The following is a 57,671-nucleotide window of genomic DNA, read 5'->3' as shown; positions in this document are numbered from 1 at the left end:
CCTTCGCTTCCGCGCCTTTTCTCGAACTGGGACCAAAACTCGCGGAGGATAGCCACTGGCGACGTGGCCTGTTCCACAGGCAGGTCCAGGAGATACGGCGCCAGGACACCGAAAGGAACAGCGGACAGGGCGGGGCTGCCATGGATCCGCATCACCACCATTTCGCCGGCCAAGCGGGCGGCGATCTCTTCGGCCATGGCCGTTTTACCGATGCCGGGGTCGGCAAGGAGCAGGACGGCGCCCGCCCCCTCCTGCCTCAATATTTCAGTCGCCAGGTCCAACTCCGCGTCCCGGCCAACAAGGAACTCAGCCTGCATGGGCACGCACCCGGTTGACGGAAACTACACTCCTCAACTCACAGGAGACCATTGAGCTCGCCTCGCGATGAGACGCCGAGCTTGGTAAATACTTGGTACAGGTGTCCTTCAACGGTCCGCACAGACACCCCAATATCCATAGCGATTTCACGATTGCTGACACCCTTTCCGGCCAGTTTGGCAATTTGCCGTTCACGCTCGGTCAACACCGGTGCGTCGCTTCGTGGTTGGATCGGCAACGCCGAGACCGATTGTTCCAGACGCTCAAGCCTAAGCTGCGCGGTCCGGGCAGCCGTGGTTTCACCGGCATTGCGGGCAAAGTCCAAGGCCATGGCCACGCACCTGGCTTCCACCACCAACAAATCCAGTGCAGCTGCGGCGTCGGCGGCAGCCAGGAGAGAACGCGAACTCCGTTTCAGGGATCCCCGGGCAAGGTCGCGGGCGATCTGCGCCAAAGGGCCTTGACGGTTCTCGGCAATTTCCTCCAGCAATTTGTACTCGGCGTCCGTGCCCTCCACTGTGGCGCCAAAAAGGCAAATCCCGGCCGTTGTAAAGCGACGCTTGTCGATGTCCTGCTGGACCCTGGCCAGCAGCCGCGGCTTGACGTCCGGGTCCCCCATCCATCGCCCTGCCATTTCAGCGCAGAACTCGGCAACGGACTCGGAGAAATATGTCCCAACACCCCGGCAAGTGCGGTACAGGTCAAGGTACCGTCCGGCTTCGAGTGAATTGCCCAGCTGTGCATAGGCAAAGGCGGTAGCAGCGTAGGCAACCTTGACCATGTTCATGGCCGGGCGAAGCTCAAGCTGGGCGGCGGCGGAGCGCAACGGTTCGATCGCGCTGGAGGGCTTTCCGGCGTAGGCGTAGGCAAGGCCCACGCCCAGTTCGGTGATTGCACCGCGATACTGCAGGCGCGAAGGTGTGGAGGGCGTCCGCCGCATGAGCTCGATGCATTTCCGCCATTGTCCGGAGAGCAACAGCACTCCGAAAGCCTCCCGGGCGAAGGACTCCTCCAACTGCGCCGGCCTGTCATTGTTCCCCAGCTGCCGGGACACGGTACGTGCCAGTTGCTGCGCTTCCAGTTCCCGGCCCATCACGCATCGGGTTTCCATGAGGCAGAACGCGGACTTCAGCCAGTGTTCCCGGTCATCGGCCGGGTCCTTGACCAGTTCCTTTTCCAGGTCCTCGGCCACAGCTGCGTACTCGCCCATATACGCCTGGTATTCGTAGTTGCAAAGAAGGAGCCTGTTCCGGGCCCGCGTGATCAGCTCCGGCGCGTAGGCCTCCGGATTCGAAACCATGGCCTCCAAGGTTTCACTTGCCGCCGTGATCACGCCGGGCACCATTGCCGAACGGCCGTCAATCCATGTCATGGCCTGGCATTTCGCAGCTGTTACTTCGGCAAACTCCATGGGGTCCAAAGCTGCAATGTGCGCCTCTGACACCTCATCCAAGGCCTGGGCAGCGTGCAGGGGCAGATCCAGCATGAGGTAGGCAGCTGACTTCAGTCGCTGCCCCGCCACCCACTCGGGGTCCTTCGGATCCAGTGACAGCGTGCATTGGATGGCAAAGTTGGGATCGTAATCATCCAAGGCAGCCCGTCCTGCTGCCAGAGCATGCCCTGGCGACGGAGACGGTTCGTCCTCACAGGCGTGCATCCAGGCGGCGTAGCTCAGCAGATCCTGTGGAGCCAACCCACCCAGCTCCGGCTCCTTGGGTCCAAGAAGCATCAACCTCAGCTCGCGACGCCGCCGCGTACTCAGCCAGCCCCGGACAACCTCACCGACGTAAGCATCGCGAAGGGAAACCCAGTGCTCGCCGTTCCGATCAACGGTGAGCAGCCCGGATTCCTCCATCTCCACAAGCACTTCTGTGCCAAAGATTGCAGCCAGATCCACCAGTGTCGCGCGCTGCGCGCAGGCCAGGACCTCGACGACGGTCCGGTTGGCCTGCGGTTCGCGCGCCAACCTGGAACGGACAAAGTCCTCCACAACGGTGGCGCCTTCAAGCTTGATACGGTCCCTGAGCGTCCACACGGAATCGTTCAGGACGAGGTTGCCGGAATGGCGTTGCTCATCCAACAGCGCGTGCAGGAGCATCGGATTCCCACCGACGGCGGAGTGGAGTGAGCCCACCAGCGTGGAGGAGACGTAGTGGCCCAGTACCGAACCGAGAACCTGCTTCGTCTGTTCTTCACTAAGCGTATTCAGGTGGACCTCGCCCAGTTGCTCCTCAAGCACCAGCCGATGAAAATCAGCGGGGAGATCGCTGGAGCGTTGAACAGTGGCGATCACCTTTGCCGTTCCAGTGGCCATCAGATTCAGCAGCACGCCTGTACTCATGGGATCCATACCGCCAGCATTGTCCACGATGAAGACAGTCTGGCGGCCCGCAGCTTCTGCACGGATCAGGGACGTAATCGCATGGAGAATGCCCGTGGGTGAACTGACGGCCTCGGACGGCAGTCTCGCCAGGAGGAATCCGAGGCACCCGTAGGGGGTCTGGCCATTGGCAACCGTGTTGCGCAATTGCAGGCTATGGATTTTGGGGCCAAGGGAAGAAATTACTGCCCGGGCCAAGCCCGACTTGCCAATTCCCCGTTCGCCCGTGAGCACCACGCCGTACGATTTCGGGGACTCAAGGTGCTTGGTGGCCCGGGAGAGATCCTGGCTCCTGGCCAGCAGTGACCATGTTTGCCGATCGGATGGACCGCCCACAAGGTCCGGAGCCGCAGCCCTCGCTGCGCCTCCACCGCCTCTGTTTAGCAACTCCGCCGACATTCGCATCCTTCGCTACAACATCCGCGACAGTCCCCCACCGCTTACCTGCGTACCATGCACACTACCTCCGGGCGCCGACAGTTTGGTAGGGCTAAGGGCGCCTCGAATCATCAGGCTTTCCTCAGGCTTTCCTCAAGATTTGCTCAAGTTCTTGCGGCATGATGCTTCTGCTGCGCCGCCAACAGCCCCTCATTGACCAGCAGTTCCACCGCGTCAGCCGCCTCGTCCAGCAGAAACGGCAATTCCTTCTTCTCGGCCGTTGCGAAATCCCGCAGCACAAAATCAGCGGTATCCATACGTCCCGGAGGCCTGCCCACCCCTACCCGCACGCGCAAATAGTCCTTTGTTGCCAGCGCCTTGGAGATGTCGCGGAGGCCGTTATGACCACCCTCACCGCCACCTATCTTGAGCTTGACCGTGTTGAAGGGAATGTCGATCTCATCATGGACGGCAATAACGTGGTCCGGCGCGATGTCGAAGAAATTGCTCAAGCCCGCCACAGGACCACCGGAAACGTTCATGTAGGTCATCGGCTTGGCCAGTACTACGCGGGGTCCGCCTATCCCCAGCCGACCCTCTACTACCTGGGCCCTGGCCTTGTGGGTCTTGAACTTGCCGCCCATCCGCGATGCCAGCTCGTCAAGCACCATCTGGCCCACGTTGTGCCGGTTGTTGCTGTACTCACTGCCGGGGTTGCCGAGGCCAACTATCAGCCAAGTGTCACTCATGGTCTCATCCTAGGGAGTCTTGTCAGGGAATCGGGTCAGCGATGGGGGTCCCGGAGTTGCGTGGGACGGAAGAAGAAAGTGGCCGGGACCCAAGGGGTACCCGGCCACTCAAAAGGCGTTTGCCTTACATAGTCAAAGACTACTCAGCTGCTGCCGTGGTTTCTTCTTCAGCTTCAGAAGCGGTCTCGGAGATACGGACCACCAGGGTGTCGCCTTCAGTGAGCAGGGTGGAACCCTTCGGCAGGACGAGGTCCGATGCGTGGATGTTCTCCCCAGCCTTGCGGCCTTCGATGTCAACCTCGACGGCGGTAGGCACGTGGGTTGCCTCGGCCTCAAGGGAAACCGTGGTGGCTTCGAGGCTGGCAACAGCACCCGGAGCAACTTCACCGGAAACGTGGATGGCGATGTCAACGGTAACCTTCTCGCCAGCCTGGACGGTCTGGAGGTCAACGTGCTCGATGATCTGCTTAACCGGGTCGCGCTGGATGTCCTTGACGAGCGTCAGGTGCTGCTCGCCGTCGACGTCGATCGCCAGCAGGGCGTTGGAAACGCGGACAGCCAGCGTGGTGGCGCGGCCGGGCAGGTTGATGTGGATCGGCTCTGCGCCGTGGCCGTAGATGACAGCCGGGATCTGGCCGGCCATGCGTGCACGGCGGGCAAAACCCTTGCCGAATTCGGTGCGCAGTTCTGCGGTGAGCTTCTGCTCAGACATGTGTACTCCTTGATTACTGTGGCGTCCGGGAAATTCCGGACAAGTCGATCAGCAAGGGCGGAGGTCTGTGGACCTTCTACGCCCGGCGATCGTTGCTGTCCAGCAGCAAAGCCCGCCTGTGTCGAAGGAGATGCAGACCCAGTCGATAACGGAGACCCGCAATTCCGGTTCAAAACGCGCACCGGATGTGCTCTCCCTCGCCAAGGTATCCCCAAGAGTTTACCAGCGGATGCCTGCATTACTGAAAACGGGCCATCCGCACGCCCTGGAGGCAGCGGATGACCCGTGATGTCAGCAGTCCGGCGTCAGGCTTTGCCGTCGAACAGGCTGGTGACGGAACCGTCGTCGAACACTTCACGAATGGCGCGCGCGATCAACGGTGCGATGGACAGCACCGTGAGCTGCGGGAAGCGCTTCTCTGCCGGGATGGGCAGGGTGTTGGTGACAACAACTTCGCGTGCGCCGGAATCAGCGAGGCGCTGCGCTGCGGGGTCCGAGAAAACGGCGTGCGTGCACGCGATGATGACATCCTTGGCGCCAGCGTTCTTCAGGACCTGGACGGCGCCGGAGATGGTTCCACCGGTGTCGATCATGTCGTCAATAAGCACGCAGGTGCGGCCTTCAACCTGGCCAACAACGGTCTTGGAGACGGCCTGGTTGGGCACCGTGAGGTCGCGGCTCTTGTGAACGAATGCCAGCGGGGCACCGCCCAGTCGTTCCGCCCACTGTTCGGCCACGCGGACGCGGCCGGTGTCCGGCGAAACAACGGTGATGTTGTCCGCCTCCACCTTGGTGCGAATGTAGTCGGCAAGCAGCGGGATCGCCATCAGGTGGTCAACGGGGCCATCGAAGAAGCCCTGGATCTGGGAGGTGTGCAGGTCCACGGACATGATGCGGTCCGCACCGGCGGTCTTGTACAGGTCCGCTACCAGGCGGGCGGAAATGGGCTCGCGGCCGCGGCCCTTCTTGTCCTGGCGGGAGTACGGGTAGAACGGTGAAACAACCGTAATCCTCTTGGCAGAGGCGCGCTTGAGGGAGTCGATCATGATCAACTGCTCCATGAGCCAGTTGTTCAACGGGGCCGGGTGGGCCTGGATGACGAAGGCATCCGTGCCACGCACGCTCTCGGCTGAACGGACATAGATTTCCCCATTGGCGAAGTCATAGGCGTCGATGGGCAGGAGCTCGGTCTCCAGCTCCTTCGCGATTTCCTGCGCCAGCTCCGGATGTGCCCTTCCGGCGGCGAGAATCAATTTCTTCTCGCCGTGTGCGGTAATTTCGCTCATGCCTGTTTGCCCTCTTCTGTGGTTGCTGGAGATTGTGAGGATGTGGGGGCGGGGGTCAGCAGGGAGTCCTGCGCGGCCTGCGCCAGCTTCGCGGAGACAGTGCCCGGGCGGTTGTCTTGCACCCAACCTTCGACGTTTCGTTGTGCGGCCAGGCTAAGGGCGAGGGCTCCCGGCGGGACGTCTTTGCGGACGACGGCACCGGCGCCGCTGTAGGCGCCATCACCCACAGTCACCGGAGCCACGAAGACAGTGTTTGAACCAGTCCGCACACCCGAGCCGATCACCGTGCGGTGCTTCTTCTCGCCGTCGTAATTCGCGGTGATGTTGCCACAGCCGATGTTGGTGTCCTCGCCGATTTCAGCGTCACCTGCGTACCCGAGGTGGGAGAGCTTGGAACCACGGCCGATGGTCACGTTCTTGGTTTCGTAGAAGGCGCCGATCTTGCCTGTCTCCCCCAGTACCGTGCCGGGGCGGAGGTACGTGAACGGTCCAACGCTTGCTTTGGCGCCGATAGTGGAACCTGAGCCATGCGTGCGGGTCACTTTGGCCCCTTCGCCAACGTTGACGTCCGTCAGCGTCGTATCGGGACCCACGACGGCGTCCCTCGCCACCGTGGTGGAACCGTGCAGTTGCGTATTGGGCAGCAAGCGGACGTCTTCATCGAGCGTCACCGTGGAATCGATCCAGATGGTGGAAGGATCCACCACGGTCACGCCCGCCCGCATCCAGGACTCGATGATGCGGCGATTCAGCTCGGCGCCTAGCGCGGAAAGCTGGATGCGGTCGTTGGCGCCCTCAACCTGCCAGCGGTCCTGGGTGACGACGGCGGCAACCCGACCACCGGCGTCGCGCGCCAGGCCGAGGACATCGGTGAGGTACATCTCGCCCTGCGCGTTGTCAGTGGTGACCTGCTTCAGCGCGTTGCGGAGCACAGCGGCGTCGAAGGCGTAAATACCAGAGTTGACCTCAAGGATGGTGTGCTCGGCTTCGCTGGCATCCTTGTGCTCGCGGATGCCGGTGACTGTGCCGTCTTCGGCGCGAAGGATGCGGCCGTAGCCCGAGGCGTCGTCCAATACTGCGGTGAGCACCGTAACGGCGTTGCTCTGGGCTTCATGCGTGGCCACGAGTTCGCCCAGCAATTCGCCGGTCAGGAGGGGCACATCCCCGTAGGTGACAACCACAGTGCCGGTGAGCTCCGCTTCGGCGTCGAGGGCCTTGAGGGCAACCTCCACCGCGCGTCCCGTACCGGGGATCTCGTCCTGGTCAACGATCACGGCTTCCGGATCCAGCGCGGAGACGTGTTCTGCGACGCGATCGCGCTCGTGTCGGACAACTAGGGCCAGCTTCAGGGGCTTGATGGAACGGGCGGCGAGGAGCGCGTGACCCACCATGGAGAGGCCGCCGATTTCGTGGAGAATTTTGGGAGTCCGCGACTTCATTCGCGTTCCGGCACCTGCAGCCAAGACGATGACTGCTGCGGGACCGGTGGTTTCGGGGCTCACGTACTGGCTCTCCTTGCTCGGTTTTGTCCCGGGTAACCCGGCTTCGGAATGCTGCCATTCCAACTATGGACCCAGGCACCGTTCGAGCTGTTCCAGGTACAGAGTGGAGCGCATTTTCCGACCGTTCCGCCCATAGGATTCGAACCTATACTCCACGGCTCCAAAGGCCGGGGTGCTGCCATTACACCAGAGCGGACCGCGCATGCTTGCACCCCCAGGCGGCAGGGCCTGACGGTTTCCCGGATCACCGGGATGCACACACAAGAATCTAGTTTGCCATGACCTTTGCATGGTTCGCGACTTGACCCGCTGCGACGGGTCTCCAGATGCCCTGTTACGGCGCTTCCCGACCAGCCGTGCGGCGGGTTAGGGCATGATGGACACGTGAGCAAGCGCACTGAACTTTCCCGGCCCCCAGCCGGCCTCAAGCCCCTGGGAGACCGCCCTGTACGGTTGCGGATGACGGGACAACAGCGCCGCTCCCAGCTCATCGGCATTGGCCGGGCGCTCTTCGCAGCGAAGGGCCTGGACGGCACCACAATTGAAGAAATTGCCGCCAGTGCGGGCGTCTCCAAGCCCGTGATCTACGAGCACTTTGGGTCCAAGGAAGGCCTCTACCGGCAGGTTGTCGAAACCGAATTCCGGATCCTACTGGACTCCATCACCGAGGCACTGAGCACGGAGGCCAAACCCCGCGTCCTGGTGGAGCGGGCAGCATTGGCACTCCTTGGCTACATCGAAGACCGCACCGACGGCTTCCGGATCCTCATGCGCGACGCACCGCCTTCCCAGCCCGAAGGCGCCTTCTCCACGTTGCTCTCCCACGTCACCGCCCGGGTGGAACACCTGCTCTCCGACGAATTCGCCCGCCGCGGATTCAGCGCTGCCGACGGCGCAATGTACGCTCAGATGCTCGTGGGAATGGTCGCGATGACAGGCCAATGGTGGCTGGACAGCCGTGTGCCGGACAAACGCGCGGTGGCAGCTCACCTGGTGAACCTGGCGTGGAACGGACTGACGGGGCTGCAGAAGGAGCCCGAGCTCCGCTCCGACGGCTGACCCCCATCCCTCTCTCACATCCTGCGGCGTTTTTCCCCACGCTCTCTCACATCCCCACGTCTTTCGCCCCACGCTCTCTCACAACCCCACCCGTCTCCCCCCACGCTCTCTCACATCCCCACCCGTCTCCCCCCACGCTCTCCCACATCCCCACCCGTCTCCCCCCACGCTCTCTCACATCCCCACCCGGGGCCGCTGCGGTCGGACTCTCGTCGCTGGCTTGGGGAGTGTCGGATAAACGGTGGATCCAGGGGTTGGCAGAGGCAGGCCCTATGCGGGAAATGAAAGAGCATCCGCCAAAAATGGGCAGGACGTGAGAGAGCATCCGCCAAAAATGGGCAGGACGTGAGAGAACGTTCAGGGGCGGGGCGGCGGGTATCCGGAAGCGTGCGTCAAAGCGGGGTACGAACCAGCCCAATACCCCCCCCAACCCCCGCCGCATCTGAACCGACGGCGGGCAGCATCGGCGGCTGTAAACATCCGGCAGCGTGCGTCAAAGCGACGAAGGAGCAGCACGCAGAGGATGTTTACAGCCGGCCCCGCGCTACGAAACTACTCGCCGAGGGTTTCGGCGGCCTCCAGCCATTCGAGCTCCAGGCCTTCTTTCTCCCCCAGGAGTTCCTGGAGCTTTGCGTTGAGTTCGCTCAGCGCGTCGAAGTCGCCGGATTCGGACTTCGCGGCCATTTGGGTGTGCAGCTTTTCCTCCTGCTGTGCGATCTTGCCGAGCTGGCGGTCGATCCTGTTGAGGTCCTTGCGGGCTTCACGCTTTTCGGCTTCGCTGGCGCCCGAAGCAACAGGTGCAGAAGCACCGCCACTCGCAGAAGTGGGAGCACCCGAGCCGCCGCCAACGGCGCCGGAAGCCAGCGCCGCCTCGCGCAGTTCGAGGTACTGGTCCACACCGCCGGGCAAGCCGCGGAGTTTGGCATCGCCAAGGAGGGCCATCTGGTTGTCCGTGACGCGCTCCAGAAGGTACCGGTCGTGGCTGACCACCACCAGCGTTCCGGGCCAACCGTCCAGGACATCTTCGACGGCGGCCAGGGTGTCGGTGTCGAGGTCATTGGTCGGCTCGTCGAGCATCAGTACGTTGGGCTCGCCTACCAGAAGCCGCAGGAGTTGGAGTCGACGGCGTTCACCACCGGAGAGGTCGCTGACGGGTGTCCACTGCTTTTCCTTGGTGAACCCGAGCTGCTCCACGAGCTGGCCGGCGGTGAATTCCTTACCGCCTACGCTGAAGGAGCGTTTTTCCCGCTCAATGACCTCAATAACGCGCAGGTCCGAGACGTCGTCGAGCTCCTTCACGTCCTGGGTGAGCACGGCGGTGACCACGGTCTTACCGCGTTTGACTTTCCCGGACGTGGGCTGGATTTCGCCGTTGAGAAGCTTGAGCAGCGTGGACTTGCCAGCCCCGTTGACGCCCACCAAACCAAGTCGTTCGCCAGGGGCGAGCCGCAGGGTGATGTTGTCGAAGAGTTTCTGCCCGTCCGCCCCGTCGACAAAATCAAGGGTCACGTTCTCGAGGTCCAGCACATCCTTGCCCAGCCGCGCGGTTGCCATCTTGCTGAGGGCGACGGAGTCCCGGGGATCCGGTACGTCTGCAATGAGGTCGTTGGCGGCTTCGATCCGGAACTTGGGCTTGGCAGTCCGGGCCGGGGCGCCGCGCCTGAGCCACGCCAGTTCCTTTTTGACGAGCTGCTGGCGTTTACCTTCGACGACGGCGGCCGTCCGGTCGCGCTCTGCGCGCGCCAAAACGTAAGCGGCGTATCCGCCGTCGAACATGTCCACCATGGCGTCGTGGACTTCCCAGGTGTAGTTGCAAACTTCGTCAAGGAACCAGCGATCGTGGGTGACCACCAGGAACGCGCCTTGGTTGGCGCGCCAGCGCGTCTTGAGGTGCTTTGCCAGCCAGGCCACGCCCTCGACGTCGAGGTGGTTGGTGGGTTCGTCCAGCATGATGACGTCGTGGTCTTCGATGAGGAGCTTGGCCAGCGCGACACGGCGTTTCTGCCCGCCGGAGAGGGCATGGACGTTGGCGTGCCAGTCGACATCCCCTACCAGTCCGCCCATGACTTCGCGGATCTTGGGGTTGGCCGCCCATTCGTGGTCCGCGCGGTCGCCGACGATCGCAGCGCCGACTGTCAGGTCGCCGTCGAGCACGTCGCCTTGGTCGAGGTAGCCGACGTTGACGTCCCCGCGTTTGGTGACGCGGCCGGAGTCGGGCGTCGAGCGCAAGGCGAGCAAACGCATGAGGGTTGATTTTCCGTCACCGTTGCGGCCGACCATGCCGATGCGGTCGCCATCCTCCAAACCGAGGGTGACGCCGTCGAGGACAGTGCGGGTCGCGAACGAAACGGTGAGGTTTTCGCCGCCAAGCAGGTGGGCCAATGGGTACTACTTTCTACTGCTGGAATGCGGGAGCTACTAAAGGAGGGTATCGGAGATGATCCGGGCGCCGGGCACGGGTCCGTGGACGGCGACTGCTGTGTGGCCTCGATGGGTCAGCTCTTCAGCGAGGACGCTGGCGGACACCGAGTCCCTGGCAAGCAGTGCGATGGTGGGCCCGGACCCGGACACCATGCCTGCCAGGGCGCCGCGAGCTTCGCCCAGGCCGATGGTGTCCCGGAGCTGTGGGGCCAGGGCGATGGATGCCCGCTGGAGATCGTTGATCAGCACCCGGCTGAGGGTCTCGGGATCGCCGTGGCGCAGGGCCTGGAGGATTGTGGGGTCAACGTCTACGGGTTCGGGGATTTCCACGCCTTCGGAGTCGCGGAGTCCGTCCAGCGTGTGAAAAACGTCGGGCGTGGAGAGGCCGTAGTCGGCAAATACCAGCACCCAATCCATTTGTGCCTTCGCAAGCGCGGGTGACAATTTGTCGCCAACACCGAGTCCGACGGCGGTCCCGCCCAGGAGCGAGAACGGAACGTCCGCGCCCAGTTCGGCTGCCAGGTGGGCAAGTTCCTCGCGGGAAAGGCCGCTGTTCCACAGGGCATCGCAGGCAAGCAACGTAGCGGCGGCGTCGGCGGAGCCCCCACCCATACCTCCGGCAACCGGCACGCGTTTGGTGATTTCAAGGTGGACGCCGGTTGGTTTCTCGGACAGCTCTGCCATGATGGCTGCGGCCTTGTAGGCCAAGTTGCTTTCGTCCAGGGGAATGTCGACGCCGTCCAGGTCCAGCGTGCTTTTGGGGCTGATGCTGACGGTAATTCCCTCAGCTTCGGTGCTGGTGGCCGCCACTTCCTCGTACAAGGAAACGGCCAGGTAGACGCTTGCCACGGAGTGGTAGCCGTCAGGGCGCAACGGACCAACGCTCAGGGAAACGTTGATCTTCCCCGGCGCTTTGACCCGGACAGTTCGGGCATGGAAGCGATCGCCTGCGTATGGCAGGCCGCTGGGTTTGCGGGTGTTCGGACTCATGCGTCCGCTGGGTGGCGGGCTTCGGCGATCCGGACGTAGGCAGCGATGTCCAGGACCTCGCCCCGGGCTGTGGGATCAACGCCTGCGGCAACGAGGCACCGTTCGGCCTCTGCCGCACTGCCTGCCCATCCAGCCAAAGCGGCACGGAGGGTCTTACGACGCTGGGCAAACGCGGCGTCAATGACAGCAAACACTTGCTCCCGGGTGGCGTGGGTGGCGGGTGGGTCATGACGCGTAAAAGCAACGAGTCCTGAGTGGATCTTCGGAGCGGGCCAAAACACGTTCATGCCGATCACGCCGGCCTTGCGCATGTGCCCGTACCATGCGGCCTTGACCGAGGGCACGCCGTAGATCTTGCTTCCAGGAGTTGCTGCCAGGCGGTCTGCGACCTCATCCTGCACCATGACCAGGCCATGCTGCAGGCTCGGGAAGTGTTGCAGCAAGTGAAGCACCACAGGGACGGCCACGTTATACGGGAGGTTGGCCACCAGTGCTGTCGGTTGCACTGGCAGTTCCGTGACCCTCATGGCGTCCGAGAGGACCAGGTGGAAGTTGTCTTCAGCCTCGGGCCGCCATGCACGAACAGTTTCGGGGAGCTTCCTGGCGAGCACGGGATCGATTTCGACTGCAACAACAGTGCGCGCCGCGTCCAGCAGGCCCAGCGTCAGGGAGCCCAGACCTGGACCCACCTCAAGGACGGTTTCCCCGGCGTCGATATTGGCGGCTGAGACAATCCTGCGGATCGTATTACCGTCAATGACAAAGTTCTGGCCCAAGGTCTTGGTAGGGCGGACACCGATTTCCTCGGCTAACCGTCGGATGTCTGTGGCGCCCATCAAAGGCACGACGGCGGCGGGTTCGGAATTCGGTTCAGTCACCTAGGTATCGTATCGCCTGTGCGGGGTCAGGCTGCGTGCGCGCAGCCCCAGTCGCTGAGGCCGTTCCTGGCGTAGAGGCGGTTGGCGATATCAATCTGCTGTGCTTTGGTCGCAAGGTTGGCGGTGGGGGCGTAGGCGCCGCCCCCATTGGCCAACCACGTGGGGCTGGAGAACTGCAGCCCGCCATAGTATCCGTTGCCGGAGTTGATGGACCAGTTCCCGCCGGACTCACACTGGGCGATCCTGTCCCACATGGCTTCGTTCGGGGCGCCGGTGGGACCACTGGAAGTGGCAACCTTGGCAGCGACGGGGCGGGCCTTGGTTCCGACCGCGATCTTTTCGGTGACAGGCTGGGTGGTGACATTGCTGGATACAAGGGTGCGGGAAGCTTCCCGGCCATCCACCAGGACCAGCTTGAACGTCTTCACAACGGAACCTGCAACGCCCTTTTGGGTCACTTTCTCGTCGCCCTTGTAGAGATCGGCACTATCGGTGCTGACGCTTTCGAACGGCACTTCCTCAGTGGCGTCGGCGGTCTTGCTGGTGTCCACGCGGGAGACCTTGATCACCATGTCCTGGATGACCGGTGCGTTGCCGGGCTGGGAGACGCGGTCGCTGGCACCCAAGGTGACTCCGGCGTCCTTCAGGACGGTTGCGACGTCGGGCGCCGTCGTGGTGGTGCTGGTGTCCTTGCCGTCAGCTACCAAGCTGATCGTCTTGGGCGTGGAGATGGAAACGAAGGAGCCGGTAACAGCCAGGGAGGCGTCCTTCGGCTGGGAGATTTCGGAGGAGCTGGCGACTCCCAGTTCACTCACCAGGCCGGCGACGTCCGGCGCGTTGGTGTTGACGGTCTTGCGGGCGCCGTCCAATTCGATGGAGACGGCCTTGGCGAGGTTGATATTGACCACCGAGCCGTTTTCCACCTGGCTATCAAGGTCCGGTGAAACACGGTCTGCGTCCTTCAGCTCGACCTTGGCTGCTTTGACCACTTGGTCAACTGTGCCGCCGAAGGTCTGGATGGAGCTCACCTTGCCATCAACATTCAAGGTGATTGTCTTGTTGTTGCCGACGAAGGCGACTACACCGACCACCAGTGCTACAACAACCAGCAACTGGGCACCGACTTTGAGAAAGCTGAACTTGCCATCCGTTGTGAAGAACTTGATCACGATTGCCCATAACTCTCAGACCATCCGGGCACGGGGAAAAGCGCAAAAAATAATGCCAGCCGCAAAACTGAGGGGCCAGGCAAAAAAGCCTGGTCCCACCCTCTGCTGCCGGCATCTGCGCCGCCAAATACATTCAACTAAAGAGCCCGGACGGATCCGGGCCAGTTGTCCGAAGGCCTTCCCCGACCCCGGCTACTTGTTGTACACAGTAACCGATCCGTTATAAACGGACCAAGAATTCTACATACCGGGTATTCATCGCCGTCAGTCCCAGAGGGATTCGAACAGCCCGTTTCAGCCCCACGATCCGTAGGCATTTACGGTATTTTGAGCAAGCCTGGCGCAAAGTTCTGAAAGGTCATCTTCTGTCACTTCCGCCATCGAGCGAACGGTGTATGGCACCATGTAGCTCGCATTTGGCCGGCCACGGTACGGGTGTGGCGTGAGGAATGGCGAATCTGTTTCCACCAGGATCCGGCTGGGCTCGGCAATAGCCAACGCTGCCCTGAGGTTGCCCGCATTCTTGAACGTCATGGTCCCCGCAAAAGACATGTACCAGCCATTGTCATTGCAGATGCGGGCCAGTTCCTCGTCGCCGGAGAAGCAGTGGAAAACCACCCGCTCAGGGGCGCCTTCCTCGTTCAGCACCTGCACCACGTCATCGTGGGCGTCGCGGTCGTGGATCTGCAGCGTGAGGCCAAGCCGCTTGGCGATGTCGATGTGCCTCCGGAAGGAATACCGCTGATGTGTCAGGCCCTCACCGTGGGTTCGGAAGAAGTCCAATCCTGTCTCGCCGATGGCACGGATCCGTGGGTGGCCGGCCAGTTCCTCGATCTCTGCCAGCGCCGATTCCAGTTCCCCCCGCCCCGCGTAGGCGGGTGCGTCGTTGGGGTGGATGGCAACGGCTCCCAACAAGCGGGCATCGGCCTGGACAGCTTGCACTGTGAAGCGGGACGATTCCAGGTCGCAGCCAACCTGGATGGCCCCTTGGACACCAACAGCCTCGGCGGCATCCATGGCATCCGCAACGCCGACTTCGATCAATCCATGCCGGAAGTCCAAGTGCGTGTGATTGTCCATCACCGGTACGGGAAGCGGTTCCGGGGGTGGCGGGTACTCTTTGCGGGAATCCGATGCTTCTGTTGCACCAGAGGACGCGCGGTAGGGAGCGGGGGCGAGGGAATTGCACATGTTCCCACCTTAATCGGACCGCGGTCCCCCATGCTTGGAGACAAATTCCAGTTGGCACATAAATTCCCGGAGCACTATGTCAGGGACGGCCAAAGTCTGGGTAGTCTGGAACGGACAGACGGCCGACACCGGCGTTGGCCACGGCTGAAGGGCAATCCATGGAGTCCAAGCGACAAGTCACCGTTGAACCTACCCGACTTCAGGGCGAGGCGTACAGTGCGCTGCCCCGGGACGCCGCGGCGCTCAACGGACACAAGCCGCAGGTCATGGACGCGGAACGTTTCCACGATGCCAGCGAGCGCATCCTGGCATCCATCAGCAAGGTCATCGATGGCAAGGCAGATGCAGCAAAGCTTGCACTGACGGTTCTCCTGGCCCAGGGCCATCTCCTGCTGGAGGATGTGCCCGGGGTTGGCAAGACCCTGCTGGCAAAGACACTGGCCCGGACCGTGGACTGCACAGTGTCCCGTATCCAGTTCACCCCGGACCTTTTGCCCTCTGATGTGACGGGCGTGTCCATCTACAATCAGTCTTCGCGGCAGTTCGAGTTCCGGCCAGGTGCCGTGTTCGCGAACATCGTGATCGGCGACGAAATCAACCGTGCCTCGGCCAAGACCCAGTCCGCGCTCCTGGAGTGCATGGAAGAGCATCAGGTGACTGTGGACGGGCACTCGTACCAGCTGGGATTGCCGTTCATGGTGGTGGCAACGCAGAATCCCATCGAAATGGAGGGCACCTATCCGCTGCCCGAGGCCCAGCGCGACCGCTTCATGGCCAGGATTTCCATGGGCTATCCGGATAGGGATGCCGAGATCGAGATGCTGGAAACGCATCAGGCGTCCTCTCCTTTGATCAACGTAACCCCGGTGGTCACAGCGGCCGATGTGGCAGCCATGATTGCAGCCGTCCAGCAGGTTTACGTGTCCACGGCCATCAAGGAATACACGGTTGCCATTGGCCGGGCCACCCGTGAAAGTGTCCGCCTTCGACTCGGCGCCAGTCCCCGCTCCTTGCTGCAGTTGCTGCGCGCCGCGAAGGCCACGGCAGCGTTGGATGGACGCGATTTTGTTCTTCCCGACGACGTCGTGGACGTTGCCGAATCGGTACTCGCCCACCGCATCATCCTGGACCGGAAGGCCGCGAGTTCCGGCGATACTCCCCAAACCGTCCTGCGGGGCATCCTCGCTTCCCTCCCGGTCGCCCAGGAACCGCCTGGCGCGTGGCGCAGGGACAAGCAAAGCGCATAGGAGACAGCGGGCATGGCACTCGTGGATCGGCTCCCCAAGCATTTGTTTACCAGCCGCGGATGGGGATTGCTCGCCGCCGGGGTCCTCTCGCTCGTATGTGCGTACATTATGGGCAGGCGCGATCTCCTGACTCTGGCCGTATTTTTGTTGATACTTCCCTTGGTTGCGCTGGCCGGAGTCCGGGTGCTGAAACCCAAGTTCCAGGTGTACCGGGAATTCAATCCCTCCACCGTGGAAACGTCCACCGCCACCACCGTTCGCCTGGCTGTTGCCAGGTCCACGTTCTCCACAGGCCACGTGATCATGGAGGAACAGTTGCCTCCACGGTTCGGCGATCCGCCGGCTTTCCGCTTCCCGGCGCGGACTGCAACAGGCGGCACCAGCCGCTACGAATACCATCTGCGGTCCGGCAAGCGGGGACAGTTCCGCATAGGTCCTGTTACTGCCGAGTTCAGCGACCCCTTCGGCTTGTCGTTGCGGCGTCATGCCATCGACGACGGCGACCTCCTCACTGTGACGCCGGCCGCCGTCGAACTTCCCGTAACGGGACTCGCCGGGGCGCGTGGGAACGATGGCGTAACGGCCACCCGTATCAGGGCGAATCCCAGCGACGACGACATCATGACGCGCGAATACCGGCATGGGGATCCCATGCGCCGCGTCCACTGGCCCGCCACGGCGCGGCACGGACAGCTCATGGTCCGCCAGGAGGAATCGGTCACCACTCCGGAAGCCACCATCATCCTTGACCAACGTTTCGCGGCCTTCGCCTCCGGCAGTAGCTCGGTTTTCAGCTCGCACGACGACGACTCCGACCTCGTGACCAGCCCGAATTTTGAGTGGGTTGTAACAGCGGCGATGTCCATCAGCGCGCACTTGGCCGAACGGAACTACTCGCTGCGCGTCCTGGACGCCTTCGGTAGCCCGGCCTTCATTCGCTCGCCGTCGGCACCGGACCCGGGCGTGGAAGAGTTCAGTGGCGTCGCCGGCCTTCATGCCATTGCCGAAGGCTTGGCCGCCATTGAGTTGAGCGGACCAAAACACCACTGGGTTGACCACCACAGGGCTGAACACCACCGCACGGGAGAAGGTAGTCCGGAGCATGAACAGCGCTCCCGTGAACCCTCTGGTTCTACGGTTCACCGTCTAAATGGGGCAGCGGAGGTACCGGGCCAGGAAAACGTTGATTCCGTCTTCGACGACCGCCTGATGGACAAGCTCGCCGCACATCGTTTGCGCGGCCCGCTCCTTGCCTTGCTTGGCAACCTGACCCTGGCCGAGGCCAAGGCCCTTGCTCCCGCGGCCGGCTATGGCGCCAATGCCTTCGCGATAGTAGTCACGGACCCTCAAAGCAATAACGAGTCCCGCAACCCGGACTCCCGCAACCATGACTCCCGCAACAAGGACGATGTCCTGGAAACCTTGAGGCAAGGCGGCTGGAAAGCTGTCTCCGTCACGTCGAAGACGCCACTGACGGCGGCCTGGTCCGGCTTCGACGAAGGCGGAATAGTCCTAGCCGCCAGTGCGGCAATGGACGTACGGCGCGGAGCGGCGGTGCCACGATGACCGCCACGTCCCATCGTGGGTCCCCCTCAACGTACCCGCGAGGCCTACCGCAACAGGGGGCTGGCGGAGACGCCCCCACTCCTCCCCCACAGCGAGCCCAGCCGCCCGGCCTCTACCCGTGGATCATGGCCGGTTCGGTGGCCGTGGCCGTTCTCGGTTCAGCTCTATCACTGAATGGAGTGTTCAGGGGTTGGGCCTGGTTCATGCCCCTGATCACCACCGTTGTGGCTGTGGCCCTGACGCTGGCCATCCTCAGGACCCTCCGGATCCAGCCTCTGCTTACCACGTTGGGCTCCTTGGCCGCGTTGGCCGGGATACTCAGTTTCACCTTCTGCCGGCAGGACAGCTTCCTGGGCTTTGTCCCCACCACCGGGACGTTTACCGCGGTAGGCCGGCTCATCAAGCGCGCCGCAGAGACAGTTGTGTCGGAGAGTGCTCCAGTGGCACCCAACGCTGGGATTGTCTTCGTCACCTGCGCCTGCCTGGGACTGCTGGTGATCCTGATTGACGCTCTGGCAGTGCCGCTATCGATGCCGGCAGCCAGTGGAATCGGCCTCCTCGCCGTCATGGTGGTTCCGGCAACCATCAAGCCGCAAAGCGTAGGTGTCGCAGGTTTTGTTGGGGCCACCGTGGGATATCTGCTGGTTCTTGGTTGCAGCCATTGGTTCGCCCCTGATGCGAGGCTGCAGTCCGGAGCACCACGAAGTTCCGGCCAGATCAGGCGCTCCCTGGTGACGGGCGCACTGGCACTGGGTTTGGCGTTGGTTGTTCCATTGGCGATTCCAGGGTTTGAAACCGGCACCTTCCCGCAAGGTTCGCGGCTAAGCCCCTGGGGTACCTCGAACGGCCTGAATCCGATGATCACCCTGGGTAACAGCCTGCGGAGTCCCACGGGGGCAGGACGCATCACGTACTCCACTAGTTCCAGCGCCGCCACTTACCTGAGGTCCGTCACCATTGACCACTTCGACGGCGAAACCTGGGCTCCCGATGACCGCTCCGCGTCAAGGCGGAGCGGGGTGGACCGGATAGAGCCGGGCTACTCCATCCAGGGAGAAGTCGTGAATGCGGTGACGTCCATCAACGCGGGTTTGTTCACCAGCCCTTACTTACCGGCACCGTTCGCCCCCGTCTCCGTTAATGGGCTGAACGGCCGTTGGACCTGGGATCCAGCCACCCTGAGCATCATGAGCACCGAGACCAGCACACTGGCACAACGGTATGTGGTCTTCTCGGCCGCACCCAAGATCACGGCACAGGCACTGTCCCAAGCCACGGGTAAGCCAAAGTCCATTTCGGAGGATTTCCTCCGCGTTCCAGGGAACCTGCCAAGCATTGTGCGCCAGACTGCGGAGCAAGTGACGTCTTCAGCAGGCAACAACTACGCCAAGGCGCTGGCCATCCAGAAATACTTGCGCTCCAGTGAATTCACGTACTCCCTTCAGGCTCCGGTCCAAAACGGCTATGACGGCAACGGGCTGTCTGTGCTGGCGGACTTCCTGGCGGTCAAGAGCGGCTATTGCGTCCACTTCGCCTCCGCCATGGCGGTCATGGCCCGAGTGGAGGGCATCCCCAGCCGCATCGCAGTGGGATACGCGCCCGGCCGGCTTACGGGCGAAACTGTCGCCTTGGTAGGTCAGGGATCGTTCCCGGAGTATGAGGTAGACGCCCGTGACGCCCATGCATGGCCCGAGCTCTATTTTGAAGGACTGGGGTGGGTACCCTTTGAGCCGACCCCATCGCGCGGCGTTGTTCCGGAGTATGCCACCGAGTCCTCAGTCCCGGGCGGCTTGAGCACCAATGCTGACGAGAAGGACGTTCCAGGCACCGCAGTGACGCCTCCTCCGACCACTGTTCCGCTGCCGGGAGGCGACGCGCAAACTGCCGGCTCTGCTCCAAGTGACCCCCTGCCAACGGTTATTGCCACTATTTCGGCAGTGCTGTTGCTCGCGGCTTTCCTTGGCTCGCCGAGGCTGAGCAGGGTAATCCGGCGACGCCGCCGGCTAAATCCCAAGGAACCAGCGGATCGGGCATCACGGGGTCACCATGATTCCGCTGCCCTCGCATGGGCAGAGTTGCAGGACCTCGCCACGGATTATGGGGTGCCGTCCACGCCCAGTGAGACGCCAAGGCACTTTTCCGCCCGGCTCCGTTCAAGTTCCATTCTGGGTGAGGCCGGAGGTCTCGACGACGCCGCTCATGCCGCCGTCGCTTCACTCACCGCGGACTTCGAACGGCAACGTTATGGTCGCCCGATGGAGGCCGCCTCGCCGGCGGCGGCCAGGATCGCCGTCGTGCGTGAATCGTTGCGGAACAATACCAGCTGGCTGGTTCGCTTCCGCGCCAACTGGCTGCCGCCGTCGCTCATGCGCCGGTGGTTCCACGCACTCGGTGCCCCCTTCCGCGCGGTGGGGTCCCTGTTCCGGCGGACGGGGCGAGGGATTGCCAGATCCTGGCGCGCAGTCAGGGGACTTCTTCCGCAACGCCGCTAAGACCGCAAACACCACAACGGCTCGCCCGGGAACAGCAAAGGGCCCGACTCCGGAACTTATGGTTCCGGCGTCGAGCCCTTGCTTGTCTCTACCGTTCTTGTTGCGAGAGCGGTGGACGGGACCCAGGGACCTAGTCGGCGTAAGGGTCAGCGATACCTACGTACTGGGTGTAGAGGTACTCTTCGATGCCTTCGGAGCCGCCTTCGCGGCCCAAGCCGGACTGCTTGACGCCACCGAACGGTGCAGCGGCGTTGGAGATGACGCCGGCGTTGAGGCCGAGCATGCCGGTCTCGAGCTTTTCGCTGACGCGGAGGCCACGGTTGAGGTCCTTCGTGAAGACGTAGGCAACCAGGCCGTATTCGGTGTTGTTGGCCAGGCGGATGGCGTCGTCTTCGGTGGAGAACGTGACGATCGGGGCCACAGGTCCGAAGATTTCTTCCTGGAGGATACGGGAGTCGGCGGCGACGTTCTTCAGCACAGTGGGCTGGTAGAAGTAGCCGGGACCGTCGACGGCGGCGCCACCGGTCACTGCTGTGGCACCTCCTGCTACAGCTTCGGTGACGAGGGCGTGAACACCATCGCGGGCCTTGCCGTCGATCAACGGACCAACCTTGGACTCCGGATCAGTACCGCGTGCCGTGGTGAGGGAGCCGATCTTCGCGGCGAACTTCTCAGCGAACGTGTCGGCGATGGACTCGTGCACGATGAAGCGGTTTGCTGCAGTGCAGGCCTCGCCCATGTTGCGCATCTTGGCTGCGATGGCGCCTTCAACGGCCTTGTCCAGGTCGGCGTCCTCGAAGACGACGAACGGTGCGTTGCCGCCCAGTTCCATGGACGTGCGCAGGACCTTGTCAGCGGCTTCGCGAATCAGGGCCTGGCCTACCGGCGTGGAGCCCGTGAAGGAGATCTTGCGGAGGCGGTCATCCTTGATCAACGGGCCCGTGACAGCACCGGCAGTTGAGGTCTGGATGACGTTCAGGACACCTGCGGGAAGTCCAGCTTCCTGCATGACCTGGGCGAAGAGCAGGCTGGTCAGCGGGGTAAGGTTTGCGGGCTTGAGCACCATGGTGCAGCCAGCGGCGACGGCGGGGGCTACCTTGCGGGTTGCCATTGCCAGCGGGAAGTTCCACGGCGTGATCAGCAGGCAGGGCCCAACCGGCTTCTTCTGCACGAGCAGGCGGTTCTTGCCGTCCGGTGCAGCAGAATAGCGGCCCGAAACACGGACGGCTTCTTCGGAGAACCAGCGCAGGAACTCGGCACCGTACGTGACCTCGCCGCGGGCTTCTGCCAGCGGCTTGCCCATTTCCAGGGTCATGAGCAGGGCGAAGTCCTCGGCGCGCTCAGTGACCAGTTCGAAGGCACGGCGCAGGATCTCGCCACGTTCACGGGGCGCAGTGCGTGCCCAGTCAGCCTGGGCGGCAGCGGCGGCGTCGAGGGCGGCGGCACCGTCTTCAGCACCGGCGTCGGAGATGCTGAGCAGGACCTTGCCCGTAGCCGGGTCCTCAACATCAAAAGTCTTTCCGGATCCCGCCGGACGCCACTGACCGTTGATCAGCAGGCCGGTGGGGACGGAAGCCAGCAGTTCGCTTTCGCGTTCAACCGTGACAGTCATGGCGACTCCTTCGTCTTGGGTGCATTGGAGGGTTGCACCACTAGGGTTCCTTGCCAGAATTGGCTTGAATTACTGCCACGGTACTGCCATGCAAGAAGCAGTGTCTACGCCTTCACGCACTGCCATACGCTCGCCAAATTGTGCATCTGCACAGGGAGGATCAGCGGGCGGCAAGCACCGCGGAATACAGCTCCCGCTTACTGACACGGGCATCATCCGCCACGGCGGCAACGGCTTCCTTCAGCCGGATTCCCTGGGAGATGAGCTCGTTCACGGCAGCCACATGGTCTTCCGGTTTGCCGGGGGCTTGCTCGGGAGCTCCACCTACAACCACGGCAATTTCACCGCGAACCTCGTTATTTTCCGCCCACTCCAGGAGCTCGCGCAGCGTTCCGCGGATCACTTCCTCATAGGTTTTGGTCAGTTCACGGCAAACAGCAACGCGCCGTTCTGCCCCGAAGCGCTCGTGCAGTGCCCGAAGCATCACTTCGAGCCGGTGCGGTGCCTCGAAGAAGACCATGGTGCGGCGCTCGTCAGCCAAGTCTGCCAGACGGGAATTCCGCTCCCCCGACTTCCGTGGCAGGAAGCCCTCGAAGCAAAAGCGGTCTGTGGGCAGCCCGGACAGTGCAAGGGCTGTCAGCACGGCGGAAGGTCCCGGAACGGCAGTGACAGTCAGGCCAGCCGCTACAGCGCCTTCCACCAAGCGGAAGCCAGGGTCCGAGACGGCCGGCATTCCGGCGTCGCTGACCATCAGGATGGTTTTGCCGGCCCGCACATAGTCCAGCAGTTCACCGGTCTTGGCTACCTCATTGTGTTCGTGATAGCTGATGACGCGCCCGGACACCTCCACGCCCAAGGCCTGGACCAGCCGATGCAGGCGGCGGGTGTCCTCCGCGGCAACGATGTCGGAGGTCGCCAGGAGCTCAATCAAGCGGGACGATGCATCGCCCACGTTGCCTATTGGAGTAGCAGCAAGCACAATCCTGCCACTCGCTGCCGTTGGGATCGCGGCGGCACCGGCGTCCGGTTCATCAACCGCCGATGCATCGTCAAAGGGGGCTTCGTCCGGGATGCTGCGCTGTTCTTCCACCTGCCAAGCCTAATGCCGCGCGCACCTCAACGCCGCAGTAAGGATGGAAAGGTAGCATGGGCGGGTGAGCCAGTCCCCCGTTCCCACCACCGATTCCGGAACCCCCGCAGCCTCGGCGTTACGTTCCGGAGCCACGGACGTGGCGGCAACCAATGGCGCGGAAGAGACCACCAGGACAACAATGACCAAGACGAGCAAGTCCTGGCGCCCTCCTTCCGGACAGCACGCTGCTAGCGACCGCAACAGGAACACCAGACCGGCTCTGGGACGCCGGCTGGCAGGCCACCCCTGGATCGCCAGCCCCACCACGGCCTATACAGAAGACGCCCTGAAGTCGCGGTTGATCGGGGTGATCCAAACCTGGCGGGACTACCCGCCGTCGTTGCGTTTATGGTTCTGGTTGATTCCCACCATTACCGCCGTCATCGGCGGAATCCTGCGCTTCTTCCGTCTTGAGGTCCCACACAGCCTGGTGTTCGACGAAACCTATTACGTCAAAGACGCGTATTCGTACCTCATCAGCGGATATGAACGCAGCTGGCCTGCCAATGCCAACGATTCCTTCAACGCCGGCAATCCCGAAATCCTGCTCAACACCCCGGAGTACGTAGTTCATCCTCCGGTCGGGAAATGGATGATCGCCTTTGGTATGTGGTTGTTTGGGGCTGACAATCCATTCGGCTGGCGTTTCGGTGCAGCCTTGACCGGGACGCTCACGGTCTTCCTGCTCTCGCTCATCGCGCTGAAGCTCTTCCGTTCCCACACCCTTGGCGCCGTGGCCGGGTTGCTGCTCGCGGTTGACGGCCACCATCTGGTGTTGTCGCGAACGTCCCTGCTGGACATCTTCCTCGCGTTCTGGATCCTTGCTGCCTTTGGCGCGCTGTTGTTGGACCGCGACGACGGCCGGCGTCGCCTTGCATCCAGGCTCGCCGCCCGGGCGGCTGCTTCGCCCGATGGCAGGCCTTCCGCCGCGCAACTGTTGGCCGGCCCCTGGCTGGGCATGCGATGGTGGCGCCTTGTTGCTGGCATTTGCCTCGGCCTGGCCGTAGGCACCAAATGGTCTGCGCTGTTTTTCGTCGCGGCTTTCGGCTTGTTGACTGTCTTCTGGGACATGAGCGCCCGCCGCATCGCCGGGATCCGCAGCTGGCCCAGTGCAGCGCTCATGAAGGATGGCCTGCCGGCTTTCCTAACGATTGTCCCGATTGCGGCAGTCACCTACGTGGCCACGTGGACCGGCTGGTTTCTCTCCAAGGATGCCTACTACCGCCAGTGGGCGGCCACCAATCCCGCGCCCGGGTGGGATTGGCTGCCCAATTCCGTGCGTTCTCTTGCGCACTACCACCTTGAGGCCTACAAGTTCCATCAGGGCCTCAGTGCCGACCACCCCTACGAGTCCAGCCCCTGGACCTGGCTGGTCATGGGCAGGCCCACCTCGTTCTATTACCAATCGCCGAAGCAGGGAACTGCTGGCTGCCTTGCCGAGACCTGTTCCTCGGCCATCCTGCCCGTAGGCAACCCCATTGTGTGGTGGGGTGGCACCATAGCCCTGGTGATCCTGCTCTTCTGGTGGGCGGGCCGCCGGGATTGGCGGGCCGGGGCCATCCTCGCTGGAGTCGCGGCCGGATACCTGCCGTGGTTCATGTACCCCGAACGCACGATGTTCATCTTCTACGCAGTTTCCTTTGAACCGTTCCTGGTTCTGGCCCTGACGTACGTTCTGGGGCTGGTGTTAGGCCGCAGCAGCGATCCTCCCTGGCGGCGGAGATCCGGACTTTACGTAGTGGGCTTAATTGTGGTGCTGGCCATCCTGGCCACAGCTTTTTTCTATCCTGTGCTGACCGCCGAAGTCATCAGCTACCAGGAATGGCGGATGAGAATGTGGATGCCATCGTGGATCTAGGAGGAGGATCGTGAGGGAGGCAAGCACGGAGCTTCTGGTCGAGGCCGACGAGAATACCAACGTGACCGACCTCCTTCTGGAACGATGCGCCAAGGACCCGTTCGGCAACCTTTACGCCCATAAGACAGCCAATGGGTGGCTCAACGTGCCTGCTGCGCGTTTCCTCACGGACGTGCAGGCACTGGCCAAAGGCCTCATCGCCGGAGGCGTCAACCCCGGCGATCCCGTAGCTGTGCTCTCCCGTTCAAGTTTCGAATGGACCTTGGTGGACTTCGCCATCTGGATGGCTGGCGGAGTTACAGTGCCCATTTATGAAACGTCGTCGGCCAGCCAGATCGAGTGGATCCTTGCCGATTCCGGCGCCCGGCGCATCTTTGTGGAGGACACCTCCAAGGCAGACCTTCTTCGCGCCCTGGTTGAGAAGTCGACAGCCTTGGGTGAGGACCCCGTGTCGATCATCCGTATGGAGCATGACGGCGAGGCCCCCAACCTGACCAGTCTCGCCGCCGTCGGAATTGGCATTATGGATGCCGAACTTGAGCGCCAGCGCAGCGCCGCCAATCTGTCCGATGTCGCTTCGATCGTCTATACCTCCGGCACAACGGGCAGACCCAAGGGCTGCGAAATCACCCATGGCAACTTCGTACTCGTCGCCCGAAACGTCATCCCCTTCCTCCCCGAACTGTTGATGCAGCACGGCGCGCGAACGCTGATGTTCCTACCGCTGGCACATGTCCTGGCGAGGGCGGTCCAGGTGGTCTGCCTCACCGCAGGCGTCACCTTGGGGCACAGCTCCGGTGCCAGCGGTCTCATGGCGGACCTGGGAGCTTTCAAACCCACCTTCCTGCTGGCAGTTCCCCGGATCTTCGAAAAGGTCTACGCCGGGGCAGGACACAAAGCCGCCATGTCAGGAAAGTCCGGACTGTTCGCCGCTGCGTCCGCCACCGCCGTCGAATATTCGACGGCGGTGGACCTCGCCGCCCGCGGGCAGGGGCCCGGTCCAGGCTGGTTCCTTGGTCTCAAGCACTCGGCATTCAACAAACTCCTCTACCCCAAGGTGCGGGAGGTCTTCGGCGGGGCCGTCGGCTACACCGTGTCCGGAGCCAGCCCCCTCAGCCTCCGGGAGAACCACTTCTTCCACGGCGCAGGAATCCCGGTCCTTGAGGGCTATGGCCTGACCGAAACCACTGCGCCCTGCACCGTCAACACGCCAAGCATGTCCCGAATAGGGACTGTTGGCATACCGTTGCCCGGCACCACCATCCGCGTGGGACAGGATGGGGAGGTGTTGGTCAAGGGAATCGGCGTCTTCAAGGGCTATCACCGGAATGAGGCCGCCACCGCTGAGGCCTTCGTGGACGGCTTCTTCCGCACAGGAGACCTGGGCGAGCTCGACGCCGACGGGTTCCTGACTATCACCGGCAGGAAGAAAGACCTGTTGGTCACCGCTGGCGGCAAGAACGTCGCTCCCGCTCCCCTTGAGGAGAAACTACGGGAGCACCGGCTCGTGGGACAGGCCGTGGTGGTGGGCGACGGCAAGCCGTTCGTCGCAGCGCTGGTGGCATTGGATCCCGAAGGACTCGCAGACTGGTGCGCCGAGAACAAGCGTAACGCCATGTCCCCCAGTGAAGCCGCGAAGGACGAGCGCGTCCGTGCGGCAGTTCAGTCCGCCGTGGACAAAGCGAACACCCTGGTTTCGTCCGCTGAATCCATCCGTAAGTTTGGCTTTATCACCGCAGATCTCAGCGTCGAGTCCGGTCACCTGACGCCCTCGCTGAAGCTGAAGCGGGCCGTTGTGGTTAAGGACTTCTCGTCGTTGGTGGAAAAGCTTTACGAAAAGTAGCGGCTCGGTGGTTATGCGACGGTGTCGTTGGTGTCCTTACGGAGACCTTCCGCCTCGCCGTCGTCGTCGATCTCTGTTGAGGATGCTTCTTCTTCGGCCGCTGACTTTGAGTCCAAACCGCGGCGACGTCGCGTGGGCCAGGTGAGGATGAAGGTGACCGTCGCCGCCAGGAACACGAGCGCTCCAATGACGATTCCGGCATCCACCCAGAACTGTCCCGGGAAGAGACGGATGAGCGTGTCTTCCAGGGAGAAGGTCCAGGTGCCATTGGCGAAGAAGATCCGGTGGAACTCGGTGAAGAACTGCTGCCAGCTCAGGGCTGCCAACACTGCAAGGCCAATGATGATGACCAAAGTGACGATGGAGCCGGCGAAGAGCCCACGCCGAACGCCACCTTCACTGCGCTTACGCAAGTAGGCAATGGCGATGATGCTCAGAAGAATGAGCAACAGGCCGGCACCAAAGGATGTCAGAATGACCATTTTCACGTCCGCCATGTGCGCGACTTCGCTGTCTTTGAAAAGCTTGGCGCCGTCCTGGTTGACCAAGCCACCCAAATACCGTGGCCCCGACCAGTTGCTCAAGTAGTCCACAGCGTAGGAGCCATAAGTCATGCGATCGTCCGTGCTGAACCCGTACCCGTCTCCCGGGAAACCCGGCCGGTTGTATTCAACCCAGAGGAACAGGGGGCTGGTCACTGCCCGGACAGCCAGCACCAGGAGGATCACAGGGAAGAAGACCGCGAGCAGTACCTGGAAAATCCTGGGGCCCATTGGCTTGACCTTCGCTGCCTGCTCGCGTTCTGCATTGCGCCTGGCAACCTCGTCCTCCGGCGGACGAACCTGAAGGGCCGACGTCGGCAAAGGTTCGGAATAGTGCGAGGGTTGGCGGCTTGTGGGCGCATCGGCCACCGTCTCAGCGAATAGCGGCGGCTCCGGCTCCGCGTCCGCGGACTCGGCAGCCTTCCGGTCAGCGCGACTCTCCGGCTGAACCGGGACCTGGCCTGAGGGAGCAGCAGAAGAACCACCCGGCGCGGTGGGCTTCATCCAGTCAAAGGCCGGCTCGTCGGGGTCCTCATGGACGTCCGTCTCCGGATCTTGTGGTTTTCGGCTCTTGTCACTCACAGCGGTTTCACTTCCGTAGGCATCCCACCGGCCTAACCATGCTGCCGGCACTCTTGTCTGCATTCGAGCCTACAGTCCGGGTTTGGGCGGAGACGAGGAGCCACCCCGCGTAGAGCAAGATCGAAACGCAACTGTAAGGTGCGGGCATGTTCGCCTAGACCGCAATCCCCCGGTAGCCGGCGTCATGGCTGTCAAGGTCGCCAGTGGCGCCCGAACGGAATGAACGTCCACCCAAAACCAGGGTGTACGTCCAATAAGCTGCCAGGACCAGTGCCCCGATCGCGATCTTCATCCAAACCGGCAAGGGGCTTGGTGTCACGAATGCTTCCACCACGCCCGAAATGAGAAGTACCAAGACCAGCCCGAGGGCAACCGTGATGAGGGAACGCCCTTCGTCGGCGACGGCCTGCATCCGCGTCCTGGGTCCGGGCCGGACCATTGACCAAAAAATTTTCAGCCCGGCTGCGCAGGCGATGAACACTGCGGTAAGTTCCATAAGCCCGTGGGGAAGGATGTAACTGAAGAAGACATCCAATTTTCCCGCAGAGGCAAACACACCGGCAGCCGCGCCAACGCCTTGGGCGTTGAGGAAGAGAATCATGGGCACCCAGAATCCCGTAATTCCGAACGCAACCGCTTGAGCGGAAATCCAGGCGTTATTGGTCCAGACCGCGCCGGCAAAGGACGCCGCCGGGTTCTCCGAGTAGTAGTCGATGAAATCGTCTTCAATGTACTGACGCACCCTGTCATCGCTGCCAAATGCGGCTCGCAGCGCCTCAGGCGACGTCCCGATCCAAAGTGCGTACGCGCCACTCACCAGCATGAAGAAAACCCCACACCACAGCGTCAGCCATCGGAGTCTGTAGAACGCCGCGGGCAGTGCGATGACGAAGAAGCGGGCGAGGTCTTCCATGAAGTTCGAACGTGCCCCGGTGAACCTGGTTCGAGCCTGGGCAAGTGCGGCAGACAGGGATGAGGACAAGGCCGTCTCGGGAGCCACCGAGCGGATGAGTGACAGATGTGCGGAGACAGTCTGGTACAGGCGCAGCAATTCGTCGGCTTCGGACCCAGTGAGCCGCCGCTTATGGGCCAGAAAAGTGAGCCGCGACCATTTGTTCCCATGCACGGCCGAAAAGGCATCGATGTCCACGGCACCACCCTATCCCTGTCTGCCCAGTCCCTGTCTGCCCTATCCCTGCCTGCGGGATGGGCGCGGCTAGACTCGTTGATGCGGGTACTTGATGCGCCCGCCGCGATTGCTACGCACGGGGGCGGACTTGAGTTCAATCATCACAGGCGAGGCAGTGGTCCTGGAGTTGCGCCCGGCGTCCTTCGCCGCCCGCGCTCTGGGGCTCATTCTGGACGTCATTGCCAACGTCCTCATGTTGATCCTCCTCATCGTCCTGGTCCTCTCCGCCGCCCGGGACCTCGATGAAGCCGCGGTCCGGGCCATGATCCTGGCTTGTGTCGTCTTCTCCTTCGTCATCGTTCCCGTCACTGTGGAGACGCTCACCCGCGGCCGCTCACTGGGGAAACTGGCCGCGGGCCTGCGCGTGGTCCGGGACGACGGCGGATCCATCAGGTTCCGGCACGCGGTCATCCGTGGGATGTTGGGGTTCCTCGAGATTTACATGACCTTCGGTGGCCTCGCTATCGGCGTGGCACTTTTCAACGACAAGTCCAAGCGCCTCGGCGACGTCGTGGCCGGCACATACTCGCTGCGGCAGCGCGTGCCCTCCGAGCCGAGGATCTTTCCCGGCGCTCCCCCTTACCTCCAACCGTGGGTAGCCATGGCGGACATTGGCCGGATCCCCGACGCCACAGCCCGCCGGGCCGGAACCTTCGTTCAGCAGGCATACCTCATGGCACCATCCTCACGCGCCAGGATGGCTGCAGCGCTGGCCTCCGAGCTGGCAAACTACGTTGCGCCGCCACCGCCAGCGGGAACGATCCCCGAGGACTACATAGGGGCGGTCCTCGGCGAGCGACGCAACCGCGAACTTGTCCGCCTCCGCACAGCGGAACAGCGCAACGCCGCCATCGGCGAAAGACTGCGCAAGCTGCCGTTTACCCAGGACTGAGACAACGCCGGGGCTTCCGGCCGGAGGCCGCCGTCCTCTGCGTGCTCGCTCGTTCCTCGCTTGGACGCACGCTGCCGGACCCCGACCCCCAGCCTTTCGCCGCCCTTCTCAGTGCCAGTGCGCCGGCGTCGTGAGTCTTTCGGGTAGGCGCGTTTCGGGGTTTCCTTGGGCGGCGTTGGTTTGCGGTTGGGTCAGGTAGAGGGACCTGGAGAGGTTGGCGCCGTGGAGACGGGTATCGCGCAGATCGGCGCCGAGGAGGTCCACGGCGGTTAAGTCGCTGCGCTCCAGGTTTGCCCCTATCAGGTAGGCACCGCGGAGGTCCGAGCCGCACAGTTGTCTCTTAGCCAGGTTGGCGCCCATGAGGTCGGCACCCGGGTGGAGTCCGCCGTCGGGCATTTCACGGCCCTCAGCCCCATATGAAGCGCGCACCTCCTCGCTGACCTCCATCAGCAGGGCACGCACTTCAGCATGTAAATGTCCGACGTCGGCAGCCAGGATTGCCGACGCCTCTCCTTGGGATGTGGTTTCAATATCTGTGGACAGCCGGCGGGCGGTGGCCGCCAGCTCCGGATCGAAAGCGCGTTGCTCAGCTTCGGACAAGTACCACAACATTTCGTGCAGTTGCTTGACCACCTTGAAGACAACGAACATCGAGGACTTGGACGCTGGGTCCTGGACCCAACTCGTGCCCCCGAATGTGTGCTGGGAAACCACTTGGCCTGCGCCGAAGCAGTCAAAGACGGTACATCCGCTGAATCCGCGGGGCCGCAAACGTTGATGGATAGTGCAGGAAAAGTCGCTGGCCATGTTCGGGCAGGCCGAAGCAGCGGGTTTATCGATCGCGAAATCAGCCGAGCGGGCGAAGCCAAGGGCGGTGCAGCAGAGAGCGAAGCAATTGCTGCAGTCCGGGCGAAGGGTTGGCGAAATTGTCACAGCAAGTGTGTCCCCGGCTTGAAATAGCAGCTACCGCTGGGCGTAGCTGGCCCAGGGAATGTTCCAGTCGCCGAAGCCCTCCAAGGGTTCCACAGCCGGCGCACCGGTATTCAGGATCTGCACGACGTCGCCGGTTTTCATGTTGTTGAAGAACCACGCGGCGTCGTCTGGCAGCAACCCAACGCAGCCGTGGGAGACGTTCACGCGTCCAATGGCGCCCCAAGCGGACTCCAGGGCCTGATGGACATAGACGCCGGACCAGGTGAGGCGGTTGGCATAATCCACGACCATAGGAGCGTAGTAGCCTTTGTCCCCGGGTTTGAGGCCGATGCTTCCAGCGTTGAAGTTGGACTTGCGTTCCTGCTCCAGGATCACGGCGTAGCCGGTGGGCGAAAGCCAGTCTTCTCCGCCAAGCGATACGGGCGCGGTGTGCATCAATTGGCCGTCGAAATACACGTTCATCGTCTTGGTGTTGTCATCCACTACAGCCACGCGCTGCGGCCCAGTAGTGAAAGTGGAAACAACATCGCCATTTCCAATCATGTTGTTGCCGAAATCGACGCCCAGGAGCTTCATATCCACTGTGACCGTGGTTCCCGACGCCCAGAATGCCTCCGGGCGAATGCGGACCTTCTTGTCCGAGTACCAATGCCACGCGACTGGCTGGCCCGATGAAACAGTGATGGCAACGCGCTTTTCCATCGCGGCCTTGTCAACCACAGGTTCACTGAAGTTGATTTCGACCGGCTGGCCCGAGCCAGCAACTGTGCCGTTGCGCGGATAGATGGAAGCGTCGGCTTCGTAGGCAGCAGAAACCGTGGTGAAGGTCTGCGTCTTCTTGGTTTCCTTACCCGCGGTGTCCACAACGGTGAAGGAATAGCTGTACTGGGTCTTGAACTTCAGGACCTCAAGGGTTGTCCACGTGCTGCCGTCCGCGCTGGTCTTCCCCTGCACAGGTGTACCGCCGTCAACCGGCGCCAAAACTACGTCCTTGACCTTACCGTTGACGGCCTTGATCTGGGGGCCAACCACTGGATTCCATTCCACAGCGCCGTCCAGCGGTGTGATGCCCAACTCCACGGGTTTAGCCTCTAGCGTCGGAGTGGATTGGGTTGTTCCCACGCCATTCGGGGTGGCACCGGCCAGCAATCCAGGAACGGTGGCAACGCCAATACCGCCCAGGACGAGGGCGGCGCAGATCCCTGCAATGGCAAGGATCTTGCCCGTTTTCCGTTTGGCGACTTCCGTCATGGTTCCTGTCTTCCTGTCCCCCGGCAAGCAATACTGAACACCCAATTCTAGCCGAAAGGCCGGCCACGCTGGTCACGTGTCCGGCCTTTCACTGCGGGCTTGAGGCTACCTGTTTGTGGTTACTGCCACCGCAAACTGAACTTGGCTTAGTAGCGGTAGTGCTCCGGCTTGTAGGGGCCCGCAACATCCAGGTCCAGGTAGTCCGCCTGGTCCTTGCTCAGTTCCGTCAACTCCACGCCAAGCGCATCCAGGTGCAGGCGTGCCACCTTTTCGTCCAGGATCTTGGGCAGGACGTAAACCTGCTTCTGGTATTCGCGTTCCCCTGCCGGCTGGTCCTTCTTGGTCCAGAGTTCAATCTGCGCGATCGTCTGGTTGGTGAACGAGTTGCTCATCACGAAGGACGGGTGGCCCGTTGCGTTGCCCAGGTTCAGGAGCCTGCCTTCAGACAGAACGATGATTGACCGCTCGGAGTCGGAGCTGGCATCGAAGACCCACTCGTGAACCTGCGGTTTGATCTCCACCTTCTTTACGCCGGGAACCTTGGCAAGCCCGGCGATGTCGATCTCGTTATCGAAGTGGCCGATGTTGCCCACGATCGCTTTGTTCTTCATGCCCAGCATGTGCTCGGCCATGATGACGTCCTTATTGCCAGTGGTGGTGATGAAGATGTCACCCTGGGCAAGGACAGATTCGAGCTTGGCAACCTGGTAGCCGTCCATGGCGGCTTGCAGGGCACAAATGGGGTCGATCTCGGTAACTACGACGCGCGAACCCTGGCCGCGCAGTGCTTCTGCCGCACCCTTACCGACGTCGCCATAGCCACAAACCACGGCAACCTTGCCGCCCATGAGGACGTCCGTTGCACGGTTGATGCCGTCCGGCAGCGAGTGGCGGATGCCGTATTTGTTGTCGAACTTGCTCTTGGTGACGGAATCGTTGACGTTGATGGCCGGGAACAGCAGCTTGCCCTGTTCCGCGAGCTGGTACAGGCGGTGCACGCCTGTGGTGGTTTCTTCCGTGACGCCCTGGATCCGGGCTGCCACGCGCGTCCACTTCTGCGGGTCCGTGGCCAAGGTCCGGCGAAGGAGGTCCAGGATGAGGACGTACTCTTCAGGATCTTCCTCGGTGGCTGCGGGAACGGCGCCTGCAGCCTCGAAATCGACGCCCTTGTGCAGCAGCAAGGTGGCGTCACCGCCGTCGTCCAGAATCATGTTGGGACCCAGCTCCGGATTTTCTTCCGCTCCGGGCCAGGTGAGGATCTGCTCAGCGGTCCACCAGTATTCCTCGAGGGTCTCACCCTTCCAGGCGAAGACGGGAACGCCTTGCGGATCTTCCGGCGTACCTTTGCCGACCACGACGGCGGCAGCGGCTTCGTCCTGGGTGGAGAAAATGTTGCACGAAGCCCAACGGACCTCGGCACCCAGAGCGGTGAGGGTTTCAATGAGGACGGCTGTCTGGACCGTCATGTGCAGCGAACCGGCGATGCGGGCGCCCTTGAGCGGCTGCGAGGGGCCGAACTCAGCACGAAGGGACATGAGCCCCGGCATTTCGTGCTCGGCGAGGCGGATCTGGTGGCGGCCTGCCTCGGCAAGGGAAATGTCAGCCACTTTGTAGTCGAAAGTCATGGAAGTCCTTATAGATGTTTAGGCGTACCGTGCGGGATTGCTGTTCTGGAAGTACGTCAGGCTTTGGCGTGGTGCTGGCCGGAGCTTGCGGCGTTGGAGGCAGCTAGCAGTTCCGGGGGCAGAAGCAAGGGAATGCCGTCCTCGATCGCGTAACGGACCTTTTCACCGTTCTCGGCGGCAGCCGTTGAAACAAGCTCCTCGCCCTCCTGGACCAGCGGTGAGCCCGTCACGGGGCAGCGCAGGATGGACAACAGTTCAGGACTGACCTTTGGCATGAATGATGCTCCCTGGATGGCGCGGGTGTGGCGCCGCTGGCGGATTTATCTGCAGATTCCAGCCTACAGCGCACGACCATCCCCCAAGGAGCCGACGACGATTTGAGTCCCGGGGTTGCCGCAGTTGGCTCAGCCAGAACGGACTTAGGACGGTTCGCGCAGAATCCGCAAGTGGCCACGGCGCGTACCTTCAACCATGGCGGGCGGCTCGACATGCGGCCGACTGGTACGGGGTGGGGTGTCCGTTGCCGCTGAGGCGGCTTCCCGCACGGCGTTGGCGAGTGCCAGCAAGTCATCCGGGCCAGGCTCCGGAGGTGTTGTTGGCATAGCCAGGCGAAGGACTTCCCAGCCCCGTGGAACCGTAAGGGATTCCGCATGCTGGGCGCAAAGATCGTACGCATGCGGTTCGGCGTACGTGGCCAGCGGGCCAAGGACCGCTGTGGACTCGGCATACACGTACGTCAAAGTAGCCACCGCGGATTGGCGGCAGGCGGACCTTGAACACTGACGAATAGCACCCACAACATCCCAGATTAGCGCCCTTTGGCCCATACCCTGCGCATTGGCTGGCCGTGCCTGCCCGGAAGCTGCAGTCTCTGCCGATCACGGCGCGCTGTTCGCCATTATGTCGCGTTGGCGGTTCCTCGGGACTAAAGTCGATATATGCAGTCACAGCCACATGTTCCTGGCTTCACAATCCGGTGGACTGACGCCGAAGGCGATCAGGCAAAGGAACACACCGGCGCGGATGTCCGTGGTTTCCGGCGGCGCCGGAGAAACCGTCACGGCAGAGGACTGCGTGGGGAACTCATGCTCCCGAGCCTTCCCGGCTTCCGGACCCGTGCCGAGCGATTCGACGACATGGTGCTGGACTCAGCCGAACGCCTCCAGGATATGTGGGGCAAGCAGTTGGATGGCGTGCTCTTCGCCGTCGACGAAATCCCGCCGAACCTGGAGCAATTGGTCGCCGAAGGTACGGCAGCTCCCATGGGTTCCTACACTCCCGGCAGCCGCGGCGAAGCACCGATGATCACTGTGTACCGCCGTGTGGTGGAACAGACTGCCGGAACACGGGAAGAGCTGCAGGACCTCGTCCATGACGTCGTGGTGGAGTACACCGCGGAAATGCTCGGTGTACCACCAGAGACGCTGGATCCTGTGTACCGGCGTCGTTACCAGTAGCGTGGGTACCCCTAACGCCTAGTGGCCTTAACGCCTAGTAGCCCACTGTCACGGGAACTTTTTCGAGCCCCGCAGCAGCATCCTGGATGCCCAGCACTGAGACGTCGGCGCGGTCCTGCCTACCCAGGATAAGTGCCCCATACACGGGGTCCCCTGATGCTGAAACCACGTACCCCGCAACCACTGCCTGTCCGGATTTTGCCGGAAGTTCGATCAGAGATGTTGTGCCACCGGACATGTCCACGTCCACGGACTTGCCCACCTTCCCATCGGCTGTCACCGGTGCGTAGCTGACAGTTGCCCGTCCCTCCGGGACACCGAAGCTGAAGAAGCTCTGCCCGTCACGGGGCACTGCGACCACATGCTGGCTTCCCAGGCGGGCCGAGGACGGCGACCAAGCGAAATCCGTTGGTTCCTCTGCTTTAGCCCCCCGTGCAATCCGGGTAGCAGCTACGAACGCGACGTCAGAACTCGCGCTAACGGTGTAACTGCCGGCCGGAACGCCGTCGAGGTCCAGCGTAGCTATTGTGCCGCCCTTGACGGTGACTACTCCCCCGTTGGGGAGCTGGCGCTCACCGTTGGCGCCGTACAGCCGGACTTGAACCACGGCGTCCGTGGACCCAGGCACGGCTATTTGAAGCGCGGGAACGGCATCGGCAAAACCCGATTTACTGCCCAGCGCCTTGATCGCCGCTGCATCCTGGATGTCGACGCCGGCCATCACCTGGAGGTTGGACGGCCCGGAACCTGGGGACAGGAACTCCACCCCACCCGGCACAAGTCCGCGCAGCACGCTCTGCTGGATGGTCCCTGCGACGGGTCCGCCGGAGCTGCGTACGTGCACGGCCAGTTGGGATTCGCCGGGGGCAAGGCCGGCAAGGTTTACCGAGCGTGTTGTCCCCGGCGCCACCAGGAGACCCCGTGCGCCAGGCGCCTGGATCTGTCCCTGAGCGCCGAAGAGGTCCAGGTTGACGGTAGCGGGCGTCTCCGATGCATTGCTGAGGTTCAGGACCGCGGTCCGGCCAAGCGCAGTGTCCGCACCCAACAGCCAAGCGTCGTTTCCGGGCTGCTGGCACGGAGCCGCCGCCAGGCCACGGAGGTCGCCGTCCTTGGCTGAGTAGCTCAGATTCGCGGCCAAGGAGGCTTGTTCGTTTCCGATGGGGTCAGCACCCACCACGGTAGGTGCGGTCACAGTGCTGATGGATACAGCCGCTGCAGCCAAAACGGGTGGGCCGGAAGTGGGCGATGGTGTACTCGTGGGCGTCTTGGCAATTTCCGCAACTGCGTCCCCTGCCAGCGACGTCACTTTACTGCCCGGAATGGTGCCTGCGGGATTGCTCAGGACCAGTGCGTTGAGCGCACTGGTGGCGGTGGTGGAAATCGGGCTGAATTCAGCATCGGTGTCCACGTCCGTTCCCGTGACAAGGCGCGCTGGTTCCGGGCAGACGCCCAGGGAGCGGCCCGCCGGGACATCGGCTTGCCGGATGTCCACGGCAGAGCCGCCAGACGGCGCTGGAACCATCGAGGTGGCCGCAACTGCTCCGCCTCCCGCCGCCAGGATCACTGCTGCTGACAAGACCCCAGTGATGATCCCCTTGTTGGAACTGCGGGCATCCTTGGCGGAGTTGCGTGCATCTTTGGTGGAACTGCGCGTCCCGTCATCGTCCGCCTGCTTCTTTGGGTCCTCAGACACTGCTGTACTCCTTACGGAGGGAGACTTCGTCCCTCGACATGCCGGTTCGCGAGCGGCGGGCGGGCATCGGAACTGCCAGCAGCACGGTCAGTCCGAACACGACGGCCTGCAGGATCCCGAACCAAAGACCCCAAGGGTTGGTGTACCGGATTTCCAGGTTGCCTCCGTTGGCCGGAAGTTCGAAAGCCTGGGCCCATCCGGAGGTGGCCGACTTCAGCTGTCGCCCATCCATCCAAGCACTCCAGCCGGGATCGGACCGTTCAGCCAGGACCACCCGACGGCCCTCGTCACCCGCGGGCACCGCTGCGTCAACGGACACCTCAGCTGAGGGCAGAGAGCCGATGGCCTCACCTTGGGCGTTGAGAATGCGCACCCTGTGCGTGGTGTCTGCGGCGGTGGCGGCAGCGGGATTCCGCGGGGTTACGCGCCACAACCACCCGGCGTCGGTTTGTCCAACAGCAACAAGGCCCGGGACGGCGTCGATCCTGCTGGCGGTCAGCTGGGCCGCGTCATCAGCGGCCTTGAGCACCACAAAACCGGCACCGAGCTGCTCCAAATCATTGCGGGGATCCACCCCTGTGCTCGCCACAATGGTGGCCACTGCCCTGCGGAGGGAGGCGGTAGCGGCGTCGTCGGCAGCAATCTCTTCGCGACCCGGCGCCCCAATAATGGTCCTGGCCGAAGCGATGGTGGACAAGTTGTCCAGCGTAGTCCCTGCACCACGCATCAGCGAGGACGTAAAGGCACCCTGCTCGCCGCTGGTGATAACCAACGTTCGCGTACGTTCGGGTCCCTCTCCGCGGTCGACGGCGGTGGCTGGCAAGGTGTCGTTATCCACCGGCCACACTTGGCGGGCCGAGCCCAAAGATGGTTTCTTACTGGCCTCTGACGGTGTGGCGTCAGCGGTTTGGGTAGCCGTTGGGCCCTCGGATGAGGGCTGCAGGACGTTTTGTCCTGCCCATGCCACCATCCCGGCCAACGGTCCACAGACGAGGAGAGCCAGTGCCACGCCCGAAGCTACGCGCCGCAAGGGCGACTTCCAACGGGCGGCATCAGACGTTCTGGCGGGAACGGCGAAGATTTTATCGGCGCCGAGCAACGCCGCACCGAGCAGCAGGATGCCCGCCGCTGAAACCGCCGGTCCGGTGAAGGGACCAACAATCACGTTGTTGTTGACGCCTGTGGCCACGTGGCCCATCAGCCAACTGCTGGCCAAGGTAGCCAGCGCGGCCAACCAGAAGACGCGTGCCAGGACGGTGCGCTTACCAGGGAGGAACAGTGCTGCGACAGCCAGGAGAAGTACTGGCACGCTGACCAGCAGAGCAAGCAACAGAGCCCAGGGCACAGCGCCAGGCCCGAACATCCCAAGACCTGTGAGGCCGCCGTCCATCTCAAACGCCAGGGGCTGGCCCAGGAACTGTTGCCACAGCGGTGCAGCGTCGAAACTGAGCGGCAGGCCCGGATCGGCCAGCAAGGACCGGGGGCGGTCAAGTACCGAAATTCCATAGGGAATGAACAGTGCGGCGCTGGGCAAAAGCGACCACCAGAGTGTCTTGCCCCGCGGTCCGAGCACCACGGCTGCCAAGACGACGACCACCGTAATGGGCCCCAAGAGGGACGGTGCCGATGCAGTGATCGCAGCCATAGCCAAGCCCGCAGCCGCCGCAGCGGTCCAGGACGGCGTGCCGTTAATGCCCGGTTTACCGAGCACGAGGGCCGGGCGGCGCGTGAAAGGTACCCGTGTGGCATGGGCACGGCCTATCGCCGAACCCGAGGCACGTATTAGCGCCAGCATCAGCAACGGCATCAGGACGTGGGCCACCAAAGCACCTGGCCTGCCCTGGTTTATGGCAACCAGCAATGCAGGCGCCCCGGACCAGGCAAGAGCGGCAACAATCCGGAACCGGCGCCGGGTGGTCAAAGCCCCTGCAGCGAACCAGGCACCGATTGCAGAGAGTGGCATGGCCAGGATCAGCAACCACACTGTTGCCGAGTTGCCATCGCCACCGCCAAACAGGGAAAGGAGCCACAACACGTAAGCGAAGGGATCGGCGTGCCCGGGCAGTCCGGCACCGAGGGAAATCCACCACGTGGAGGCGTTGGCCCAGATATCGGAGGGTGACTCGGACAATGGGAGGAGCCCTCCCCCCGCCACAGTTCCCGTGCGAAGGAGGCCGAAGAGCCCAATGAAAGAAGCGGCGAACGCGATGAGGGCGGCAGCAACTGCGCCGGTGCCAACCCATCCGCGTTCGTTGGTGGCCAGCGCTGCGAAATCGTCAGAGGCATCGCCGCTGGGTTCGGGGGCGAGAAGATCCGAGGCCACAGTAGTTTCCTCGCTGGGGCGGATGGCCTCCAGCAGGGAACGCCTGTTGGCCCGAACTTCGCGCGATGACGCTTGGAGGCCCCGGACCACCGAACGGTGCAAGCTGCGGGTCTTCGCGGCAATCCGGCGGCCTCTTGCAATAGCGAGGGGCCGCACCAAGCCGGCGACGGTGGCCGTGAACTGGGAGAATCCGTAGCCCGGTTCCTTGACCAAAACACTCAGCACCAGACGTACGAGTGCGCCCAAGAGCGCCCCCACAGCCTGGAACGGCAGGTTCCACCACGGCGTGTGTTTGAGGCGCATGTGAATTTGTGCTTTGCGTGCTGCGGAGGACGTACCCAGACCGTTCGGCCGGTGCTCCACGTGGAACATGCGCGCGCTTGGCACCACCACCACGCGGTTACCGGCAAGCCAGTTGCGCCAGCAGAAATCGACGTCGTCTCCGCTGCCCGGCAAGGCAGGGTCAAAACCCTGCAACTGCTCCCAAACGTCCCTGCGGATCAACATGCCGGCAGAGTTCACCGCGAAGGTGTCAGAGCGGGCATCGTATTGCCCTTGGTCCACTTCGTCGGCGTCGATCAGTGTGAGGCGTTCGGCCAAGCGGCTGGTGGACAAGCCAACGTCCACCACATGACGGTCGTCGTGCCACCCAAGCTGCTTGCAGCCGGCAACAGTTACCGAAGTGGTCCGTTCCACGGCGTGGAGAAGCTCGGTCAAGGCGTCAGGAGCAGGAGCGGCGTCGTCGTGAAGGAGCCAGATCCATTGGACAGCACCGGCCGCTTCGGCGTCTTCGGCTCCATCGTTGGGTGCAAGCTCGTCCAGGCCCGCCTGGACAGCGGCACCAAAGCCAGACTTTGGCTGGACGTACTTGGTGACGTTTGTTTGCCCCAAGGCCTCCCGGAGCAAGTCGAGGGAGTTGTCAGTGGATCCTGTATCAATGCCAATGGCGGCATCTGCCGAACGCGTCTGGTCCGACAGTGCCGCCAAGGTCCTGGGGAGATAGTTCCCGCCATCGTGGGAAACCACGACGGCGGTAACGTGTACTTCCTTAAGAATTAGACTGCCCGCTTCCTTAGCCGGCGACGTTCGCGCTCGGAGAGCCCGCCCCAGATGCCGAATCGTTCGTCGTTTGCGAGGGCGTACTCAAGGCACTGAGAACGGACGTTGCACGCTCCGCAGACCTTCTTCGCATCCCTCGTTGAGCCGCCCTTTTCGGGGAAGAATGCTTCCGGATCCGTCTGGGCGCACAGGGCGTCTGTCTGCCAACCGAGTTCGCCCTCGTCATCGAAGTCGCCTTGGCTCGGCAGTCCGATCCACACCGGCTGTCCTGGGATTTCCTGAGGACGCCGCAACTCCATCGGAGGGTCGTCCACATCTTCGTCCGGCCCGGCAGGCAGGTCGCCAATCAACGCCTCGTGTGCAGCGAGGAGGGCAGTTGCCTGATCCTCCAACGACTGCTGCACATTCTGGTTGTATCGGTCTGCCGCTTCCGGATCCGCCGGGTCCACGTACCAGTCCCCTGGTACCTCCCGCGAACGGTATTTCACCGACGCATGTTCTGCGACGACTGCATCTTCCTGGATACGCAACGCTTGCCCCATGGCGTCCCTCCTGATTTTGCAGCTGCTGCTTGGATGTATTTCCGATCCCCGGTGTTGTTCCGGGAATCTGTGCAGCGGCGTTGATTACTAATTACACGCGTGTAACTACCCGCCAGTCAAGCCGCGCCGGGATAATAATCAAGAATCTGTAGAAACGTGGGATGCGCCACGCCCAACGTTTTCCGCCGTGGCGCGGCTGGTTGGAGGAAAAACGGAAGCCCCGCATCACTTTGCATGAACAATTCCTGACATTCCGCGGAATTCCCAAGATCACGCCCGGATGTCCATCGATTGGACTTAACGGAGGTGTGTCGCATTTCACATTTCCCCGTGGGGTGGCGGCCCCACCGTGGCAGGATTGATCCATGAGCATCCCGGCAGCGAACCTGATGACCACCCTGCGATCCGGCCATTCCACCTCCCCGAGGCTGACGTGGTACGGCCCTGATTCCGAGCGCGTGGAGCTCTCCGGGCGGGTCTTGGACAACTGGGTTGCCAAGACCAGCAACCTGCTGCAGGACGAACTGGACGCCGAGCCGGGCAAGGCTGTCCGGTTGGACCTTCCCGCACACTGGAAATCCTTTGTGTGGGCACTCGCCGCCTGGCAGTTGGGCATGGAGGTGGTCTTCGATGGCACCACCGCTGACCTGCTGGTAACAGACACTCCCGACGACGGCGCCGGGGCCGGCTTTGACGCGATCGTCGCCGTACCGCTCGCGGCACTTGCCATGCGCTGGCCCGGCGAGCTGCCATCCGGCGTCGTGGATTATGCTGCGGAAGTCCGCTCCCATGGTGACGTCTTCATGGCGCACAACGAACCGGAAGCCGGACTCCCGGCCGTCCGTGGCACAGCGGGCCACGCCCATGACACCCTTCTGGACGGATTCGCTGCACCCCAGGAAACCGGCGTACGGCTCTTGGTTCGGGCGGCCGACGGTTTGGAGCCGGGCTTGGCAGCGGCGTTGGGCGCGTGGAAAGAAGACGGCTCAGTGGTGCTGGTGCATCCCGACCTGGAAGTGACCGAGCACCTGCTTGAGAATGAGCGCGTCAGCCGATCCTGAGATCAGTTCTTGATGGAGGGCACTTCGCCGGTCGGCGGTGCGCCATGGCCCGCCTCCGCAGCTGACTTCTCCTTGTGATGGAGCTCCAGGATCTCGTGGTCGTGGGAGTAAGCCGGCTCGGCATCCAACTCTTCGTTGAAAACCCAGAAGCGGTATGCGAAGAACCGGAAAATGGTGCCCAGGACGAGCCCCACGACGCTTCCTGCGATAAACAGCGACGGCTTGTCATTCAGGTCCAGCACGTACTTGGCGAACCACACGCAACCGGAGGCAATCAGCAGCCCGACGAAGTTCATGACGGCAAACAGAACGGCTTCACGGACCACGTTCGCCTGTTTACGGTGGCGGAAGGTCCAGAAGCGGTTGGCTACCCAGGAGAACACGCTTGCAACGATCGTCGCAATGGCCTTCGCCCAAACTTCGCTTCCGTGCATCGGGCCCGAAAACAGCCAGATGTAAACTGCCGAGTCAATGACAAAAGCAACACCGCCTACGGCGCCGAACTTTGCTACCTCGCGCCAAAAAAGCGAGGCAAGTCCGCGGATGCGATCTGCAAGTGTGGTGATCATGACCCTCCATGGCCGTTGAAAAGTGGGCCGATGGGCCTCATTCATTTTAGCGCCCATTTCCAACCGTTCCCTTTGAGTGCCCTGTGAGAACGCCGATACCGGGGCCTGGGCCACGTCGAAATGGTCACGAAACAGCGGCTGAATCAGTGTTCCGGCCGCTGGTTCGGTAGGCTGAACCTTGTGACTTTTCCAGTAATTGGCGTTGTTGGCGGCGGCCAGCTCGCACGCATGATGGCCCCGCCCGCTACCGCTCTTGGCTTCGAACTACGCGTTTTGGCTGAGGGCGAGGACGTTTCGGCTGTCCCCGCCGTGGCCAACGCCCCCATTGGTGACTACAAAGACCTGGACGCTCTGCTTGAGTTCTCCAAGGGCGTGGACGTCCTGACGTTCGATCACGAACACGTTCCTACACAACATCTGCGTGCCTTGATCGACGCCGGCGTGAATGTGCAGCCAGGACCTGATGCCTTGGTAAATGCGCAGGACAAGCTCGTGATGCGCGCGGCCATCGATCGCCTCGGGCTGCCCAACCCGGAGTGGGCCGCCGTTGACTCAGTAGAAGAACTGGTGGCCTTCGGCGACAAGATCGGCTGGCCTGTGGTGCTGAAGACGCCGCGCGGCGGCTACGACGGCAAGGGCGTCCGCATTGTTGACTCCGCCGATGACGCAGCTGATACTGGGGACTGGTTCCAGGCCATGAGCCCCCTGCTTGCCGAAGCCAAGGTGGACTTCAGCCGCGAGCTCTCCGCCCTTGTAGCCCGCACGCCCAGTGGCGAATCACGCGCCTGGCCGGTAGTTCACACCATTCAGGTAGACGGCGTGTGCGACGAAGTTATCGCCCCCGCACAGAACATTCCACTCGAAGTTGCCGCCGCAGCCGAGGGGGCTGCACTTCGGATCGCCAACGAACTCGGCGTTACGGGTGTCATGGCTGCCGAGCTCTTTGAAACCCCTGGGGTTGGCGCCGGCTTCCTCATCAACGAACTCGCCATGCGCCCCCACAACACAGGCCATTGGACGCAGGACGGATCCATCACCAGCCAATTCGAACAGCATCTGCGTGCGGTGCTGGACCTGCCGCTGGGCGCCACGGATGCTGTGGCGCCGGTATTTGTCATGAAGAATTTCCTGGGTGGGGATAACCAGAACCTCTTCGAAGCCTTCCCCATGGCCTTGGCTTACGAACCGGCAGCAAAGGTGCACTGCTACGGCAAGTCCGTGCGGGCGGGGCGCAAGATCGGGCATGTCAATCTGGCTGGCACATCTACCTCGGAGGTAGATTCCATCCGCCAACGCGCCACGGCAGTAGCCAACATCATCCGTGACGGCCGGATGCCCGCACAGACCACCCACGAGGAGACCGAATGACATCAGCATCAACAGCCCCGCTCGTAGGTCTCGTGATGGGCTCCGACTCCGACTGGCCCGTCATGGAAGCCGCCGCGGACGCCTTGGCTGAGTTCGGCATCCCCTTTGAAGCGGACGTCGTCTCGGCGCACCGCATGCCCACTGAGATGATCCGCTATGGCCAGACCGCGCACGAGCGCGGCCTTCGCGTCATCATCGCCGGAGCAGGCGGGGCCGCCCACCTTCCTGGAATGTTGGCTTCGGTCACTCCCCTGCCTGTCATCGGCGTCCCGGTTCCATTGAAGACACTGGACGGCATGGACTCACTGTTGTCCATCGTTCAAATGCCTGCCGGAGTTCCGGTTGCCACTGTCTCCATCGCCGGTGCCCGCAACGCAGGACTCCTTGCTGTACGGATGCTCGCCTCCGGCACAGACGAACTCGCAGACCGCCTTCGCGAAGACTTGCTCAAATTCGCCCAGGAGTTGAACGACGTCGCCACCAAGAAGGGCGAAAACCTGCGCCATAAGGTTGAAGAAGTCTTTTCCCCAGCAAATGCTTCCGCCCGGAGCAGCCACTAGGACGGCAGCGGATGACCACCATGCACAAGAACCCGAATCAGTCCGGCGCCGCCCTGACTGATCCAGTCCGCTATCCATCCGGGGCCAGCGCCCCGGTGCGGACCAAACGCGCCTTCGTGCTGGTCCTCCTCACCCTCTTCATCCCCGGCAGTGCCCAGATCGTGGCAGGTGACCGCAAGCTGGGCCGCCTCGCCCTTCGCATCACACTCACTGTGTGGGCGCTGGCTTTGCTGACGCTCTTGATTGCGCTGGTGAACCGGAGCATGCTGCTCAGCATCGTCACCCATCCCGTGGGCTCGCTGTTCATCATCGTTGTCCTCGTTGCTTTGGCTTTGGGCTGGGCCTACCTGTTCCTGAACACCTTGCGGATCATCCGGCCCAACCTGCTGGCCCCCGGGATGCGGCCCATTATTGCCGTCGTCCTTGCCGTGACAACAGTTCTGGCCAGCGGGTCATTGGGCTACCTTGCCTACGTGTTGAACGTCAGCCGCAACGCGATCGGCAGCATCTTCAACGCGGGCCCTGCCATCGATCCCGTGGATGGCCGCTATAACTTCCTGATGATGGGCGGCGACGCCGGTGACGACCGCACAGGTCGGCGTCCGGACAGCCTGTCGGTCATCAGTGTTGATGCCAAAACGGGTGAAAGTGCCATCATTTCCGTTCCCAGGAACCTGCAGAACGCACAGTTCAGCGAGGGATCCCCCATGCGGAAGATCTACCCCGACGGCTATAACTGCGGCGATGAATGCCTCATCAACGCCGTCAACACCGAGGTCACCAATAATCACAAGGACCTGTACCCGGGCGTTGCCGATCCCGGCGCCCAGGCAACACTAGAAGCGGTGTCCGGGACCTTGGGTATCACGGTGCAGGCCTATGTGCTGGTGGATATGGACGGGTTCGCCAAGCTCATCGACGCCATGGGCGGCATCCGCATCAAGGCTGGCGGCTGGGTACCTATCAGTGGTCCTGTCACTGACGAGGCCAACGGGATCCACGGCATGCCCGATGGCTGGATTCCTGCCGGCGACCAGCACTTGGATGGCTTCCACGCCCTTTGGTACGGCCGTTCCCGTGAATTCGTTGACGACTACGCCCGTATTGCGCGCCAGCAATGCGTACAGCAGGCCATGCTCAAGCAGCTGGACCCCGGCACGTTGCTGACCAAGTTCGAGGACATCGCCAACGCAGGCACAAAGGTGGTGGAATCCAACATCTCCTCCGCGCAGCTGGGAAGCTTCGTGGACCTCGCCTTGAAGTCCAAGGGCCAACCGGTCAAGCGCCTCACTATTGGCCCTCCCGATTTCGATGCCTCGTTCTCCACGGTGCCGGACTTCGACCTGATTCACTCCAAGGTCCAGGAACTGCTGACCTCCCAGAACAGCCCAAAGGCCGATGACTCCATGGTGTCCAACAACGGCAGTGTGGGTTCCAATGTCGCGGCAGCGGGCCCAGTCCCCAGCAGCTTCCCGGCCGGGATCCCAACAGGTCAGCAGCCGTCTCCGTCTCCGTCGTCGTCGGATTTCACGCCGGTGACCACTACGCCGGACGGCACGCCCATCACGGAAGAACTGCTCAACGGCCTCAAGGCCCAGGGCGACGAGCAAGGCATCCGCGATCTCGTGGCAACCAATGGGCAATGCGCCCCGCTGTAGCCCGCAGCAGCACCACCACCTCACGTTCAGCGCGACGATAAGGACCTTCCTTCGTGTACCAGATTGAGAATGTTTTGCGACCCTACGCGTGGGGTTCGACGACGGCGATCGCCGGCTTGCTGGGGCGGCCGGCCTCAGGTGGTCCGGAGGCGGAAATGTGGATCGGCGCCCACCCTGATTCCCCGTCCACAGCCATTCACCCGAACGGGGTCACACAACCTCTTGACGCCCTGATCGCCTCGGATCCTACCCATTTCCTGGGAACCGCCAGCCTTGCCGAGTTCGGGCCCCGGCTTCCGTTCCTTACCAAGCTCCTGGCCGCAGAGCAGCCCCTTTCTCTGCAGGTGCACCCTAGCTTGGAACAAGCACGCGAAGGCTTTGCCCGCGAGAATGCCGCAGGGATCCCCGCGGATTCCTCCGAACGCAACTACCGGGACGATAACCACAAGCCGGAGATGATTTTTGCCCTCACGCCCTTCCGGGCATTGTGTGGGTTCCGCTCCCCTGCAGCAGCAAAGCTTGTGTTTGAGCACCTTGCCTCAGTGCTGGATTCCGCCGCAGTGGAGGTCCCTGCAGTCATCAGCGGCGTTATCTCCGACCTCAGCGTTCCCAACGAATCCGAAGCCCTCAAAGCTGCCTTCACACGCCTGATCGAGGGCGGCAGCGACGTCTCGGATGCCATTCACGAGGTACAAGCCGTCCTGCGTGCAGGCGCCCCCCAAGAGCCCCACGAAGATGCGCTCACGGCAATGCTGGGAATCAATGAGGCTTTCCCCGGCGATTCTGGCGTGCTCATTTCCCTGCTCCTCAACCACCTTTCCCTGCAACCGGGCGAGGCTGTGTACCTGCCGGCCGGCAACGTCCACGCCTACCTTCACGGCCTGGGCGTCGAAGTCATGGCTTCCTCGGACAATGTGCTGCGCGGCGGACTCACGCCCAAGCATGTGGACGTCCCGGAACTGATCAAGACCATCCGCTTCGAATCGATGGGCGTGCCCCGCGTTGAGGCCAGCGGAACAGAGTTTGGCCAGGAACTATACCGCCCGCCCTTCAAGGAGTTCCAACTCCAACGGATCGAACTCGGCCCGGGTGCCGAACCGGTGCCGCTGGCACAGTCCGGTCCCGCCGTCGTCGTGGTTGTTGCCGGTTCTGTGGTGCTCGACTCCCCCAAGAGCGACCTCCCGCTGCAGCGTGGCGGTGCCGCCTTCATCCCTGAGGTGGAGAACCCGGTGAATGTTCATCCCGTGCAAGGGGCCACCGATACGAGTGTTGCCTTCGCCGTGACCACAGGGTTGGGTAACTGAACGTGGACTTTTTTCTGCAGACGCCCGCTTGGGCTGCCGTCCAGCGCTCGCTCGGCCGCCGGGTCCATGAGCAGTCCGGTCCCGGGTGGAGCTTCCTCGCAATAGAGGAAAAGAACCCAGCGGGCAAGGTCATCTACACCCCTTATGGGCCCGTGGCAAAGTCCGTGGACGCCTTCGACGCCGCGACGTCGGCCTTGGTGGAATTGGCGAAGAAGGAACGTGCCGTCTTCGTGCGCATGGAACCTGTATCAGCAGGCTTCACAGCATCCGAGGCCGATGCACTCCTTCGTTCCCGCGGCCTGCAGCCGGCGCCCGTCAACCTGCAGCCGGAGTTGAGCTGGATCGTGGACCTTGAGGGCGATTTCAAGGACGTCCTCGCCGGAATGAAGCCGACCAACCGGAACCTCTACCGCAACATCCACAAGAAGGGCGTGACGTTCCGGGCATCCCAGGATCCCGCGGACATCAAAATTCTCCTGCATTTCCTCCATCTGACGGCAGCACGCAACGGCTTCAAGCCACAAAGCGATGAGTACCTCACCCAAGTGGCTGAATCTTTGCTACCGTCCGGTGCAGGGACGCTGTTCATAGCCGAACTCGAGGGCGAGCCGATCGCTGCCGCTTTCACCTACGATTCCGCAGACACGCGAACCTATGCCCACGCCGCGCTGGATGACACCCACCGCAAGCTCAGTGCCGGTATTCCGCTACTGGTCAACCTCATGGCAGATGCCAAGGAGAAGGGCCTAAAGCACGTGGACCTCTGGGGCGTGGCCCCCGAAGACCAGCCGGACCACAAATGGGCCGGCTTCACGTCCTTCAAGAAGTCCTTCGGAGGCCGCGAAGTAACCTACCCCGGCACATGGGACCTCCCTGTGAACAAACTCCGCTACGGCGCCTACCAAGTGGCCAGGAAACTCCGCGACAAGCTCCGCTAGGCCAGTTCCCCCAAGTCAACACAAGGAACGCGTACCTCCACCACCCACTTTGACGCCGCCGACTCGGTGACACGCCGGCCATCCCGGCGTGTCGGACCACGTACAGCCTCAAAGTAGGTGGCGACGGCACACCCACGGCGGCCGACCACCCCGGAAAGCACGACGGCGGCACTCGCCCGAGCGCCGCCGTCGAACCTAACCCGGACGCGGACCTCGTGCCCCGGCTGACGACACGCACATTCCCCGGCGACCCGGCAACGGCCAGGGCCGCGTACCGTCATGACCCTCTTTGACTCAACACTCACTGCGACACGCCCGGAACGACGGCATGTCGGACGGCCTGCAGGATCAAAGTAGGTGGCGACGGCACACCCACGGCGGCCGCCCACCCCGGAAAGCACGACGGCGGCACTCGCCCGAGCGCCGCCGTCGAACCTAACGCGGACGCGCACATCGTGCCCCGGCTGACGACACGCATCATCCCGGGTGACTCACAAACAGACCCCCGACACCCAAATCCGCGCGTCCCCACTCCATTTGCGCAGCGAAATCGAGCTCAGGTGTCACCACCCCCCAAAAAACGCGCGCAACCGGAGCAGGCTGAACACAAAGAAGGACGGCGAGTATCGCGAAAGCGGCATCAAATCGACGAGGTACGAGGAGATAGCCGCCGAGCGATGCTCGCCGTCCTTCTGTTAGCTAAGGGGTTACGGCTTGCGCGCGTACGTCTCCCACTTGGATGCGTGGTGCTCAGCATCAACGAAGCGAACTGTGCCGGACTTCGAACGCATCACGATGGACTGCGTCAGTACGCGGTCCTTCGAGTAGCGAACGCCGCGGAGGAGGTCGCCGTCGGTGATGCCGGTGGCTGCAAAGTAGCAGTTGTCCGAGGTGACGAGGTCGTTGGTGGAGAGAACGCGGTCGAGGTCGTGTCCGGCGTCGATCGCTTTCTGCTTCTCATCGTCCGAGGTGGGCCACAGACGGCCTTGGATAACACCGCCGAGTGACTTGATGGCGCAGGCAGCAACGATGCCTTCAGGTGTGCCACCGATTCCCATCAGTGCGTCCACGCCGGTTCCGGACCGGGCTGCGGCGATGGCACCTGCGACGTCGCCGTCCATGATGAATTTGGTGCGTGCACCGGCTTCGCGGATTTCTTCCACGAGCGGGCGGTGCCGGTCGCGGTCCAGGATCATGACGTTCAGCTGGTTGACCTTGACGCCCTTTGCCTTGGCGATCAGGTGCAGGTTCTGCTTCACGGGCAGGCGCAGGTCAACCATGTCGGCAGCTTCGGGGCCTGTGACCAGCTTTTCCATGTAGAAGACCGCGGACGGATCGAACATGGAACCGCGTTCGGCCACTGCCAGGACGGCAAGGGCGTTGTTGATGCCGAGGGCGGTCAGGCGGGTGCCGTCGATGGGGTCCACGGCGACATCGCACTCGGGACCGGTGCCGTCACCAACCTGCTCTCCGTTGAACAACATGGGGGCTTCGTCTTTTTCGCCTTCACCGATGACCACGACGCCATTGAAGTGGACGGTGTGAAGGAACGAACGCATGGCGTCGACGGCGGCGCCGTCTGCCTTGTTCTTGTCGCCGAAACCTACCCAGTGGCCACCGGCAATTGCCGCGGCCTCGGTGACACGGACGAGTTCCAGCGCCAGGTTGCGGTCGGGTTCGTCGGTGCCGACGGCGAGCGACGGCGAAATCGTGGAATACTGCTGGGTCATTGGTGCAGGAGACACTTGAACCTCTTCTTCGAGTGACGATTCACGGGACCGGAACACGGTTGCACGAGGCAACCTGGGGTCCCTCTATGAACGATCATAGTCGCCGCATGCGTTTGGAGTCGCTGGATGACCACGGCCGGCAATTCCTGCGGCGAGGTTCCCGGTTGTGTGTTCACAGCCGGGATGAGGGACTATGGAGGAGTGAGTGAAACGCAGGACAAGCCCGCTGCCGGCAACCAGCCCAAGGCCGCAGAGGCAACCCCCAACAGCGCCCCGGACGCTATGGATGCCCCTTATAAACCCGTCATTCCGGCAAAAGCCGCCAAGCGGGCCAATGCCTCTGTCATTGGCATGATCATTGCCCTGGTGCTGTGTGTCCTGGCATTCCTTCCTATTGTGTTGATGAACCCCGCTCCGAAGGGTGAGGGCTTTCGGCCCGCCGTTGATGTTGCTTCCATAGCCCGCAACGCTGCCGATGTGGCGGGATTCACACCTGTCACGCCGGAAACCGGCGACACATTCAAGCCGAATTACGCCCGCTGGGAATCCGGCACGGGAACGGGCGTGCCCACGTGGGAAGTTGGTTACCTGACTCCCAAGGAGGCCTTCATCGGCCTCACCCAGACCACCAAGGCGAATCCCACATGGGTGCTGCAGCAGACCGGCAACATGCCAGTAACCGGCACCCGTAACGCCGGTGGCCAGGATTGGGAGCTCCACGATTCCGGCAAGGACAAGCGCAGCATGGTTCTCAACTACCGCGGAACCACTATCATCCTGAGCGGCACGGCCAACCTTGCAGAGTTCGCCACGCTCGCCGCCGCCGTGGTTAAGTCTGCGGACCAAGCCGCTGCAGCGTCAGAATCTGGAGCGCCGTCCTCATAAGCACACGCGGCGCAACAGTTTTACGGCACGCCACCTCCGGGCCGTAAAGTAATCAGGTGCCTACTTATCTGACTCCCGCCCTTGCCTGGCGCCGCCTCCAAGAGGGCAACGAACGCTTTGTTGCCGGCGAATCCCTGCACCCCAACCAGGACGCGTCCCGGCGCTCGTCACTCATCGAGAACCAGAACCCCTTCGCCGTCATCTTTGGCTGCTCCGACTCCCGTCTTGCCGCAGAGATCATCTTCGATCTCGGCTTGGGCGACGCCTTTGTGGTGCGTACTGCCGGCCAGGTGATCGACGACGCCGTCCTCGGTTCCCTTGAGTACAGCATTGCCGAGCTCGGCGTTCCGTTGATAGTCATCCTTGGCCACGACAGCTGTGGAGCCGTGACGGCTACCAAGGCCGCCGTGGAAACCGGCGAGATGCCTGCAGGGTTCATCCGCGACCTCGTGGAACGCATCACCCCGTCCGTACTGACCTCCCTGCGCAACGAACAGGAAGACGTGAACGACATGGTGGTGGAGCACGTCAAGCAAACCTCAGCGCGGCTGGCCGACAGCTCGCGTGTGATTTCGGACGCCATCGACGAAGGCCGAGTGGCTGTGGTGGGCTTGTCCTACAAGCTCGATGAAGGCCGTGCGGCCCTCGTTTCCGGGATCGGCAAGCTTTAGTGGACGGTGCTCCGGCCTTCGTGCCGGAGCACGTAGCACTCCATTCCGGGTTTTCGATGCGGCACCCAATCGCCCTAAGCTAGCCCCATGACTTCCACCACTGAGTTCCGTATTGAACATGACACGATGGGCGAAGTTCGCGTCCCCGTGAACGCCCTGTACCGCGCCCAGACGCAGCGTGCTGTGGAGAACTTCCCCATCTCCGGCAAGACGCTTGAGCGCACTCACATCGAAGCCCTTGCACGCGTCAAGAAGGCTGCTGCACTGGCGAACGCCGAACTGGGGGTGCTCGATGGTGAGCTCGCCGAGGCCATCGCCGCAGCTGCCGATGAGGTGGCAACGGGCAAGTACGACGGCGACTTCCCGATTGACGTCTTCCAGACCGGCTCGGGCACTTCCTCCAACATGAACACCAACGAGGTCATCGCAGAGCTCGCTTCGCGTGCCCTCGCAGCTGCGGGCAGCGACAAAGTGGTCCACCCCAACGACCACGTGAACGCTTCGCAGTCCTCCAACGACGTGTTCCCCACATCCGTCCACGTTGCCGCCACCTCCGCCCTGATCAATGACCTGATCCCGGCCCTGGAATACCTGGCAGCATCCTTGGACCGTAAGGCCGAGGAGTTCAAGGACGTCGTCAAGTCCGGCCGCACACACCTTATGGATGCCACGCCGGTGATGCTCGGCCAGGAGTTCGGTGGCTACGCCGCCCAGGTCCGTTACGGCATTGAGCGCATCAACGCCGCACTCCCCCGCGTCGCGGAGGTCCCCCTTGGTGGCACCGCTGTTGGCACCGGCATCAACACTCCTGCCGGCTTCCCGGAGCGTGTCATCGAACTGCTCGCAGCCGACACGGGGCTTCCGTTGACCGAGGCCCGCGACCACTTCGAAGCTCAGGCAAACCGCGACGGCCTCATCGAGGGCTCCAGCCAGCTGCGCAACATCGCGATCTCCTTCATGAAGATCAACAACGACCTCCGCTGGATGGGCTCGGGCCCCAACACGGGCCTCGGCGAAATCGCCATCCCGGACCTTCAGCCGGGCTCCTCGATCATGCCGGGGAAGGTCAACCCCGTTATCTGCGAAGCCTCCATCATGGTCTGCGCCCAGGTCATCGGCAACGACACCGCGATCGCCTGGTCCGGGACCAACGGCGCCTTCGAATTGAACGTCGGCATCCCTGTCATGGCCGCCAATCTGTTGGAGTCCGTCCGCCTGCTGGCCAACACCAGCCGCGTCATGGCCGACAAGATGATCGATGGCATCACCGCCAACGTTGAGCGCGCCCGATTCCTGGCCGAGGCCTCCCCCTCGATCGTGACCCCGTTGAACAAGTTCATCGGCTACGAGAACGCCGCGAAGATCGCGAAGATTGCCGTCAAGGAGGGCCTGACCATCCGCCAGGCCACAGAGAAGCTTGGCTTCGTCGGCGAGGGCGAAGGCAAGGTCACTGAGGCAGAGCTCGACAAGGCTCTCGACGTCACCACCATGACGTCCCCGGCTCACAAGAACTAATACTTAAAGCACGACGGCGGCCGGTACCTTTCGCACGAAAGATACCGGCCGTCGGCGTGCCCGGGAGTTTGCGTGCGGCTCATGCGCCTAAGCTCTACAAATTTTGCACTTTCCGCAAAAGAGTGCAAAACTTTACTTTGTGAGCAATAGTGCAAATATCGACGGCGGCCTCCGCGAGCGCAAGCGGGCCGCAACACGTTCGGCGATTACCGCCGTCGCCCGTTCCCTCACCGCGGAACGTGGGCTGAACGGATACACCGTGGAACAGGTTTGCGAAGAATCGGGTATCTCGCGTCGTACGTTCTTCAATTACTTCCACTCCAAGGAAGACGCGGTGATCGGCGCGTTCTCGGACGAACTGCCCCAGGACGCGATCGAAGATTTCAATCGTGGGCCCACGCGGAACACAGACAGTATCTCGAGCACTTTGCTCGCCGCCTTGTATCAGCTCACGGTGACCATCATGGAGCGTTCGGCAATCAGCCGGTCCGAGGTCCACCAACTCATCGCCGCCATCAAAGCCGAGCCCCAACTCCTTGGCCGGATGACACTGGAAGGCGAAGCCCGTGAGCGGCAATTCGCCGAACTCATTGCGGACCGTGAAGGCCTTTCACCCGGGCACCCCGAAATCGTGATGGCCGCTGCCGTCTTCGGAGCTGTCTCAAAGAAGACCGCGCAGCAGTTCTTCTCCGAGGACAATGTCCGGCCCTACCGCGAAATTCTGCGTCAGAACCTCGCAGCAGCCCAAAAACTCTTTGCCCAACCACTGGACACCACACCTGCAGAAACCCCGAAGGATCACGCATGAGTACCCTTTCCAAGGCAGCCGAGCCGCTGCTGTTGACCCAGAAACGGATCTGGATCATTTTCTCGGCGCTGATCGCAGGCATGCTCCTGTCCAGCCTCGACCAAACCATCGTTTCCACTGCCATGCCCACCATTGTGGGCAAGCTGGGTGGAGTGGAGCATCAGGCCTGGATCACGACGGCCTACCTTCTGGCCACCACCATCGTCATGCCGATCTACGGTAAATTTGGCGACATCCTGGGCCGCCGGAACCTGTTCCTCATAGCCATCGCGCTGTTTACGCTCGCTTCAGTTGGTTGCGCCTTCGCCACGGATTTCTGGGGCTTCGTGATCTTCCGTGCCATCCAGGGCCTCGGCGGAGGCGGCTTGATGATCTTGTCGCAGGCCATCATTGCCGACGTCGTGCCCGCCAAAGAGCGCGGCAAATACATGGGTCCCTTGGGCGCTATCTTTGGCCTGTCAGCCGTGGCCGGTCCGCTTCTGGGTGGATTCTTCGTTGATCACCTGACCTGGGAATGGGCCTTCTACATCAACATCCCCATCGGCATCGCAGCTTTTATCACGGCATGGTTCGCCCTGACGTTGCCGAACAAGAAGGCTGAGAAGAAGATCGACATCCTGGGTGTCCTCTTCCTTTCCGCAGCCACCACCTGCCTCATCTTCTTCACCGATTTCGGCGGCAAGAAGGATGAAGGCTGGGATTCCCCGCTCACGTGGGCCTTTGGAGCCGGTATGGTTCTGGCGGCGTTTGCCTTCGTGATGGTTGAACGGCGTGCCGAGGACCCCATCATTCCCCTGAGCTTGTTCAAGAATCCCATCTTCATCAACGCAACTGCCATTGGCTTCACGCTGGGCCTGGGAATGTTCGCAGCGATCGCCTTCGTACCTACCTTCCTGCAGATGTCCTCCGGGACCTCCGCCGCAGAGTCCGGGCTGCTCATGGTGCCGATGATGGTTGGCCTGATGGGAACGTCCATCTACTCCGGCATCCGCATTTCCAAGACCGGCAAGTACAAAATGTTCCCGATCCTTGGTGCCTCACTGACCATTGCGGCCATGTTGTGGCTGACCACGCTCACGGCTGAAACGCCGATCTGGGTCATCTGCGTCCAGCTTTTCATCTTCGGCGCAGGCCTTGGTTTGATCATGCAGGTGATCGTCCTGGTGGTCCAGAATTCCGTTCCGGCAGACCAGATTGGCACGGCCACCAGCACCAACAACTACTTCCGCGAGGTGGGTGCCTCGCTGGGCGTCGCCGTCTTCGGTTCCATCTTCACCAACCGCCTTGCTGAATCCTTGACCAACGCTTTTACTGGGGCCGGCGCGTCTGCCGAGCAGGCCTCGCAGTCCACCAGCACGTTGGACCCCCAGGCCTTGGCTCAACTGCCTGAACAGCTTCGCGACGCGATAGTCAACGCCTACGCCAACTCGCTGGCACCCGTGTTCTGGTACTTGGTCCCGTTCATCGCCATCGCCTTGTTGCTGGCCATCACGCTCAAGCAGATCCCTCTCTCGGACACTGCCGGCATGGTGGCGCGGGGCGAAGCCGTCGGAGGTGCAGAGGCTGAACGCCTCGAAGCTGAACGCCTGGAAGCCGCTGTGGCCTCTGCCGAAGGGCAAGAGCCTCTGCGGGCACCGGCTGACGCAGGCGCCAAATAGCCTAGTCCTCCACCTGGTACGCCACGGGGCCTTCGGGCTCCGTGGCAAGCCTGATGGCCTGAAGGTTTCCCTCGCTCATGTCAGGCAGTTCATCCAGGCCGAACCAGCCAACGGCGATCGATTCATCATCGTTTACCTGAGCGTCGCCGGAGACGTATCTGCAGCGGAAGGTGATATCCAGGAAGTCGCAGATGTCGCCATTTGGAAAGGTCACCGGACCTACAACCCCGACGGCGATGATCCGCTCAGTTTCGGCCACAACCCCAGTTTCCTCGAAGATTTCCCTGACCAGTCCTGGCGCGGGATGCTCGCCTGGCTCAAGGATGCCGGTAATAACCGTCCAGTGGTGATTGTCCGCCCGTTGGCAGAGCAGCACCCGGCCATCGTCGTCGAAAACCACTCCCCTGACCGCCGGTAACCACAGCGGGTCATTCCCGATCTTCTCCCGAAGCTTGAGGACAAATTCCGGTGCGCCCATGGCTTAACTTTCCTTCAATTCGATTGTTGCGTGTGAGTTGCTCAACGTGAGCACGCCGTCGTCGAGGTTCCATTGAACAGGCTGCTCAAAGAGTTTGGCGGTCCAGCCCTCGTAGCTGCCCTCAAGCTCCCGGCAGCCCATAGCGGAGGCGACCATCGAACGCATTGCCCAGACATCGTCCTGGACCGAGACTTCCACATTGAGCACGTTGCACGGTGTCTTCACCAGCAGGGTCCACTCCCCGTTAACATGCGTAGAGCTGATCTGCAGCGGTTGGGTCCCGAGCCACGCTACGTCTCCAGTGGCATCGCTCCCGCGCACCGACGTAAAAGTGGAGCAACCCAGCGGACCGCCCTCGCAGAAGGGCTCCGGCTGCTGAGTCGTGAGCGGTTGGATGCTGGCCCCCGGGGTTGCACGGGGAACGTTGCCCGATTGCCCGCAGCCGGAGAGCAGCAAAGTGCAGGCCATGGTGACCCCCAGTACGGACCAAAAACTACTTCCCTGCACCGCAGCCCCCTCCAGGCGTGTTGAGCGCATCAAACCATCTGGGCTAAGCATGCCGCAGCCCGGTGAACCGCAGAATACGCAGAAGCGTTGCAGTTCGGCTGCAGTTGGCCCCGGCGGCCTCCGCCCGAACGGTTCAAGCAGGTAAAAGCACCATGCTCACCAGGGCTCCTGCCAGCATGAAGGGTCCGAACGGGATGGCTGAACCCAGCGTGCCGCGTCTGGACACGAGGATCACCAGGCTCCACAATCCGCCGAGCAGGAAGGCAGCGAACGTGCCCGCGAAGACATGGGTCCACCCAAGGTAGCCAAGGTAGAGCCCAAGCACTCCAGCCAGCTTCACGTCCCCGAACCCCATACCAGGTGGATAGACCAAGCGAAGCAGGAAGTAGAACAGCCACAGCACGCCGCCACCGGCCAGCACTCCGAGCCCAGGGATACCGAACATTGAGGCATCCAGCCCAGCGTCCGGGCCGCCAACGAACACCAGGACCGCAGCGCCCAGCAATAGGACGCCGCCCACCGCGTAGGAGGGAAAGACGATCCGGTTCGGCAGTAGATGGCTCCGGACATCAATGATGGTCAGGCGCACCGCCATCACTACGAAGTACGCGCAGGCAAGAACCACCAGCCAGAAGCCCAGTGGGCTGGCGTCCCAGAGGTCGGCGAGTCGTCGGATCACCCTGCAGATGCTATCCCGAATTCGTCCAGGGGCCGGGCTGAACGCGTAGGTAAACTGTGGATATGGGGCGCTACAGTGCAGGTGGATCAGGTTTCGGACCGGACTTCGGGTCTGGTTTTGCGCCAGCTAACGGGCATGGCGGGCAGGCGCAGGACTTGTCCTCCACATTCCGCAATCTCTGCCGTTCTTCACCATGGAAGTGGACCAGCCTTCGTTTCGAATACCTCGAACGGCCTGGCACTGGCGACAACATGGTCCGTGCATGGCTCAGGCGGCCCGGCGCGCTTCGTCTGGAGACTCCCGACGGAAAGCTGCTGCACAGCACCACGGGCATCAACGATTCCCGCGACGACTTTTACGTCAGTGCGACCCGACGCTCATGGTTGCTTCCGGCGCACCTCGTCACTCCGG

The 57,671-nt window shown here is 62.6% G+C and carries 48 protein-coding genes and 1 tRNA gene (2 of these 49 only partly in view); 20 read left to right on the top strand and 29 right to left on the bottom strand.

Annotated elements, in window-relative coordinates; translation table 11 throughout:
* The 7 genes from AB4Z15_RS07595 to AB4Z15_RS07565 all read right to left on the bottom strand — a co-directional run.
* Positions 1-317, bottom strand: partial view of an AAA family ATPase gene (locus AB4Z15_RS07595; protein WP_442016783.1) — the beginning only. 2,347 nt of this gene lie to the left of the window's left edge; the window shows 317 of its 2,664 coding nt (coding positions 1-317); the start codon lies at positions 315-317; its stop codon lies beyond the left edge, outside the window.
* A gap of 38 nt (positions 318-355) precedes the next feature.
* Positions 356-3,097, bottom strand: a complete 2,742-nt coding sequence (locus tag AB4Z15_RS07590) for a LuxR C-terminal-related transcriptional regulator (RefSeq protein WP_442016782.1) — start codon at positions 3,095-3,097, stop codon at positions 356-358.
* A 143-nt stretch (positions 3,098-3,240) separates the two neighbouring features.
* On the bottom strand, positions 3,241-3,825 hold the full coding sequence (gene pth, locus AB4Z15_RS07585) for an aminoacyl-tRNA hydrolase (protein ID WP_442016781.1): 585 nt from the start codon (positions 3,823-3,825) through the stop codon (positions 3,241-3,243).
* 139 nt (positions 3,826-3,964) lie between these two features.
* Positions 3,965-4,537, bottom strand: a complete 573-nt coding sequence (locus tag AB4Z15_RS07580; RefSeq protein ID WP_442016780.1) for a 50S ribosomal protein L25/general stress protein Ctc — start codon at positions 4,535-4,537, stop codon at positions 3,965-3,967.
* Positions 4,538-4,842: 305 nt separating this feature from the next.
* Positions 4,843-5,823, bottom strand: coding sequence for a ribose-phosphate diphosphokinase (locus tag AB4Z15_RS07575; RefSeq protein WP_159697849.1), 981 nt, complete (start codon positions 5,821-5,823; stop codon positions 4,843-4,845).
* Positions 5,820-7,325: a bifunctional UDP-N-acetylglucosamine diphosphorylase/glucosamine-1-phosphate N-acetyltransferase GlmU gene (gene glmU, locus AB4Z15_RS07570; protein ID WP_442016779.1), complete on the bottom strand. Its 1,506-nt coding sequence runs from the start codon at positions 7,323-7,325 to the stop codon at positions 5,820-5,822. The genes AB4Z15_RS07575 and glmU overlap by 4 nt, the downstream gene beginning before the upstream one ends.
* 124 nt (positions 7,326-7,449) lie before the next feature.
* Positions 7,450-7,521: transfer RNA gene (locus tag AB4Z15_RS07565), tRNA-Gln, on the bottom strand.
* A 263-nt stretch (positions 7,522-7,784) separates the two neighbouring features.
* Here AB4Z15_RS07565 and AB4Z15_RS07560 point away from each other — a divergent pair.
* Complete coding sequence (locus AB4Z15_RS07560) at positions 7,785-8,384, top strand: TetR/AcrR family transcriptional regulator (RefSeq protein ID WP_442006309.1); 600 nt, start codon at positions 7,785-7,787, stop codon at positions 8,382-8,384.
* A gap of 552 nt (positions 8,385-8,936) precedes the next feature.
* On the opposite strand, the gene AB4Z15_RS07555 is transcribed toward AB4Z15_RS07560, so the two are convergent.
* The 5 genes from AB4Z15_RS07555 to AB4Z15_RS07535 all read right to left on the bottom strand — a co-directional run bounded on the left by AB4Z15_RS07555 (position 8,937) and on the right by AB4Z15_RS07535 (position 15,033).
* Positions 8,937-10,766, bottom strand: coding sequence for an ABC-F family ATP-binding cassette domain-containing protein (locus tag AB4Z15_RS07555; protein WP_442016778.1), 1,830 nt, complete (start codon positions 10,764-10,766; stop codon positions 8,937-8,939).
* A 36-nt stretch (positions 10,767-10,802) separates the two neighbouring features.
* Positions 10,803-11,795, bottom strand: coding sequence for a 4-(cytidine 5'-diphospho)-2-C-methyl-D-erythritol kinase (locus tag AB4Z15_RS07550; protein ID WP_442016777.1), 993 nt, complete (start codon positions 11,793-11,795; stop codon positions 10,803-10,805).
* Positions 11,792-12,673 (bottom strand): 16S rRNA (adenine(1518)-N(6)/adenine(1519)-N(6))-dimethyltransferase RsmA, encoded by an 882-nt coding sequence (gene rsmA / locus AB4Z15_RS07545; RefSeq protein WP_442016776.1) that lies wholly within the window; start codon positions 12,671-12,673, stop codon positions 11,792-11,794. Before rsmA ends, AB4Z15_RS07550 begins: the two co-directional genes overlap by 4 nt.
* Before the next feature lie 26 nt (positions 12,674-12,699).
* The gene (locus AB4Z15_RS07540; protein ID WP_442016775.1) at positions 12,700-13,842 is read right to left on the bottom strand and encodes a transglycosylase family protein; all 1,143 of its coding nucleotides are present in this window, start codon (positions 13,840-13,842) and stop codon (positions 12,700-12,702) included.
* Positions 13,843-14,136: 294 nt separating this feature from the next.
* Positions 14,137-15,033: a TatD family hydrolase gene (locus AB4Z15_RS07535; protein WP_442016774.1), complete on the bottom strand. Its 897-nt coding sequence runs from the start codon at positions 15,031-15,033 to the stop codon at positions 14,137-14,139.
* A gap of 158 nt (positions 15,034-15,191) precedes the next feature.
* Between AB4Z15_RS07535 and AB4Z15_RS07530 the strand changes: the two genes are divergently transcribed.
* The 3 genes from AB4Z15_RS07530 to AB4Z15_RS07520 are packed head-to-tail and all read left to right on the top strand — an operon-like array spanning position 15,192 to position 20,338.
* On the top strand, positions 15,192-16,280 hold the full coding sequence (locus tag AB4Z15_RS07530) for an AAA family ATPase (RefSeq protein WP_442016773.1): 1,089 nt from the start codon (positions 15,192-15,194) through the stop codon (positions 16,278-16,280).
* Between the two features lie 12 nt (positions 16,281-16,292).
* Positions 16,293-17,846: a DUF58 domain-containing protein gene (locus AB4Z15_RS07525; protein ID WP_442016772.1), complete on the top strand. Its 1,554-nt coding sequence runs from the start codon at positions 16,293-16,295 to the stop codon at positions 17,844-17,846.
* Positions 17,843-20,338: a transglutaminase TgpA family protein gene (locus AB4Z15_RS07520; protein WP_442016771.1), complete on the top strand. Its 2,496-nt coding sequence runs from the start codon at positions 17,843-17,845 to the stop codon at positions 20,336-20,338. The genes AB4Z15_RS07525 and AB4Z15_RS07520 overlap by 4 nt, the downstream gene beginning before the upstream one ends.
* Before the next feature lie 130 nt (positions 20,339-20,468).
* Here the strand turns inward: AB4Z15_RS07520 and AB4Z15_RS07515 are convergent, their stop codons facing one another.
* Both AB4Z15_RS07515 and rsmI read right to left on the bottom strand, forming a co-directional pair.
* Positions 20,469-21,950 (bottom strand): NAD-dependent succinate-semialdehyde dehydrogenase, encoded by a 1,482-nt coding sequence (locus AB4Z15_RS07515; RefSeq protein ID WP_442016770.1) that lies wholly within the window; start codon positions 21,948-21,950, stop codon positions 20,469-20,471.
* A gap of 160 nt (positions 21,951-22,110) precedes the next feature.
* Positions 22,111-22,956, bottom strand: coding sequence for a 16S rRNA (cytidine(1402)-2'-O)-methyltransferase (gene rsmI, locus AB4Z15_RS07510; RefSeq protein ID WP_442016821.1), 846 nt, complete (start codon positions 22,954-22,956; stop codon positions 22,111-22,113).
* Between the two features lie 265 nt (positions 22,957-23,221).
* On the opposite strand from rsmI, the gene AB4Z15_RS07505 reads away from it, so the two are divergent.
* Together AB4Z15_RS07505 and AB4Z15_RS07500 are read left to right on the top strand one after the other, a co-directional pair.
* The gene (locus tag AB4Z15_RS07505) at positions 23,222-24,940 is read left to right on the top strand and encodes a dolichyl-phosphate-mannose--protein mannosyltransferase (RefSeq protein ID WP_442016820.1); all 1,719 of its coding nucleotides are present in this window, start codon (positions 23,222-23,224) and stop codon (positions 24,938-24,940) included.
* A 10-nt stretch (positions 24,941-24,950) separates the two neighbouring features.
* Positions 24,951-26,783, top strand: a complete 1,833-nt coding sequence (locus AB4Z15_RS07500; RefSeq protein WP_442016769.1) for an AMP-dependent synthetase/ligase — start codon at positions 24,951-24,953, stop codon at positions 26,781-26,783.
* Positions 26,784-26,794: 11 nt separating this feature from the next.
* Here AB4Z15_RS07500 and AB4Z15_RS07495 read toward each other — a convergent pair whose 3' ends face one another.
* Positions 26,795-27,907 carry a TIGR01906 family membrane protein gene (locus AB4Z15_RS07495; RefSeq protein ID WP_442016768.1) on the bottom strand — a complete coding sequence of 371 codons (1,113 nt, stop codon included), beginning with the start codon at positions 27,905-27,907 and terminating at the stop codon, positions 26,795-26,797.
* A 154-nt stretch (positions 27,908-28,061) separates the two neighbouring features.
* Positions 28,062-29,057, bottom strand: coding sequence for a stage II sporulation protein M (locus AB4Z15_RS07490; RefSeq protein ID WP_442016767.1), 996 nt, complete (start codon positions 29,055-29,057; stop codon positions 28,062-28,064).
* A 127-nt stretch (positions 29,058-29,184) separates the two neighbouring features.
* Here AB4Z15_RS07490 and AB4Z15_RS07485 point away from each other — a divergent pair, with 127 nt between their 5' ends.
* Complete coding sequence (locus tag AB4Z15_RS07485; protein WP_442016766.1) at positions 29,185-29,988, top strand: RDD family protein; 804 nt, start codon at positions 29,185-29,187, stop codon at positions 29,986-29,988.
* Positions 29,989-30,096: 108 nt separating this feature from the next.
* On the opposite strand, the gene AB4Z15_RS07480 is transcribed toward AB4Z15_RS07485, so the two are convergent.
* The 5 genes from AB4Z15_RS07480 to AB4Z15_RS07460 all read right to left on the bottom strand — a co-directional run bounded on the left by AB4Z15_RS07480 (position 30,097) and on the right by AB4Z15_RS07460 (position 34,624).
* The gene (locus tag AB4Z15_RS07480) at positions 30,097-30,921 is read right to left on the bottom strand and encodes a pentapeptide repeat-containing protein (protein WP_442016765.1); all 825 of its coding nucleotides are present in this window, start codon (positions 30,919-30,921) and stop codon (positions 30,097-30,099) included.
* 30 nt (positions 30,922-30,951) lie between these two features.
* Complete coding sequence (locus tag AB4Z15_RS07475) at positions 30,952-32,172, bottom strand: Ig-like domain-containing protein (protein ID WP_442016764.1); 1,221 nt, start codon at positions 32,170-32,172, stop codon at positions 30,952-30,954.
* Positions 32,173-32,318: 146 nt separating this feature from the next.
* Entirely contained in the window at positions 32,319-33,797 is a 1,479-nt protein-coding gene (gene ahcY / locus AB4Z15_RS07470; protein ID WP_442016763.1) for an adenosylhomocysteinase, read from the bottom strand.
* Positions 33,798-33,853: 56 nt separating this feature from the next.
* Positions 33,854-34,072, bottom strand: a complete 219-nt coding sequence (locus AB4Z15_RS07465; RefSeq protein WP_416418316.1) for a Trm112 family protein — start codon at positions 34,070-34,072, stop codon at positions 33,854-33,856.
* A gap of 144 nt (positions 34,073-34,216) precedes the next feature.
* A complete protein-coding gene (locus tag AB4Z15_RS07460; RefSeq protein ID WP_442002683.1) occupies positions 34,217-34,624 on the bottom strand; it encodes a DUF3499 domain-containing protein in 408 nt (135 codons plus the stop codon).
* 111 nt (positions 34,625-34,735) lie between these two features.
* On the opposite strand from AB4Z15_RS07460, the gene AB4Z15_RS07455 reads away from it, so the two are divergent.
* A complete protein-coding gene (locus AB4Z15_RS07455) occupies positions 34,736-35,254 on the top strand; it encodes a metallopeptidase family protein (protein WP_442016762.1) in 519 nt (172 codons plus the stop codon).
* Positions 35,255-35,288: 34 nt separating this feature from the next.
* Here AB4Z15_RS07455 and AB4Z15_RS07450 read toward each other — a convergent pair whose 3' ends face one another.
* From AB4Z15_RS07450 to AB4Z15_RS07440, 3 genes are read right to left on the bottom strand one after another with little or no spacing between them, the layout of a single operon-like run.
* A complete protein-coding gene (locus AB4Z15_RS07450) occupies positions 35,289-36,947 on the bottom strand; it encodes a DUF5719 family protein (RefSeq protein WP_442016761.1) in 1,659 nt (552 codons plus the stop codon).
* On the bottom strand, positions 36,940-40,296 hold the full coding sequence (locus AB4Z15_RS07445) for a glycosyltransferase (protein WP_442016760.1): 3,357 nt from the start codon (positions 40,294-40,296) through the stop codon (positions 36,940-36,942). Before AB4Z15_RS07445 ends, AB4Z15_RS07450 begins: the two co-directional genes overlap by 8 nt.
* Positions 40,297-40,325: 29 nt before the next feature.
* On the bottom strand, positions 40,326-40,871 hold the full coding sequence (locus tag AB4Z15_RS07440; protein WP_431119087.1) for a WhiB family transcriptional regulator: 546 nt from the start codon (positions 40,869-40,871) through the stop codon (positions 40,326-40,328).
* Between the two features lie 365 nt (positions 40,872-41,236).
* Between AB4Z15_RS07440 and AB4Z15_RS07435 the strand changes: the two genes are divergently transcribed.
* Positions 41,237-41,932: a TIGR03089 family protein gene (locus AB4Z15_RS07435; protein ID WP_442016759.1), complete on the top strand. Its 696-nt coding sequence runs from the start codon at positions 41,237-41,239 to the stop codon at positions 41,930-41,932.
* 2 nt (positions 41,933-41,934) lie between these two features.
* Here AB4Z15_RS07435 and AB4Z15_RS07430 read toward each other — a convergent pair whose 3' ends face one another.
* Positions 41,935-42,501 (bottom strand): GtrA family protein, encoded by a 567-nt coding sequence (locus tag AB4Z15_RS07430; protein ID WP_442002678.1) that lies wholly within the window; start codon positions 42,499-42,501, stop codon positions 41,935-41,937.
* 180 nt (positions 42,502-42,681) lie between these two features.
* Between AB4Z15_RS07430 and AB4Z15_RS07425 the strand changes: the two genes are divergently transcribed.
* The 5 genes from AB4Z15_RS07425 to AB4Z15_RS07405 are packed head-to-tail and all read left to right on the top strand — an operon-like array spanning position 42,682 to position 48,329.
* Positions 42,682-43,869 (top strand): 5-(carboxyamino)imidazole ribonucleotide synthase, encoded by a 1,188-nt coding sequence (locus AB4Z15_RS07425; RefSeq protein ID WP_442016758.1) that lies wholly within the window; start codon positions 42,682-42,684, stop codon positions 43,867-43,869.
* Positions 43,866-44,429 (top strand): 5-(carboxyamino)imidazole ribonucleotide mutase, encoded by a 564-nt coding sequence (gene purE, locus AB4Z15_RS07420; RefSeq protein WP_442002676.1) that lies wholly within the window; start codon positions 43,866-43,868, stop codon positions 44,427-44,429. Before AB4Z15_RS07425 ends, purE begins: the two co-directional genes overlap by 4 nt.
* A gap of 11 nt (positions 44,430-44,440) precedes the next feature.
* A complete protein-coding gene (locus tag AB4Z15_RS07415; RefSeq protein WP_442016757.1) occupies positions 44,441-46,087 on the top strand; it encodes an LCP family protein in 1,647 nt (548 codons plus the stop codon).
* Between the two features lie 53 nt (positions 46,088-46,140).
* A complete protein-coding gene (gene manA, locus AB4Z15_RS07410) occupies positions 46,141-47,391 on the top strand; it encodes a mannose-6-phosphate isomerase, class I (protein WP_442016756.1) in 1,251 nt (416 codons plus the stop codon).
* A 2-nt stretch (positions 47,392-47,393) separates the two neighbouring features.
* Positions 47,394-48,329: a lipid II:glycine glycyltransferase FemX gene (locus tag AB4Z15_RS07405; protein ID WP_442016755.1), complete on the top strand. Its 936-nt coding sequence runs from the start codon at positions 47,394-47,396 to the stop codon at positions 48,327-48,329.
* A 707-nt stretch (positions 48,330-49,036) separates the two neighbouring features.
* On the opposite strand, the gene glpX is transcribed toward AB4Z15_RS07405, so the two are convergent.
* Positions 49,037-50,059 carry a class II fructose-bisphosphatase gene (gene glpX, locus AB4Z15_RS07400; RefSeq protein ID WP_431120164.1) on the bottom strand — a complete coding sequence of 341 codons (1,023 nt, stop codon included), beginning with the start codon at positions 50,057-50,059 and terminating at the stop codon, positions 49,037-49,039.
* A gap of 201 nt (positions 50,060-50,260) precedes the next feature.
* Here glpX and AB4Z15_RS07395 point away from each other — a divergent pair, with 201 nt between their 5' ends.
* The 5 genes from AB4Z15_RS07395 to AB4Z15_RS07375 all read left to right on the top strand — a co-directional run bounded on the left by AB4Z15_RS07395 (position 50,261) and on the right by AB4Z15_RS07375 (position 55,596).
* Positions 50,261-50,944 carry a DUF4245 domain-containing protein gene (locus AB4Z15_RS07395; RefSeq protein ID WP_442016754.1) on the top strand — a complete coding sequence of 228 codons (684 nt, stop codon included), beginning with the start codon at positions 50,261-50,263 and terminating at the stop codon, positions 50,942-50,944.
* 56 nt (positions 50,945-51,000) lie between these two features.
* On the top strand, positions 51,001-51,615 hold the full coding sequence (locus AB4Z15_RS07390) for a carbonic anhydrase (RefSeq protein WP_442002672.1): 615 nt from the start codon (positions 51,001-51,003) through the stop codon (positions 51,613-51,615).
* An 87-nt stretch (positions 51,616-51,702) separates the two neighbouring features.
* Positions 51,703-53,130: a class II fumarate hydratase gene (locus tag AB4Z15_RS07385; protein WP_442016753.1), complete on the top strand. Its 1,428-nt coding sequence runs from the start codon at positions 51,703-51,705 to the stop codon at positions 53,128-53,130.
* 139 nt (positions 53,131-53,269) lie between these two features.
* Positions 53,270-53,938, top strand: coding sequence for a TetR/AcrR family transcriptional regulator (locus AB4Z15_RS07380; protein WP_442016752.1), 669 nt, complete (start codon positions 53,270-53,272; stop codon positions 53,936-53,938).
* Complete coding sequence (locus AB4Z15_RS07375; protein WP_442016751.1) at positions 53,935-55,596, top strand: MDR family MFS transporter; 1,662 nt, start codon at positions 53,935-53,937, stop codon at positions 55,594-55,596. Before AB4Z15_RS07380 ends, AB4Z15_RS07375 begins: the two co-directional genes overlap by 4 nt.
* A gap of 1 nt (position 55,597) precedes the next feature.
* Here AB4Z15_RS07375 and AB4Z15_RS07370 read toward each other — a convergent pair whose 3' ends face one another.
* The 3 genes from AB4Z15_RS07370 to AB4Z15_RS07360 form a co-directional block, all read right to left on the bottom strand.
* Complete coding sequence (locus tag AB4Z15_RS07370) at positions 55,598-56,074, bottom strand: NUDIX hydrolase (RefSeq protein WP_442016750.1); 477 nt, start codon at positions 56,072-56,074, stop codon at positions 55,598-55,600.
* A gap of 3 nt (positions 56,075-56,077) precedes the next feature.
* On the bottom strand, positions 56,078-56,611 hold the full coding sequence (locus AB4Z15_RS07365; protein ID WP_442016749.1) for an META domain-containing protein: 534 nt from the start codon (positions 56,609-56,611) through the stop codon (positions 56,078-56,080).
* 103 nt (positions 56,612-56,714) lie between these two features.
* Entirely contained in the window at positions 56,715-57,260 is a 546-nt protein-coding gene (locus tag AB4Z15_RS07360) for a prepilin peptidase (RefSeq protein WP_442016748.1), read from the bottom strand.
* Positions 57,261-57,322: 62 nt separating this feature from the next.
* Between AB4Z15_RS07360 and AB4Z15_RS07355 the strand changes: the two genes are divergently transcribed.
* Positions 57,323-57,671 carry the beginning of a hypothetical protein gene (locus tag AB4Z15_RS07355; protein WP_442016747.1) on the top strand. The gene runs 470 nt beyond the window's last position, so the window shows 349 of its 819 coding nt (coding positions 1-349); the start codon lies at positions 57,323-57,325; its stop codon lies off the right edge, out of view.

Source organism: Paenarthrobacter sp. 2TAF44 (assembly GCF_052114885.1).
GTDB lineage: Bacteria > Actinomycetota > Actinomycetes > Actinomycetales > Micrococcaceae > Arthrobacter.
The sequence above is the reverse complement of the archived record's forward strand: the minus strand, read 5'-3'. Positions and strand labels throughout refer to the sequence as shown.

Bases quoted from the DNA above. Each gene is read 5' to 3' on its own strand.
- AB4Z15_RS07440 (WP_431119087.1), bottom strand. From the start codon at position 40,871: ATGGGGCAAGCGTTGCGTATCCAGGAAGATGCAGTCGTCGCAGAACAT.
- AB4Z15_RS07590 (WP_442016782.1), bottom strand. From the start codon at position 3,097: ATGTCGGCGGAGTTGCTAAACAGAGGCGGTGGAGGCGCAGCGAGGGCT.
- AB4Z15_RS07535 (WP_442016774.1), bottom strand. From the start codon at position 15,033: ATGTGCAATTCCCTCGCCCCCGCTCCCTACCGCGCGTCCTCTGGTGCA.
- AB4Z15_RS07460 (WP_442002683.1), bottom strand. From the start codon at position 34,624: ATGGGCCAAAGGGCGCTAATCTGGGATGTTGTGGGTGCTATTCGTCAG.
- AB4Z15_RS07435 (WP_442016759.1), top strand. From the start codon at position 41,237: ATGAGCATCCCGGCAGCGAACCTGATGACCACCCTGCGATCCGGCCAT.
- pth (WP_442016781.1), bottom strand. From the start codon at position 3,825: ATGAGTGACACTTGGCTGATAGTTGGCCTCGGCAACCCCGGCAGTGAG.
- purE (WP_442002676.1), top strand. From the start codon at position 43,866: ATGACATCAGCATCAACAGCCCCGCTCGTAGGTCTCGTGATGGGCTCC.
- AB4Z15_RS07430 (WP_442002678.1), bottom strand. From the start codon at position 42,501: ATGATCACCACACTTGCAGATCGCATCCGCGGACTTGCCTCGCTTTTT.
- AB4Z15_RS07385 (WP_442016753.1), top strand. From the start codon at position 51,703: ATGACTTCCACCACTGAGTTCCGTATTGAACATGACACGATGGGCGAA.
- AB4Z15_RS07550 (WP_442016777.1), bottom strand. From the start codon at position 11,795: ATGAGTCCGAACACCCGCAAACCCAGCGGCCTGCCATACGCAGGCGAT.
- AB4Z15_RS07365 (WP_442016749.1), bottom strand. From the start codon at position 56,611: ATGCGCTCAACACGCCTGGAGGGGGCTGCGGTGCAGGGAAGTAGTTTT.
- AB4Z15_RS07505 (WP_442016820.1), top strand. From the start codon at position 23,222: ATGACCAAGACGAGCAAGTCCTGGCGCCCTCCTTCCGGACAGCACGCT.
- AB4Z15_RS07530 (WP_442016773.1), top strand. From the start codon at position 15,192: ATGGAGTCCAAGCGACAAGTCACCGTTGAACCTACCCGACTTCAGGGC.
- AB4Z15_RS07560 (WP_442006309.1), top strand. From the start codon at position 7,785: ATGACGGGACAACAGCGCCGCTCCCAGCTCATCGGCATTGGCCGGGCG.
- ahcY (WP_442016763.1), bottom strand. From the start codon at position 33,797: ATGACTTTCGACTACAAAGTGGCTGACATTTCCCTTGCCGAGGCAGGC.
- AB4Z15_RS07465 (WP_416418316.1), bottom strand. From the start codon at position 34,072: ATGCCAAAGGTCAGTCCTGAACTGTTGTCCATCCTGCGCTGCCCCGTG.
- AB4Z15_RS07575 (WP_159697849.1), bottom strand. From the start codon at position 5,823: ATGAGCGAAATTACCGCACACGGCGAGAAGAAATTGATTCTCGCCGCC.
- AB4Z15_RS07580 (WP_442016780.1), bottom strand. From the start codon at position 4,537: ATGTCTGAGCAGAAGCTCACCGCAGAACTGCGCACCGAATTCGGCAAG.
- glpX (WP_431120164.1), bottom strand. From the start codon at position 50,059: ATGACCCAGCAGTATTCCACGATTTCGCCGTCGCTCGCCGTCGGCACC.
- AB4Z15_RS07370 (WP_442016750.1), bottom strand. From the start codon at position 56,074: ATGGGCGCACCGGAATTTGTCCTCAAGCTTCGGGAGAAGATCGGGAAT.
- AB4Z15_RS07515 (WP_442016770.1), bottom strand. From the start codon at position 21,950: ATGACTGTCACGGTTGAACGCGAAAGCGAACTGCTGGCTTCCGTCCCC.
- AB4Z15_RS07415 (WP_442016757.1), top strand. From the start codon at position 44,441: ATGACCACCATGCACAAGAACCCGAATCAGTCCGGCGCCGCCCTGACT.
- AB4Z15_RS07455 (WP_442016762.1), top strand. From the start codon at position 34,736: ATGCAGTCACAGCCACATGTTCCTGGCTTCACAATCCGGTGGACTGAC.
- AB4Z15_RS07375 (WP_442016751.1), top strand. From the start codon at position 53,935: ATGAGTACCCTTTCCAAGGCAGCCGAGCCGCTGCTGTTGACCCAGAAA.
- AB4Z15_RS07525 (WP_442016772.1), top strand. From the start codon at position 16,293: ATGGCACTCGTGGATCGGCTCCCCAAGCATTTGTTTACCAGCCGCGGA.
- AB4Z15_RS07520 (WP_442016771.1), top strand. From the start codon at position 17,843: ATGACCGCCACGTCCCATCGTGGGTCCCCCTCAACGTACCCGCGAGGC.
- AB4Z15_RS07475 (WP_442016764.1), bottom strand. From the start codon at position 32,172: ATGACGGAAGTCGCCAAACGGAAAACGGGCAAGATCCTTGCCATTGCA.